This is a genomic window from Ensifer sp. Root1252 (assembly GCF_001425885.1).
GTDB lineage: Bacteria > Pseudomonadota > Alphaproteobacteria > Rhizobiales > Rhizobiaceae > Ensifer > Ensifer canadensis.
Genome location: NZ_LMDT01000009.1, coordinates 54,927 through 110,838 on the forward strand (window position 1 = coordinate 54,927; position 55,912 = coordinate 110,838).

The following is a 55,912-nucleotide window of genomic DNA, read 5'->3' on the forward strand; positions in this document are numbered from 1 at the left end:
TCGCCTCTGGATGATTAAGCTTGACTCCGCGCTCCAGGCGGCGGCGGGCAACCATCGCAGCCATGGAAATCAACAGCTTGTCCTTTTCGCGCGGGGTAAGATTCATGCGTCGCCACCGGTTTGATTGTGGATTAGAGGACCCAGACTTTCGGCACTGTCTCTTGCTTGCGCAAGTGCGAAATGACCGGGATGAGGATTTTTCTGAGCGAGAAGCCGTCCGCGGCAGCAAAGCGCGCAACCAGCTTGTCGCGACCACCGAGCTTGATGTGGCTGACGCCCGCCCCCACTTGCGTTTCGAGGAGTGCGCGCAGCCGCGGCAGCAGCAATTCACAATCCGGTCCGGTGTAGAACAGCGTCGCAAATGCCACGCTGCCGCCGAGCACTGCAGTCCGGGCGACAAGAGCGGCGATATCATCGGCAAAGGTCAGGTTTTCGGCATGCAACAGCCGGCCGCCGACGCGAATGCGCCAGCGATCTCGCAAGAGGCCTGTCTGCATCGCTTCGCCCATCGCCTTGCGGCCGAGCAGCACGGCCTCGACGGCAAGGAACGTCGCGCCGTCCTCGAGCTCGACATCGAGCGAGCGTGTCAGCGATGCGCGGTCGAACAGGATCGTCTCCTGCGGCAGCCAATCGACGCGTGCGCCAGCCGCCACGTCGATGCGTGTCGTGACATCGACCGTGCCGGCACTCGCCTTGTAGATCTTCTCGCAGGCCTGCGTGGTGACGGTGAGCTCGGTCGCCGCACCGGCCTCGATCTCCCAGAGCATGCGGTCGCCGCCGGTGAGCCCACCCGACGAGTTGATCAGCACGGCTTCCATCGAAGTATCGAAGGTTTTCGGCAGCCGAATCTTTGCGCAGCCTTCCTGGTAAAGCTCGGCAACGCGCGTTTGACCGACGGCCACTTTCGCGACCAGTCGTCCTTTTCCGAACGCCCGCTGCGGGGCGATGATAGCCGCATTGCTCATGTTCATCGGCCGACATCGTCGGCATCCCGAGGCGCCAAGTCAAGCTATTGTTTTGCAAAGAAAATCGGCAAGGTGATTGCTTTATGGGCAGCGTTTGCCCATCAAACAGCCACCATCTCAGGCGACCCTATCCGGCGGCTCTCGCCCCTCGAAGAAGGCGGTGATGTTGTCGACCACCTTCATGCCCATCGCGACGCGTGTCTCCTCGGTCGCGCTGCCGAGATGCGGCAGCAGAACGACATTTTCGAGCGCCCGCAGGCCCTCCGGCACATTCGGTTCCGCCTCGAAAACATCGAGGCCGGCGCCTTTGATCACTCCGTTCTTCAGCGCCTCGATCAACGCCGGCTCGTCGACCACATCGCCGCGCGCGGTGTTGACGAGATAGGCGCCCTTTTTCATCATCGCCAGCCGCTCGGCATTGATGAGGTGCCGGTTCTCGCCACCGCCGGGGCAGTGCAACGAGACGAAATCCGCAATCGCAAGCACCTCGTCGACGGTACCGAGCTGGCGCGCGCCATAGCGTGCGGCTTCCGCCGCATCGACACGCGAGCGGTTGTAGAACACCACCTCCATGTCGAACCCGAAATGGCAGCGTTTTGCCATCGCCTTGCCGATGCGGCCGAAACCGATGATCCCCAGCGTCTTGCCGGTCACCTTGCTGCCAATCATGTGGGTCGGCCGCCAGCCGGTCCATTCGCCGGCCCTGATCTGACGCTCCCCTTCGCCCGCACGCCGCGCGACGGCAAGCAGCAGCGTCATGGCGATATCGGCAGTGCAATCGGTCAGAACGCCGGGCGTGTTGGTAACGGCGATGTTTGCGGCCTTGGCGGCGGCAACATCGATGTGGTTGTAACCGACACCATAGTTGCCGAGGATCTTTGCCCTGATGTCGCCGCCGTCGAACAGGCTTGCCGGCAGGCGGTCGGAGACCGTCGGCAGCACCGCGTCAAAGTCGCGCAGCGCCTTTGCCAGCTGATCGGCCGACATCGGTACGTCGCTCTCGTTCAAGACGACATCAAACCGCTCGGCCAGCACGCGCTCCACCGCTTCGGGCCAACGGCGGGTGACGAGAATGCGCGGCTTGGAACTCATGGGACAACCTCTAAAAACAGAATCGTTCGGCGATAGTGCACGAAATGACGGCGAGAGACAGCCCGCGCGGCCCAACGAAAGAGGCCCGGTGCAATGCCTTGCCGAGGCGAAGTCCGACGAGAATCATCGCAATCCCCGTTAACACCCGTCCAGAAACAAAAAGCCCGGCGATCGCTCGCCGGGCTTTCGAAGTTCTGACGTGGTTCAACGAACCTCGAAGCGAGATTTACTCGTTTTCGAAGTAGCTGTACTTGCCGTCTTCACCCTTCTTCCAGGTGTACATGACGTAGTCCGGACGGGTGATGTCGCCCTTTTCGTCATAGCCGAGTTCGCCAATTGCGGTCTTGAACGGGCCTTTGGCCTTGATCGCTTCGGCAACGGCCTGCGGATCGGTCGTGCCGCCAGCCTTGGCAGCTTCGGCGACAACCTGCAGAGCAGCGTAGGCGTAGAGCGTGTAGGCTTCCGGTTCGAAGCCGGCGGCGCGGAACTTCTCGACGAGTTCCTTGGCAGCCGGGTTCTTGCGCGGATCCGGAGCAAACGTCATCAGCGTGCCGTCAACAGCGTCGCCTGCGATCGAGGCCAGTTCGTTCGAAACGATACCGTCGCCCGACATCAGGGTAGCCTTGAGGCCCTGGTCCTTCATCTGGCGCATGATCAGGCCAGCTTCGGTGTGCAGACCGCCGTAGTAGACGATCGAGACGCCGGCTTCCTTCATCTTGGCGATGAGGGCCGAGAAGTCCTTGTCGCCGGTGTTGATGCCTTCATAGAGGGCTTCATTGAGGCCGGCTTCGTTCATCGACTTCTTGGTTTCGTCGGCAAGGCCCTGACCATAAGGGGTCTTGTCGTGAATGACGGCGATCTTGGCGTCCTTGTGGTTGGCGGCAAGGAAGGCGCCGGCAACTGCGCCCTGCTGGTCGTCACGACCGCAAGTGCGGAAGGTGTTCCAGAGGCCGCGCTCGGTGAACTGCGGGTTGGTGGAAGCCGGCGTTACCTGGAGAATGCCGTTTTCGGCATAGACTTCCGAAGCCGGGATGGACACGCCCGAGTTGAAGTGGCCGACAACGAACTTCACGCCGTCAGCGACGAACTTGTTGGCGACCGAAACGCCCTGCTTGGCGTCGGAAACGTCGTCGCCGAGTACAACCTTGATCTGTTCCCCATTGATACCGCCGGCAGCATTGATGTCTGCAGCAGCCTGTTCGGCACCTTTCTGCAGCTGTGCACCGAACGCAGCGTTCGGGCCGGTCAGCGGGCCAGCAACGCCAACGAGAATATCAGCCCATGCGGTGCCGCTGAAAGCGACCATTGCCGACAGCGCAACGGCCGACAGAAGAGACTTTTTCATTTTGTTACTCCCAATTATCCGAGCGGGTCTCGTTACCAACCTGCGCAATGCCCACCGTAATTCGCGCCGGTATTTCTTTCGCACCGGCCGCGGCGGCCGGCGCGCGCTGTTCCCATTATTTGGCTTTCCAGGAGAAAGGCGAAGCCTTCTCATAGAGCCAATAGTAGTTATTGGTCATTTGCTTGGTCCGGTAGTACCGGAAACCTGCGGTAGCAAACAACAAAAGTACGACCGTGTCCACGATATAGTAATGCAGACTGAACATCGTACCTCCGAACAGGGCGTGGTGCACGAAGCGGATCCCAAGCCCCAGCAGCGCCACATAGACGAAGAGGCGCGGAAGCTCCTCCCAGCCCTCGGCGACGCTCTTTCCCGTTCTCCACGCGGTCCAGCCGCCCAGAACACAGGTGATGAAAAGAAACTGCCAGACCGACACTTCTTCGTAGAGAATACCCTGCATGTCACAAACTCCAGATGCGGCGCATCAATGGCGGCCGCCTTCGAGATAGGCCGCGCGGACTTCCGGATTGGCGAGCAGTTCCTTGCCCGAGCCGCTCATCGTCACGCGGCCGTTGACCATCACGTAACCGCGGTCGGAAAGCTTCAAGGCGCCGAACGCATTCTGCTCGACGAGGAACACGGTCAGTCCCTCTTCCTTGTTCAGCTTCTTGATGGCTTCGAAGATGCCCTTAACGATCAGCGGCGCCAGGCCGAGCGATGGCTCGTCCAGCAAAAGGAGCTTCGGGCGCGCCATCAGCGCGCGGGCGATCGACAGCATCTGCTGCTCGCCGCCCGAAAGCGTACCGCCGCGTTGAGCCTGGCGCTCCTTAAGTCGCGGGAACAGCGAGAACACCTTCTCGGCGTCCTCGTTGAAATGTTTGAGGTTGTCGAGGCTTGCGCCCATCTGCAGGTTTTCGAATACGGTCATGCGCGGAAAAATGCGACGGCCTTCCGGCGACTGCGCGATGCGAAGACGCGCGATCTCGTGCGTCGGCATGCGGGTAATTTCCTCACCTTCGAACATGACCGCGCCGGTGCGCGCCTGCGGGCTGCCGCAGATCGTCATCATCAGCGTCGACTTGCCAGCGCCGTTGGCGCCGATCAGGCAGACGATTTCACCGCGATGCACTTCGACGTCGACGCCGTTCAGCGCCCGGATATTGCCGTAGTAGGTCTCGACGGCCTTTACTTGCAGCAGAGGCGCGCTCATGGCTTGGATCCTCCCTGTCCGCCTTCGATTTCCTCGATTTCTTCGATCACCTCTTCAACCTCTTCATCCTCGACACCCAGATAGGCCGCAATGACCCTCGGATCGTTCTTCACGAAATCCGGGTTGCCGTCGGAAATCTTCTGGCCGTATTCCAAAACGACCACGTGGTCGGAAATCTCCATCACCACCGACATGTCGTGCTCGATCAACAGGATCGAGGTGCCGGTTTCGCCGCGGATACCCTGCAGCAACTCGTTGAGCGCCAGCGATTCACGCGGATTGAGACCGGCTGCCGGCTCGTCAAGGCATAGGAGTTCCGGTCCGGTGCACATGGCGCGGGCGATTTCGAGCCGCCGCTGGGCGCCATAGGGCAGATCGCCGGCCGGGTCGTCGGCACGATCGACCAGCGACGCCTTTTCCAGCCAATGGCGGGCAAATTCGATCGATTCTTTCGAGGCCTGCTTGTAGGCGGGAAAGCCGAGCAGTCCGAGGAAGGTATAGCCCGACGCCTGCATCAGCTTGTTGTGCTGTGCGACCAGCAGGTTTTCCAGCACCGTCAGGCCGGAGAACATCCGGATGTTCTGGAAGGTGCGCGCGACCTTGGCGTGCTTGGTGATCTCGAAATCCGGCAGGCGCTCCAGCAGATATTCCTTACCGGACTTCTGCTTCATGGTGATCATGCCCATGGTCGGCTTGTAGAAGCCGGTGATGCAGTTGAACACCGTGGTCTTGCCGGCTCCGTTCGGGCCGATCAGCGCGGTGATGTCACCGCGATAGGCTTCGAAGGAGAAGTCGTTGATGGCCATGAGACCGCCGAAGCGCATCGACAGGTGCTCAACCGAGAGAATGGGATCTTTTGTCATTGTCGTTGTCTCGAGGGCCATCAGCCATGCCCTTCCTTGGTGAAGCTGCCGGAGATCGCCTTGCGTTCGCGCAGGAACGCTGTCGGCTCACGCGAGCCGACAAAACCGCGCGGCTTCCAGACCATCACGACGACCATCGCCAGGCCGAAGATCAGCATACGGTAGAGTTCAGGCGTGAAGTCCGGTCCGAAGATCGCCTTCAGGAAGGAAAGCTCGCGCAGGATTTCCGTGCCGCCGATCATCGCCACCGCGGCGATGGCGATACCGGTGAGCGAACCCATGCCACCGAGAACAACGATCGCCAGAATGACCGCGGATTCGAGGAACACGAAGGATTCCGGCGAGACGAAACCCTGGCGCACGGCGAAGAACGAACCTGCGATGCCGCCGAACATGGCGCCCGTTGCAAAGGCGGTAAGCTTTGTCGTGACCGTGTTGATGCCGAGCGAGCGGCAGGCGATCTCGTCCTCGCGCAGCGCTTCCCAGGCGCGGCCGATCGGCATCCGGCGAAGGCGGATGGTGACGAAGGCCGTCAGCATGCAAAGGCCAAGGATCAAATAGAACAGGAAGATCTTGTAGTAGGCCGACGACATGGGGAGCCCCATCATCGCTGCAAAACCATCCTTGGAAGCGTCGAACTTGATGCCGAACAGGGTCGCCTTGGCGATGCCGGAGACGCCGAACGTTCCCTTGGTCACTTCGGTCCAGTTTATGAGGACAAGCCGTATGATTTCCCCGAAGGCGAGCGTGACGATCGCCAGGTAGTCACCCCTTAGCCGCAAGACCGGGAATCCGAGGACCATGCCCCAGCAGGCCGAGAGAATACCGGCAACCGGCAGCAGAACCCAGAAGGAGAGCCCGAAATAAGTCGACAGCAGCGCGTAGGAATAGGCACCCACCGCGTAGAAGGCGACATAGCCGAGGTCCAGCAGACCTGCCAGGCCGACGACGATGTTGAGGCCCCAGGCGAGCATCACGTAGATCAGGATCTGGACGCCGAAATTGTCGACCCACTTCAGCGAGCCCTGCGCACCGACGAGCGCCACGATCACAGGCGGATAGAGAACGAGCGCAATGATCGCGATCTTCGAGAAATTGCGCTTGAAGAAGCTCTCTTCCCTAACGACCTCCTCCGCTTCGGCCTTGGCGGCCTTGCGGCGCGCCATTGCCGGCTGGATATAGGCGACCATCAGGAACCGGCCGACGGCGGCGACGATCACGAAGATCGCAAGCAGACCCCAGCGCTGGTTGAGGACCAGCTCGTTGCGAATGTTCTGGTCGCTCTTCAGGCCGACGAACAAGACGAAGAGGCCGAGAGAGATAAGGCCCGCGAAGACAGCCTCGCGCAGGGCCCGCGCCGTCAGATCACTGCCGGCGCTTGCAGATGTAGAAGCAATGTTTGCCATTGATTTATACCTTCTCGACTTCCGGTCGTCCGAGTATGCCAGACGGCTTGAAGATCAGGACGATTGCGAGAATGGAGAACGTCGCAACATCCTTGTAGTCGATGGTGAAATAAGCGGACCAGAGGGACTCGATGAGGCCGATCAGCAACCCGCCGAGAACAGCGCCCGGCAAGGAGCCGATGCCGCCAAGAACAGCTGCAGTAAAGGCCTTGACCCCCGGAACAAATCCGTCGGTGAAGACGACCACACCATAATACATCAAGTACATGGTGCCGGCGACAGCAGCGAGCGCTGCGCCCATGATGAAGGTCACCGAGATGGTACGGTCGACGTCAACACCCAGGAGGGCCGCCATCTTGCGGTCCTGTTCCGTTGCGCGCTGAGCGCGCCCGAGCGGCGTCTTGTTGACGATGTACCAGAACACGGACAACAGGATCGCCGTGATGATGATGATGATGATCTGCTTCAGCGAGATCGTGATGCCCAACACCTCGTAAACCGAGGAAACGAGCGGCGGGATCGGCTTGTTGCGCGGTCCCTGCGTCACCTGGATGAAGTTCGACAGGGCGATCGACATGCCGATTGCCGTGATTAGCGGAGCCAGGCGGAACGAACCGCGTAGCGGCCGGTAAGCCACCCGCTCGATGGTCCAGTTCCAGAGCGCCGCCGTCAGCATGCCGACGATCATCATCAGCAACAGGGCAAGTACAACCGGTATGCCAGCCATGAATGTTGTGAGAAGCAGAAAGACAATCAAAGCGGCAAAACCGCCGAGCATGAAGATATCGCCGTGGGCGAAGTTGATCATGCCAATGATGCCGTAGACCATGGTATAACCAATTGCGATCATACCATAAATAGACCCAAGAGTCAGCCCATTGACGAGCTGCTGGACGAAATACTCCATCAATCTTCCCCTGGACCAGATCCATAAGGTCCGGTCTCTTGTTTTTTGAGCTCATTGTTGAGCGTTCTGTTGATCGATTCCATACCTCTTTCAAACGAAAAGAAAAGCTAAAAAACGTGGGAGCGGCAAAATCTTCGCCTATAAAATCGATTTGACGCTTTTGAAGTCATAAAAAACAAAAAAAATGCACGTCTCGCCTGGGGAATAGTCAACTTTAGTCTAAAACCGCGTGCAATCCGGCCTGTGGATGAATCGGCAAGCAACAAGACCAGCTCGCCGATTTGCCTCCCGTCAACCACGCATGCGCTCACCGTTTGCGTCGAACAATGGGTAGGGTTGCAACCGCGCCGGCAGGATCTCGCCGAGCAGTTCGATCGCCCAGCCTGCCTCTTCATCAGCGATCTCCTTGGGCACGTAACCAAGCGCCACCGACACCCCGCTGGCGTGGGCATAGCCGCCGGATGTCACCCAACCGCGCACCGCGCCGTCGAAATAGATCGGTTCGTCGCCGATGACATCGGCATCGCGCGTCTCGAGCAGGAAGGTGCGCAGACGAAGCTGTCCGCCTTCTGCCTTCTCGCGCATTGCCGCCGCCTTTCCGATGAAACCCGCCGGTTTACCGAGCGCCACAAACCTGCCAAGGCCGGCCTCCAGCGGACCGTAGAGCGGCCGAAACTCGCGCGACCAGCTGCCGAACGATTTTTCGACCCTGAGGGCATTGAGGGCGCGAAGGCCAAACAGCCGGATGCCGAAGGCCGCACCCTTTTCCAGGATCAGATCGAACAGGTAGCGCTGGTATTCCGGCTTCATCCAGATCTCGTAGCCGACGTCACCGGTATAGCTGACCCGACCGACGATCGCCGGCGCCATACCGAGATTCATCCGGCGAATATCCATGAACGCAAAGGCCTTATCACCGACGTCGAGATGGGTCAGCGCCGCCAGCACGTCCCGCGCCTTCGGCCCGGCGATCGACAGCCCGACAAGCTCCAGCTTCAACGGACGGATCGAGACCGAGCCATTCTCTGGCAGGTGCGCCTCGAACCAGCGCATATGATAATCCTCGGCGATGCCGGAGCCGATGAGGAGGAAATCCTGTTCACCGAGCTTGGCGAGCGTGAAGTCGCCGATCAGCTTGCCATCGTCTTTCAGCATCGGCGCCAGCGACATCCACCCCACAGCCGGGATACGGCAGGCGAGCATCCCATCGAGCCAGGCTTCCGCCCCCGCCCCCTTGATCTCGTATTTGGCAAAGCCGGAGGTTTCCATCAGCCCGACAGCGGCGCGCACCGCGCGGGCTTCGTCGCCGACCGTGTCGAAATCGGTCGAGCGGCGCCAGGAGAAGTGATCCTCGACACCGGCAGGTGCAAACCACAGCGGCGTTTCCAGGCCATAGGAAGCACCGAACACGGCACCGGCCGCCTTCAACCGGTCATAGATCGGCGTCGTGAGCAGCGGCCGTGCGGCCGGCAGCTCCTCGTTCGGATAACGGATGGAAAAACGGCGCGAATAGTTCTCGCGCACCTTGGCGTTGGTATAGGCAAGCGTGGCGAAATCGCCATAACGCGCCACGTCCATGGCAAAGACGTCGAAGCCGGGATCGCCGTCTATCATCCAGTTGGCAAGCGCCAGGCCGACGCCGCCGCCCTGGCTGAAGCCGGCCATGACGGCACAAGCCGACCAGAAATTGCGCAGCCCCCGCACCGGCCCGACCAGCGGGTTTCCATCCGGCGAAAAGGTGAAGGGCCCGTTGATGACCTTCTTGATGCCGGCTCTGTTGAAGGCCGGGAAATGCCGGAAGCCGACCTCGAGTTCCGGCGAGATGCGGTCGATGTCCTCGGCCAGCAGCTCATGGCCGAAATCCCAGGGTGTCGTCACCGGCGACCAGGGGCGGCAGGCTTTCTCATAGGTGCCCATCAACATGCCATTGCGCTCTTGGCGCAAGTAAATCTCGCCATCGAAATCGACACAGTGCATCAGCTCCTTGCCGCGCGTCTGGTTGAACTCGATGACCTCGGGCATATCTTCGGTGATGAGATACATATGCTCCATCGCCAGAACGGGCAGCTCCAGCCCGACCATGCGGCCGACCTCGCGCGCCCAGAGGCCCGCGGCGTTGACCACATGCTCTGCAATGATTTCGCCCTGATTGGTGATGACGCGCCAGGATCCGTCCTCGCGCTGCACGAGATCCTCGACCTTTGTGTGCAGATAGATCTCGGCCCCATTCTTCTTGGCCGACTTGGCATAGGCATGGGTCGTTCCATAGGGATCGAGATGGCCCTCGACCGGGTCGAACACCGCGACAACGAACTGATCTGGATCCAGCAGCGGCATCAGGTCGTGCGCTTCCTTGGGCGTCAGCAGCTCGGCCTCGAGCCCCATGTAGCGGCCCTTGGCGAGGATCGACTTCATCCAGTCCAAACGCTCCTTGGTCGCGGCCAGCATCATGCCCGACGTCATGTGCAGGCCGATGTCCTGGCCGGAATATTCCTCGATCTCCTTGTAGAGTTCGACGGTGTATTTCTGCAGCTTGGCGACGTTGGGGTCGCCGTTGATCGTGTGCATGCCACCGGCGGCATGCCAGGTCGAACCGGAGGTCAGCTCCGATCGCTCCAGCAGCACCACGTCGGTCCAGCCGAACTTCGTGAGATGGTAGAGGATCGAGCAACCGACAACGCCGCCACCGATCACGACGACCTGGCATGGCTTTTCATGCGCACACTCCGCTTCCCCGCGCATCCGGGCGAAGCGCGGCTCAGTTTTCAGGAAGAAAGGGTCAGGCACGACTACCGCCCACCCGGTCTGTTCAGGCACGGGAACAGCGTGCGGCGAGCAGGGCAAAGCCTAGTCAGAAAGATGGCCGCGTTAAAGACGTGGCTGCGAAGAACGCTTGTCCGTTTCCGCCATCTGCTGGCGGGTTGGCGACCCAAATGCGGCATTCGATGCCGCATTTGATTTTAGTCGGAAAAAGCGGCCGAAAGGTCGAACGCGCGGCCCATCGCCATCAGGTCGTCGAAGAGCGATTCGGCAAAGCTGCGCGAAACGATCAACTCGAATGCGTTCTCGCCGGTGCGCGCCAGGTTGATGCCGATATGGCCGCAAAGCACATTGGTGCTGCCACCCAGTGCGAAGGCCGCAGGGTGGAGATCGACGCCGATGCCCTTGGCCAGGATCTGCCGCACGGACGGCCCGGAGAGGCGCAACAGAACGCGGCCGTCGCTCTGGTCGACGACATGCGCCTGCGTGCCACACAGCATATCGAGACGGCGCATGAGCCCGACTGGCGTATCGACCTGCGACACCACCAGCCACTCGCCGGGTCCGCAATAACGCAACGACAGGTCGGGTGTCGACGAAAGCGCCCGTTGTACCGCCGCTTCAAGTCCGACATGGGCGAGCACAGTCGCGATTGCCTGCCAATGGCCGACCTCGAGGTGATCCGCATTCGCGGGCTTCGGGGTGCCGCGCAGCTTCTGGTCGAGCGCATGGCGGTTGTTGTAGTCGCGAACCATCACCGCCTCCTCAGGCTTTCAGCTTCTTGTTTTCGGGATCGACGAACGCCGGGTCGCAGACCTCGGCGATGACCTCGTGATCGCGCAGCTTGTCCCAGACGACGATCTTTTCGCCGTAGCGCTCGCGCCCGGACTTGAGGAAGGCAAGCGCGATGTGCTGCCCCAAAACCGGCGAATAGCCGGCGGAGCTGACCCAGCCCTGATCGTTGAGCGTCGACGGCTTCATGCCTTCTTTCAGAAGATGAGCGCCGGCACGCATGTCCTTGTCCTTGTCCACCGGCCTCAGCCCGACAAGCTGCATACGGTCTGCCGCCGTCAGGCCGTAGCGTGCGGACAGATGTTTGCCGATAAAATCGGGTTTCTGCGCCGAAAACATGCGCCCAAGCCCGGCATCGTCGGGTGTCACGCGGCCGTCGAATTCCGCATGAGTCAGAAGCCCCTTTTCAAGCCGCAGCACGTTCAATGCCTCGACACCGTAGGCGCAGATATCATGCGCTCGCCCGGCCTCCATGATCTGCTCGGCAACCGCTTCACCGTAACCGGCGGGAACGGCAAGTTCGAAGGCCAATTCGCCGGAAAATGAGATGCGGAACAGCCGGGCGTGGATGCCGCCGCGAAGCGCCGTTGCGCGTGCCGACAGGAACGGGAAAGCCGTTTCCGAGATATCCTCGTCGACCAGTTGCTGCAGCACATCGCGCGCCTTCGGGCCGGCAATCGCCATCTGCGCCCACTGATCGCTTGACGAGCAGAACCTGACCTTGAGATCGGGCCACAGCACCTGCGCGCAATAATCGATGTGGGACATGACCGCGCCGGCCATGGCAGTGGTCGTCGTCACGAAGAAGTGGTCCTCCGCCAGCCGGCTCACGGTGCCGTCGTCGAAGACGAAGCCGTCCTCGCGCAGCATCAATCCGTAACGGGCCTTGCCGACCGGCAGCTTCAGCATGGCGTTGCAATAGAGCCGGTTGAGAAACTCCGCCGCGTCAGCTCCGAAAACCTCGATCTTGCCGAGCGTCGACACATCGCAGAGCCCGACATTGGCGCGAACATTGAGGACCTCGCGGTCGACGCTTTCGCGCCAGGTCTTTTCGCCGGCGCGCGGGAACCAGGCCGAGCGGAACCAGAGGCCGGAATCGACGAAGGTCGCGCCGTGCTTCTTCGCCCATTCGTGTAGCGGCGACTTGCGGGTCGGCGTCGCGTGGCTGTCGCGGGATGTCCCCGCCAGCGCACCGAAGGAGACCGGCGTGTAGAACGGCCGGAACGTGGTCGTGCCGACCTCGGCCGGACTCACCCCACGCATGCCGGCGAGAATGCCGACCGCATTGATATTGGAAAGCTTGCCCTGGTCGGTCGCCATGCCGCTGGTGGTATAGCGTTTGGCGTGCTCCACATGGCCGAAACCCTCGCGCAGCGCGAGACCGAGATCCTTCGCGTGCACATCGTTCTGGAAATCCACGAAGGCCTTCGACTTGGCGCCGGGCACATACCATACAGCAGCAAACGAAGGTTCAACCTCGGGCTCAGTCACCGGCAGCAGTGCTGCGGCCGCGTTGAAGCCAAGCTCTGAGGCAATCGCAGTCGCCTTCTCGGCACCGTCGCGCAGGCAGCCGGCAAGCGTGTAGACACCATTGGCCGCTCCAGCGACCCGAAGGGCATTGCCGACATCGGGTGCTGCGAATGCCTTAAGGGTATCCGACCACACCGGCCGAGCGCCGCGCTGGCAGGCGAGATGAATGACCGGGCTCCAACCACCGGACATGCCAAGCGCATCGCAGGCGATCAGTTCCTCAAAGCCCGAGCGCTCGACGACGATGCCCGACAGCCGCCTCCTGCCCCTGGTGTCGACGATCGAGCCGGAGCGGATCACCCGCACGCCATCGGGTGCGACATCGTTGGTCTCCGGTCGGCTGTCGATGATAGTCGAAACCGCAACGCCCTTCGCCGACAGGTCGCGAGCCGTGCGATAGCCGCTGCTGCCGCTGGTGAAGATTGCAACCGACTTGCCGGCAGAAACGCCATAACGCTTAGCGTAGGTCGAAACGGCGCCGGCCATCATCACGCCGGGGCGATCATTGCCGCCAAACACCAGCGGCCGCTCTTCAGCGCCGGTCGCCAGCAGAGCGCGCTTGGCGGCAATGCGCCACACGCGTTCGGTCGGCAGCTTGGTCGATGGCTCGGCCACATGTTTCTGCACGCGCTCGACCGCACCGAAGACATTGTCGTCATACCAGCCGAAGACCGTGGTGCGCGGCAGAAGCGTGACGTTTTCGAGTGACTTCAGTTCAGCGACGGCACGATCTGCAAACGCGGGCGCCGACGCACCGTCAACCGTTTCGGTTTCCGACAGCAGCGATCCGCCGAGGCGAAAATCCTCATCCGCCAGGATAACGCGAAGCCCGGCGCGACCGGCCGTCAAGGCGGCCATCAGACCCGCCGGTCCGCCGCCGACGACGAGCAAATCGCAGAAGGCCCAGGATTTTTCATAGCTCTCGGGGTCGCGTTCCAGCACCGCCCGCCCGAGACCGGCGGCCCGCCGGATCACCGGCTCATAAAGCTTTTCCCAGAGCTGGCGGGGCCACATGAAGGTCTTGTAGTAGAAGCCGGCGCCGAGAAACGGCGAAAGCAGGCCGTTGACCGCGCAGACATCGAACCCGAGCGATGGCCAGCGGTTCTGGCTCTTCGCCGTCAAGCCGGCATAGAGCTCGGCGACCGTCGCCTTGGTATTCGGATCGCTGCGGGCGCCCGAACCAAGGGTCACGAGCGCGTTCGGCTCCGACGGCCCGGCACTGACGATGCCGCGCGGCCGGTGGTACTTGAAGCTGCGGCCGACCAGCATCTGGTCGTTGGCAAGCAAGGCAGAGGCAAGCGTATCGCCGGCAAAGCCGCGCAGCGGGTTGCCGTCGAAGGTGAAGCTCAGCACTTTGCTGCGATCGACAAGACCGCCGGCGGACAGGCGATAAGCGGTCATCGCTGCGCCTCACGCGCCGCGGCCGCACCGTCGACAGCCGAATAGACCTCATGGGTGACCGTGTCGCGTTCGACAACCAGGAACCGGCGACAGCCGGCAACATGATGCCAATGTTCTACCGTTCGGCCGCGTGGGTTGGCGCGCACATAGACATAGTCATGCCAGGCTTCATCCGAGGCTGAAGGCGCCGGCCGAATGACCGACGCATCGCCACGGATTGCGAACTCTTCCTTCGGGCGGACCCCGCAATGGGGACAGGTGATCAGGCTTGCCATTGTCTTCCGTATCCTGGAGCCTCAACACAGCTCCCTCAATATTCCTGGTCAGCCGGATGGTCGTCATCCGGCTCGCGCCGATCTAGAGCGCCGTGCGTTCAGATGAACGCACAAAGGACGCTCTAGCACTTTGATTCTAGAGCATCTTATCCGCTTTCAGTGATTCCACTTGAAAGCGGGCCTCGTCGACCGCATAGCCCCGCGCGAAACGATCGAGCCGCAGGGCGCGCGCCACCGGGTGGGTGTCGTTCCTGGCGATGAGATGCGCGAAACAGTAGCCCGAGGCCGGCGTCGCCTTGAAGCCGCCGTAGCACCAACCGCAATTGAGGTAGAGGTTGTCGATCGAGGTGCGGTCGATGATCGGCGATCCATCCATGCTCATGTCCATGACACCGCCCCAGGCGCGCAGCACCCGGACGCGCGACAGGCCGGGGATCATCGACACCCCCTCCTCCATCACATGTTCGGCCGTCGCTAGATTACCGCGCTGGGCATAGGAGGAGTAACCGTCGATCTCGGCGCCGAAGACCAGTCCGCCCTTGTCCGACTGCGAGATATAGAAGTGTCCGCCGCCATAGACGATCACGTGATCGATGCACGGCTTCAGCCCCTCGGTCACGAAGGCCTGCAGCACGTGGCTTTCGAGCGGCAGCTTCAGGTCGGCCATCTCACCGACGCGCGAGGAGTTGCCGGCCGCTGCCAGCGCCAGCTTGCCGCAACCGATGAAGCCCTTTGACGTTTCCACCCCGGTGACGACGCCATTCTCGCGGCGAATGCCGGTCACCTCGCAATGCTCGATGATGTCGACGCCGTGCTGGTCCGCCCCGCGCGCATAACCCCAGGCGACGGCGTCATGGCGGGCGGTGCCCGCGCGCCGCTGCAGGAGGCCCCCGAGGATCGGGTAGCGCGCATGATCATAATTGAGGAAGGGGATCATCTTCTTCAGTTGTTCGCGCTCGATCAACTCGGCCGCAACCCCTTCCATCCACATCGCGTTGCCGCGCCTGACATAGGCGTCGCGCTGGGCGTCGCTGTGGTAAAGCATGATGACGCCGCGCTGGGAGAGCATGACGTTGTAGTTCAGGTCCTGCTCAAGCCCTTCCCAGAGCTTCATCGAGAATTCGTAGAAGGGTTCGTTGCCGGGCAGCATGTAATTGGAGCGCACGATCGTGGTGTTGCGGCCGACATTGCCCGATCCGAGATAGCCCTTTTCGAGCACCGCGACGTTCTTCACGCCGAATTCCTTGGCGAGATAGTAGGCGGTCGCAAGACCATGGCCGCCGCCACCGACAATGATTACGTCATAATGGGATTTCGGCTGAGGCTGTCGCCATTGCGGTTTCCAGTTCAGGTTTCCGGAAAGGGCGTTCCTGACGATCGAGTATGCGGAATAACGCATGAAGTCATCCAGTTCAGTTGCGTCGGCACATTTGCACAGCCGGCGCGAGGAGCAAAGATGCAAGCTTCTCGCAGCTGCAAAAATCAAGCCGGCCATTTGCCGCAAGGCACGAAAACTCGCGTAACCGGCGCCTGCGACACGACATTTCGTAGGAACCGTCTAAAACTATGGGCAACTTCTGTCGTTGAGTGTGGTATGGCCCGACAAAGGCCCGAAAGACGACAGGCAATGCTCGACATTCTGCAAAAATCCGCGATCGCCGCCGGGCGCGCCATCCTCGACATCTACAACGCCGGCCCGGCAGTGACCTACAAGCCCGACTGTTCGCCCGTGACGGACGCCGACGCGTGTGCGGAGCGCATCATCCTGGCCGATCTTGCCGCCGCCTTTCCTGACATTCCCGTCGTGGCTGAGGAATCGGTCGCGGCCGGCTCCATCCCCGACATCTCAGGCAAGTCATTCTTTCTCGTCGACCCGCTCGACGGCACCAAGGAATTCATCGGCCGCCACAACGACTTCACCGTCAACATCGCGTTGATCGAAAACGGCGCGCCAGTTGCCGGCGTCGTCTACGCTCCGGCACTCGGCATCCTCTACGCCGCCGCCGGCGGCAAGGCACTGAAAGCAGTGGTCTCCGAAGCCTTTCACGTCGGACCTGAAACCGTGATCGGCTGTCGCAGTCGCGGCGATCGGCTGGTGGCGCTTGCGAGCCGCTCGCACAACAGTGCCGAGACCGTTGCCTATCTCGCCGAACATGGGATCACCGACTACGAGGCCGTCGGCTCCTCGCTCAAGTTCTGCCTGCTGGCCGACGGCCTTGCCGACGTCTACCCGCGCTTCAGCCGTACGATGGAGTGGGACACGGCCGCCGGCGATGCCATCCTGCGCGCGGCCGGCGGCGAGACGCTGACGATGGAAGGCACGCCGCTCACCTATGGCAAACGCAATCAGACGAGCGACAGCGATTTTGCCAATCCCTGGTTCGTCTCCCGCGGCAAGACCTGAGGCCGGAATCGGCCAGAACGAGCGTCATTACGATATGGACGTGAGACCGGTAACGCCTCGCCGCCACGCGATGTCATTTCACCATCGCCACCGCCGCTCTCAGCCGGTGGCTTGATGCAGAACCCGGCGAGATTAAGAGACCGAGGCTACGGCTCTAGCCGCCTCACCGCCTGGTGGCCGTGGCGATCAGGTTGCCGATCGAACTCTCGTTGAATGGCTTGTCGATCCTTGGGATACCCCGCAGATGCGCCGGGAAGATCTCCGCGTCGCCGTAGCCGCTGGTAAAGCCGAAACACAAGCCGCGGGCGAGGATCGCATCCGCTACCGCAAAGCTGGTCTCATCCTCGAGATTGACGTCGAGGATGATGAAATCGAACGACTGGGCGGCAATCAGCTTCATCGCCTGATCGGCGTTGGCGGCGATCTGGACATCGCTGATACCCATCGATTTCAGGATTTCTTCGGCATCCATCGCGATGATGAAATTGTCTTCCAGAACGAGCACTGTTCTGATCGACGGTGGAATCTCGATCGTTGGCATTCGGTCCACCTTTCGCGAGAACCATGCGCCGGCCGCAGAAGCGGTCGCCGCATTCAACCTTGATCTATAGACCCCGCGAACCCACCCGGCATTTAAAAAAGACATGTCGGGCACCCCCAGCGATTTTGTCGCATCTCTACCCGCGCCAGCGAAGGAACAAGGCGCGCTGGGGGGCGTTCAATAGGAAGCGGCGCATCGCCGGCTGAAAGCTGCATTCGCGGCCGCGTCTCGATACTCAGGATGAATTTCCGAAACGGATTGGAGAAAGATCATGGCACAGGCAGCCTCCGTGCTGAAACCGAAGGTCAAGGACGAGGAATTCGACATCGGGCTGAAGAAGGCCTATCGCCAGCAGATGGCGGCCGCGCTCTCCGACATTCTCGCCGACACGTACAAGCTTGTCATCAAGAGCCACATCTATCACTGGAATGTCGTCGGTCCGCTGTTCAAGCCGCTGCATGAACTGACCGAGGAACACTACAACACACTGTTCAAGGCCACCGACATCATCGCCGAGCGCATCCGCGCGCTGGGGCACCTGGCGCCGGCAAAGCTTGGCGAGGCCAATCAGTTTGCGCCGACCAGCGCCTCGGTGAACCACACGACCGCCGCCGAGATGGTCGCCGACCTCATTGCCGACCACGAGGCTGCGGCCCGACGCATGCGCGACGCCGGCACCAAGGCCGACGACAACGGCGACCTGGTGACGACGGACATGCTGACCGACCGGCTCAATTTCCATGAGAAGGCGCTGTGGATGTTGAGAGCGATCGTCGCCGCCTGACGACCGATGAACGGTGTCACCGAGCCCCGCCGTCCGGCGGGGCTTCTTGCATATCAGTCCAGACCGAAGCGTCAGATCAGCGGCCGCTTGGCCTCGCTGAAACCTTCCCAGCCGGCGATCGTCAGCAGGCCGTCGATATCGCGAACGTTGCAGCCCTTGTCCGCCCAGCGGATCATGCCACGCTCGGCCAGCTTCTTCAGTGTCTTGTTGGTATGGACGATCGAGAGGCCGAGCGTATCGGCCACGTGCTGCTGCGTAATCGGGATCGCCACGCGGCTGCCGTTGAAGAGGTCCAACGCCTTGGCACGCTGATAGAGAAAGGCGATGAGATAGGCGGCACGTTCCAGCGCCGACCGGCGGCCGATGCTCAAGAGGTTCTCGTCGAGGATGCGCTCTTCGCGCGCGGCGATCCAGGTCAGGTCATAGGCGAGATCAGGATAGCTGCTATAGAGCCGATTGAGCTTGCCGCGTTCGAAGACGCAGAGCGTGACAGGCGAGAGGGCCTCGATCGAATGCTGCATCTCCCCCATGAGGCTGCCCTGTAGTCCAACGAGATCGCCGGGCATGATGTAGTTGAGGATCTGCCGGCGCCCGTCGTCGAGCATCTTGTAGCGAAATCCCCAACCGCTCAGCACGGTAAAGAGATGGGCGCTGTGTGCGCCTTCCACCAGGATCGTCGCCCCGCCGTCGACTGCGAGTTCCCCTGTCTTGAACTGTGAGACGAAGGCCAGCTCGTCCGCGGTGAATGCCCGGAAATGATCGAGCTTGCGCAAGGGACAGCTTTCGCATGGGATGCGTTTGTCGTTGCGGGTTGCCGTTCCTGCCATCAATCCATCCGATACCTGTTGCGGCAGGCCACTCTGGCTACCGATGGTTCTTATCGGAACTAGTGTGCCCGGTCGGGGTGACAAGGTTTGGCGTGCTGAAAACGGATAGATTTCAGGCGCTTCAACGCTAGGCGCAACGGACCACAGTGATGGACAGGCGCCTCCTTGCGCCCTATCTCTTGCGTTCGATCCTGACCGCTGGAGCTTCCGCCATGTCTCACCCCGCCTTTGCCCCCGATCACCTTGCCGTCGTCACCGGCGCCGCTTCCGGCATCGGCCTTGCCAGCGCCCGCCGTTTCGCGCGGCTCGGCATGCGTGTCGTACTCGCCGATCTCGACGGCGAGCGCCTGACGCGAGCTGCAGCCGAGGTCGCAGAGTTGTCGTCGCAGGGCACGGACTATGTTGCAGCCATCCCGGCGGACGTTTCTCGCCTTGAAGAGATCGAAGCGCTGGAGCGCGACGCCCGCGCGCGCTTCGGGCCAGTCCATGTGCTGATGAACAATGCCGGCATTCAGCCCGGCAGCGCGATATTCGGCCCGCAGGCAAACTGGGAGGCGGTACTCGCCGTCAATCTCTGGGGCGTCATCAACGGTTCACGCGTCTTCGCCTCGCACATGACCGCCCATGGCCAGCCGGGCGTCATCATCAACACCGGCTCGAAGCAGGGCATCACCACGCCTCCCGGCGACCCCGCCTACAATGTTTCAAAAGCCGGCGTGAAGGCGTTCACCGAGGCGCTGGAACATGAATTGCGCAACATCGCCGGCGGCCAGGTCCACGCCCATCTGCTCATCCCCGGCTTCGTCTACACGTCGCTGACCGCAAGTGGCCGCACGGAAAAACCGGAAGGCGCCTGGACGCCGGATCAGACAGTAGACTTCATGATGGAAAGCCTTGAGCGCGGCGACTTCTACATCCTCTGCCCGGACAACGACGTGATCCGGTCGACTGACGAGAAACGTATTCTGTGGGCAGCCGGCGACATCGTCGAGAACCGGCCGCCGCTGTCGCGCTGGCACCCGGATTATGCCGACGCCTTCAAGGCCTTCCTCGCCAAGGAGCGGAGCTGACTTTTCCGCCCACGTGAACACAGCGTTCTCCGCCGCGGTTCTGGCGCCAGCGATCCGCATGTGGTTTGTGAGCGCATCATATCGGGAGACGAAAAATGACGAGCGGCATCCACCACATCACGCTGATTGCTCGCAAGGTGCAAGCGAACGTCGATTTCTACGTCGGCTTCCTCGGCCTGCGCCTGGTAAAGCGAACCGGCGGCTACGAGGATGCCACCCAGCTCCATCTCTTCTACGGCGACGCTGAGGGCTCCCCCGGCTCGCTTGTGACCTTCCTGATGTGGGAGGACGGCGCACCCGGCCGCGTTGGCCACGGCCAGCCAAGCGAGATCGCCTTTGCCATCGCGCCGGAAAGCATCGGCTTCTGGCTGACGCGGGCGCTCCAGTACAACATCAAGATTTCCGGTCCTGCCCAGGAATTCGGCGAACCGGTGCTGCGGCTCAAGGATCCCGACGGCGTCATCGTCAAGCTCGTGGGAACCAATGCGCTTTCGGCAGCGGCACCATGGAGCACGCGCGACATTCCCCAGGCAGACGCGATCCGGCGCCTGCGCGGAGCGACGATCCTGACGGAGCAGCCGGCCGACTCCGCCCGTTTTCTCGCGGAGCACTTCGGCTATAGCGAAACCGGCGCCACCGACACGATCCGCCGCTTCACCTCGCAATCGGGCGACATCATCGACGTGCGCGACGCCACCGGTTTCTGGACATCGGCACCCGGCACCGGCACGATCGACCATATCGCCTTTCGCGCCCCGGACAAGGAAACCGTTCTGATGGTCCGCGACGACCTCAAACGTGACGATGCCGGCGTCATCAACGCCCACGACCGCAAATACTTCTATTCGCTTTATGTCCGCGAACCCGGCGGCTCGCTCTACGAGTTTGCAACCGACAAGCCCGGCTTCACCGTCGACGAGCCGAAGGAGACGCTCGGCACGGAGCTGTTCATCCCCGCCCATTTTGCCGACCGCACTGCGGAAACGCTGGTCAGCTTGCCGCAGTTCGCGCTGCCGGGGGAGCCGCGCCTGGCGGAGCGGGACCTGCCCTTCGTTCATCGCTTCTATCATCCGGAGACGCCCGACGACCGCACCTTTGTGCTCCTGCACGGCAGCGGCGGCAACGAGACGCAGCTTCTGCACCTCGCCCATCAGGTGGATCACGACGCCACGCTGCTCGGCGTTCGCGGTCGCTCCACCGAAGAAGGCTCGCCGCGCTGGTTCCGGCGCTATTCCTCGACCACCTTCGACCAGAGGGATGCGCGCTCGGAGGCCGACGCCTTTGCGGCCTTTCTTGAAGGCGCGCGCGATGGCTACGGTATCGATCTCTCAAAGGCCGTTTTCATCGGCTATTCCAACGGCGCCAACCTGCTGGGCGCGCTGATGACCTTGCATCCAGGCCTGATCCGGCAGGTGGTGTTGATGCGCTCGATGGTGGTTCTCGACGATATGCCGACGCCCGATCTCGCCGGCACGAACATCCTGCTTTTGACGGGCAAGAGCGACGGCTACGGCCAGTTTGCGCCGCGCCTCAAAACTGAGCTGGAGAAGACCGGCGCCAGGCTCACGGCCATCGATCTCGACATGGGGCATGAAATCGGCGCTCCCGATATCGCTGCCATCCAGCAATGGCTGACAGAAAACAGCGTCTGAGGGCTCGCGGACGAAGGAAGAGTTCGCGTTGGCAGCGTAGCAGGCGCACCCTCCATTCTCTCCGTCATGCTCGGGCTTGACCCGAGCATCAGGCTTGACCCGAGCATCCACGGCCTCAAGGCTTTGAGCCACGTTGCACCGACGGTGCGCGCGCAGATGGATCCTCGGGTCAAGCCAGAGGATGACAAAATTCGGTCTTTCGCCACCTCGTGGGAGGCTAGACAAGTGTCCCCTCAGGACTGAAGCCCTTAATTCCCACTCTTTGCCGCAGCAAAGTCTGCGAAAGCCTTGACGAAGGCGCGCAGACGGTCGCTCGCGTCCGTGTCCGTCAGCAGCCCGTCCTGATCGAACAGGCTTTCCGCGCGCGGCAGCATCAGCCGCTTGCCCGACCACAGCTCGGCGCCGAGCGTACGCATGACCGGCAGCCAGGCGTTTTGGCTGAGGATCGTGCCGAAATTGCCCGGCGACGCACCTGCGAGCGCAAAATGTCGCCCACGAAACACCTTGGCGATATCGGCCGATGGCCGGCTCAACCAATCGATCGCGTTCTTGAAAACCCCCGGCATCGAATTGTTGTATTCGGGTGTGAACAGGATCACGCCGTCGGCTGCCATGATCTTCTGTTTCAGCGCGGTAACGGCCTCGGGGATGCCGTCCCTGGCCTCGACATCGCCGTCATAGAGCGGAATGCCATGCAGCGTCGCGGTTCCGAATTCGACACCATCGGGCGAGGCTGACGCGGCAGCCTTCATCAGGCCTGTGTTGAACGACGCCTTCCTGAGGCTTCCTGAAATGCCGAGGATTTTCACCATGATCTGACCCTTTGCTGCTTGTTGCCGCCATCATGGGTCGATGCGACGGGAAAGCCAATGGGATCAGGGGGATGTAAAACCGAAAAAGCCGGGGACGAGCCCCGGCTTTCTGCTTTTGATCGTTATTCCAGCGGCTTCAGCCGTGCCTCGATCTGGGCCCGCTTCGGCTCCAGGAACGGCGGCAGCGACAGGCTTTCGCCAAGCGTTTCCATCGGTTCGTCGACGGCAAACCCCGGCCCGTCGGTGGCGATCTCGAACAGCACGCCGTTCGGCTCGCGGAAATAGAGCGAGCGGAAATAGTAGCGTTCGACCTCACCGCTCGACGGCAGGCGGAAGCCCTGCAGGCGCTCCGTCCACGCCGTCAGCGCATCTGTATCCGGCGCCCGGAAGGCGACGTGATGCACCGCGCCGGCACCCTGGCGGGCGGGCGGCAGGCCGGGCTGAACGGCCACATGCAGTTCGGCTGCGGGACCACCTTCGCCCATCGAGAACACATGCACCTGGCCCTCGCCATCCGGCGACGGATAGCGTCTTGCCTCGGTCATGTTCATCACCTGCGTCAGCACCAGCTCGGTGTTGGTGATATCAGGCACGCTGATGGTGATGGCCCCAAGACCCTTGATCTGGTGCTCGGCCGGAACCGGGCTCTTTTCCCAGGGGTGCGAGGGTGAAAGTCCGCCGTCGTCGATCAACCGGAAACGCTGGCCTTCGCCGTCTTCGAAGTCGAGAGAGATGCGGCCGTCGATTTCGCGCACATCGCCGGCGGTCACCTTCATCTCGTCGAGGCGACCCTTCCACCAGCGAACACTATCGGCACTGCCGACCCGCAGGCCGGTGCGCGAGATGCTGTGCGTGCCGCGGCCTTCGCGTCCGACCGGCCAGTCGAAGAAGGTCAGGTCCGTTCCCGGGCTCGCTTTGCCGTCGGCGTAAAACAGGTGATAGGCGGTTGTATCGTCCTGGTTGACGGTTTTCTTGACCAGGCGCAGCCCGAGAACCTTGGTGTAGAAGTGCAGGTTCTCCGGCGCGTTCGCCGTGATTGCCGTCAGATGGTGAATACCCGTCAGTTGCAAACTCATGATTGCCTCCAATGCGTGGCTTTTCTGTTGAGCACAATATGGGGCGGCACGGCGATTGCGAAAGTGGACAATGTAGAACGCAATGTTCTTCTGGAGTGAACGATCTCCGCACAACCTCGGAGCCTTTCCAGGAAAAGCGCGAAGCAGTTCTTCGTCAGGAAATGCGTAAAACTAGGAGACAGAGCGTTTCCACGATCGTCCAAACCGGAGAAGCCTACGTGCGATTGAGATCACCGAGATAGGTATTTTCCAGCCGCGAGATCGCGAAGCTCGCCGGATTGATGTCGGCAAAAATCAGCGCCTCGTGGCCGGCGTCACCCTTGGCCAGCACCTGTCCGTCCGGCGATGCGATGCGCGAGAGGCCGGCAAAGGAGAACATCGGGTCCGAGCCGCAATGGTTGATATAGGCAACGAAGACCTGGTTCTCGAAGGCGCGCGTCTGGATCATGTGGTCGGTGATGAAGGTGCCCGACCATCCGGCCGGCAGCGCCGTCGGCACCAGCACCGCTTCGGCACCCGCCAATGCCAGCCTGCGCACATTCTCAGGAAACTCGACATCGTAGCAGATCAGCATGCCACAGGTGACGCCACGGTGGGCGAACAGCCGTGTCGACGGTTTTTCGGCCCTAAACAGCGACCGCTCGTAGTCGCCGTAGAGATGCGATTTGCGGTAAACGGTCGGCGTCGCATCGCCATCGACATAGACGGCGCTGTTATAGATGTCGTTGCCATCGAGTTCGGCGAAACCGGCGATCAGCGCGATGCCGCTTTCCCGCGAAATCTGCGCCAGGCGCCGGACGATCAGTCCATCCGCCGGCTCGGCGAGATCGCGGATCGCCCCCCCCGCGCCATACCCGGTAAGGCCGAGTTCCGGCGTCATCAGCAGCGTCGCTTCTCTCGCAGCCGCCTCCTTCGCCGCCCGCGCAAGGCGGTCGAGATTGGTGGCGACATCGCCGCAGGCCGATTGCATCTGGAGCGCGGCGAGCTTCATCATTTTCCGTCCGACGACATGGCGCCCAAAAGCTTCGGCAGGTCGCCGAAACGGGCAACGAGACCGAAGATCACGGCGGCCGTAGTGACGAACAGGATCGTCACCGACGCCATGGTCGGCGTGTAGCCGTAGCGAAGCGCATTGAAGATCTTGATCGGCAGCGTTTCCATGGTGAAGCCGACGGTCATGTAGGCAACGATGTATTCGTTGAGCGAAAGCACGAAGGCGAACGCGTAGCCCGAGACGATATAGGGCAGGATCAGCGGCAGGACGATGGTGCGAAAGATCGTGCGCTCATCGGCCCCCATGGTCGCGGCTGCCTCGACCAGCGATCGGTCGATCGCGGTGAAGCCGAGCGACAACGTCACCAGCGGCAGCGTCACGAAGAAGATCGCGTGGCTGACGACCGCCGTCCAGGGCTGGCCGTAGAAGCCGACCGTTGCCCAGAAGGTGAGCATGCCAAGCGCGGTGATCACGGGCGGCAGCGTAAAGGGCGCGACGCCGAGCAACTGGAAGATATTGGCCCAGGGCGCGATCCGGCGCCAGAGGAACCAGGCCAGCGGCAACGCTATCGCAACGGCAAGGGCCGCCGACAGCAACGCCAGCGTGACGGAGGCGAAAAGCGCGCTGCGCCATTCCGGATTGAGGAAGATCTCGCCGTACCAGGACAGCGAAAAGCCCTGTGGCGGGAAAGCCAGCGTCTGCTTGGCATTGACCGATACACCGGCAACGACGATCAGCGGCAGCGCCAGGAAGAGCCCGATCAGGAAGAAGTAGGCCTTGCGGAAGATCGAGGTCATACCGCTTCTCCCTTGCGTCCGGCAATCACGGTCAGCGCCACGAGCCCGAGCGTCACCAGCACCAGGAACACCGCCATGGCCGCGGCAAAAGGCATGTTCGACTGGTAGATCGCCTGGTCGGTGATCAGCACCGACAGGGTCCAATGCTGCGGCCGGCCGAGCAGCTGCGGCAGCAGGTAGGAACCGAGCGCGAAGATGAACACCATGATCAGCGTTGCAGTGATGGTGTTTCTGAGCGCCGGCACGACGACGGTGAAGAAGGCTTTGAGCGGCGATGCGCCAAGCGTCCGGGCAGCCTCCGTCAGGGTCGGGTCAAGCCGCACAAGTGCCGGGAAAAGCACCAGCACCGTATAGGGGAAAGCCTGGTAGACCATGCCGGTCAGCACCGCGCCGAAACTCGGGGTCAGTGCCTTCGCCTCGCTCATGATGCCGAGCGCCACCAGAATGTTGGTAATGCCGGCCGTGCGAGAGAACAGCGTCGACCAGGCAAAGCCGATGATGACTTCCGACAGCGACAGGATCGACAGGAGCGCCACGAGCCAGAGCACCTGCACCTTTCGTCCCATGCGGGTCAGCATGTAGGTAAAGGGCAGCGCCAGCACGACGCAGCAGATCGCCACGGTGATGGCGAGCAGCAGCGAAAAGCCGAGCACACCGCCGAAGAAGGCGGAGAGGAAGCGCGCATAATTGTCGAAGACGAAGGCCGGCGTGTAGAAGCCGCCCTGCTGGCGCTGGAAGAAGCTGACGGCGATCATGGTGCCGAAGGGCACGACGAAGAAGATCGTCAGCATCGCCGCGGGAAAGAGGAGCGGCGCGTAATCGCCAAGGGTCTGGGGCGGTTCGCGTCTCATTTCTTCAACACCACGCAAACGTCGGGGGTAAGCGCAATGCCGACCTCCTGGCCGACGGTGACGTCTGGCCGGCCGCGCGGCGTCGAGACCGCGACGATCTGCCGGCCGGCAATGTCGACGAAGGTTTCGATCGTGCCGCCGAGATCGCGCACAAAGGTGACCTTGCCAGTGAGTGCGCCGGCACCGGGTGCGGTCAGGTGCACATCTTCAGGACGAACCGACAGCGTTCCCTTGGAAGCGCCTGCAGGCAATGCAAGGCCGGCAATCGGCTGCCCCAGCACCTCGACGCGGCCGGCACTGTCGGCCTGCACCTCGAGAAGATTGGTCTGGCCGATGAAGTCGGCGACGAAGCTGTCGGCGGGGCGGCGATAGATCTCGATCGGCGACGCGGCCTGGCGGATCTCGCCACCGTTCATCACGACGACCGTGTCGGCCATGGTCATCGCTTCGCGCTGGTCGTGGGTAACGACGATGGTGGTGATGCCGAGCTTCTGCTGCAGCTGGCGCAATTCCACCTGCATCGCCTCGCGCAGCTTGGCGTCGAGTGCCGACAGCGGCTCATCGAGAAGGAAAAGTTTGGGCGAGATCGCCAGTGCGCGCGCGATCGCGACACGCTGGCGCTGGCCGCCTGAAAGTTTGGCAACGGGCCTGTCGGCATAACCGGTCAGATGGATCATCGACAGCAGTTCGTCGACGCGCTTCTTCTGGTCTTCCTTTGCCGCACCGCGGATGCGCAAGGGGTAGGCGATGTTCTCGCCGACGGTCAGATGCGGGAAAAGCGCCAGCGACTGAAACACCATGCCGAGATTGCGCTTGTGCGTCGGCACATGGGTGATGTCGTCGCCATCAAGTTGGATCGCCCCGCCGGTCGGCAGGTCAAGGCCGGCGATCATGCGCAAAAGCGTGGTCTTGCCGCAACCGGACGGGCCGAGCATGCAGACGAACGTCCCGTGCGGCACGTTGAGGTCGACATTGTTGACGGCTCTGAAGGATCCGAATTCCTTGACGACGTTTTGAAGGGCGAGTCCGGACATTGTCTCTCCGCGGGATAGTCCCCTCCCGTCTGCGGGAGGGGTGGCAAGGGAGACGATGCCCCCTTTCGTTTAAGCTCCGGCCCTCCCCTTTAAAAAAGCGGAGGGCCAACGTCTTGTCATCAGCCGACGATCAGCTCGGTCCACTTCTGGTTGAGCCAATCGGACTTGGACTGATAAAGGTCGTAGCGCGGCACGATCGGCTCGATGTCAGACGAAACGGCTGCAAATTCCTTATCCGTCAGATCGGTGACTTCGCGCTTGACGGTCGGCGACGTGCCGACCTTGCGCGACAGGGTCGCCTGGATCGAAGGCTGGCACATGTAGTCGATGAAGACATGGGCTTCCTCGGACTTCTGCGAGGCGCGCGACAGTGCCCAGCAACCGGAATCCTGGATGCCGCCTTCCTTCGGGAAGGTCGAGCGCACCGGATTGCCGTCGGCGGCCGCAAGGCCGGTCACGTCGTGATAGTACTGGCCCATCGGGATTTCACCCGACTTCAGCGACTGCTCGAACTGTGCCTCGTCGCGGTACCAGAGCCGGACGTTCGGCTTAACCTCGGCGAGCTTTTCGAAGACCTTGAGGATGCCCTCTTCGGTATCAAGCGCATTGGTGCCGCCGAAGTAGGTCTTGGCGGTCACTTCCAGTAGGAAGGAGTTGGAAACCAGCGCCAGCAGGCCCAGCTTGTCGGCATTTGCCGGATCCCAGAACGCGGACCAGGAGGTCGGCGCTTCCTTGTAGACATCGGTGTTGGTGACCAGCGTGATGTACCAGGACACGGCCCCGATGCCGGCAACGCGGCCATCCGGATATTTGTTGACGAAGCGGTCGAGCAGGTTCGAGCTGTTCTTGATCTTCGCCATGTCGATCGGCGTCCACAGCTCGGTCGACTGTCCCTTGAGCATCGCCACCTGCGACATCATCGAAACGTCGGCCGGCGCCTGGCCGGCGCGTGCGGCCTGCTCCAGCTGAACGAGCCAGGCTTCGCCGGTCGGCTCGGCGATCGATTCGATCGCAATGCCCGTCGCCTTGGTGAATTCCGGGAAGATGTTCTTGTCGAACGAGGTTTTGAAATAGCCGCCGTAAACGCCGACCTTCAGCGACTTGTCCTGGGCGCGCAGTACCGAGGGCATCGCCAGCATCGAAGCGCCGGCAAGACCCGCGCCGAGCAGCGTGCGGCGCTTGATGGAAGTGGTGATCATCATCTTTCTCCTTTGTTTCGGCGGTGATCCGCCTTGTTCCCTGTTCTCTTTGATTTCTTGCACATTTTCGGTCTCAGTGCGCGGGCATTTTGCGTTCCAGCATGCGTGCATATTGTGTCAGCGGATAACACAGCACGAAGAAGATCACCGCGACCAGCCCATAGACCGTGAAAGGTTCGAAGGTTGCATTATTGATCGCATTGGCGGTTCTGAGAAGCTCCTCGAAGCCGATGATCGACGTCAGCGCCGTGCTCTTGATGAGCTGGACGAGGAAGCCGACAGCCGGCGGCCGGGTGATCGCGAACGCCTGCGGCAGGATCACCAGGCGCAGTTCCTGCAGGCGATGCAGCCCGAGGCTGGCGCCGGCATCCCACTGGCCGGCCGGCAGGGCTTCGACGCCGCCGCGCCAGATCTCGGCAAGATAGGCGCTGGCATAGAAGGTCAACCCCAATGCTGCCGCGGTCCATGGCTCGATGCGAAAGCCAAGCATCGGCAGACCGAAGAACATCAGGAACAGTTGCATCAACAACGGCGTGCCCTGAAACAGCGCGATGTAGCCCGAGCCGAACCGACGCAGCCACTTCTGTTTCGATATGCGCGCAAACAGGATCATCAGGCCGACGGCAGCCCCACCGGCAAAGGCGACAAGCGATAGAAGCAGCGTCCAGCGGGTCGCAAATACCAGATTGCGCAGGATGTCCCAGAAGGTGAACTCGATCATGACACGCCCGCCCCAAGCATGCGCCGGCCGCCCGCCACGAACAGACGGCGGATCATCATCGACAACGCGAGATAGATCAGCGTGACGACAAAATAGGTTTCGAAGGATCGGAAGGTCCGCGCCTGCAGCAGGTCCGCCTCATGGGCGAGTTCCCGCACGGCGATCTGCGACACGACCGCCGATTCCAGCATCATGATGATCACCTGGCTGATCAGCGCCGGAAAGATGACCTTCAGAGCCTGCGGCAGAATGATCTTGACGAACACCTGCCGTGGCCTCAGCCCGAGTGCAAAGGCTGCCTCGCCCTGGCCCTTCGGCACGGCGTCAAGGCCGGCACCGACGATCTCCGTGGTGTAGGCCGCCATGTTGAGCGTCATCGCCAGGATCGCCGCGACGATCGGATCGAGCCGGATGCCGAGGCTCGGCAGACCGAAGTAGATGAAGAACAACTGCACCAGGAACGGCGTGTTGCGGATCACTTCGACATAGACGGCAACCGCCTTGCGCAGCACGCCGTAACGGCTGCGGCGGGCGGCTGCAAAGACAATGCTGATCAGAATGCCGAGCACCATGGTGCAGGCGATCAGAAAGAGCGTCATCGCAGCGCCATGGGCGATCGCGCCCGCGGCATCCCGAAGCCACCCGAAATCGAGGCTGTAACCCATCGTCGCAACCTTTCCCCGAAAGGCACCCACGGAGACGCATGTCCCCGTGGGCGTCAAGTGCTGATTAGTCTTTCAGGTTTTCGGGGTTGAGCGGCGTCTTCAGCCAGGCCTCGGAGCTGGCATTCAGCTTGCCATCGGCAAGCATCTTAGCAACCGCGTCGTTGACGGCCGTCTTCAGGGCTTCCTCGTTCTTGTTGAGGCCGATATGCGACGGCGAGGTCAGGAGCTGGAACTTCTGTTCCGGCTTCAGCGCCTCCTGGCGGGCCAGCACCTGCGCACCGACGTCGTTGCCGACGACCATCAGCTGGGTCTGGCCGGAGATGAACGCCTGGATCACGGCATTGTAGTTGTCGAAGCGCTGGATCGCGGCGGTCGACGGCGCTGCCTCGGTCAGCGACGTATCTTCCAGCGTGCCGCGGTTGACGGCGATCGTCTTGTCCGCAAGGTCGTCCTTGCCGGCAACCTTGAGCTCAGCCGGACCGATGACCGCGATGTAGTAAGGTGCGTAGGCCGCGGCGAAGTCGATCACCTCGGCACGTTCCTTGGAGAAGCCGACGCTCATCAGGATGTCGACGCGCTTGTCGTTGAGATAGGGAATGCGGTTCTGGCCGGTGACGCTGACCAGGTTGAGCTTGACGCCGAGGCCGTCGGCGATCTGCTGGGCGACATCGACGTCATAACCCTTGATGCTCATGTCGGCACTGGCCGAGGAGAAGGGCGGGAAGTCCGAGAAGATGCCGACATTGATCTGGCCGGCCGACTTGATGTCGGCGAGCGCGTCGGCACGTGCGATACTGGTTGCCGCGCCCAGCATCAGAGCGGCGGCGAATGCTGCTTTCATCGTCTTGTGAAGTGTCATTGTCGTTCCCCTGTCCGGAAGCATTGTTGGTTGTGGCATTTGCTGGTCGGCCGCCGCTTCCAGTCCGGCAGCCGACAATCTTTCTTTCAGGCGTCAGGCGGACTTGCCGGTAACGGCCGGGCTGAACACCATGAGGCTGAGGATCTCGAACAGAACCTGGGCGCCGGCATGCGCCGTGTTGGTCGTCGCGTCATATTGCGGCGCGACCTCGACGACGTCGCCGCCGACAAGGTTGATGCCCTTGAGGCCGCGGATCAGTTCCAGCACTTCGCGGGTGGTGAGACCACCGATTTCAGGCGTGCCGGTGCCCGGTGCAAAGCTCGGATCAACGCTGTCGATGTCGAAGGAGAGATAGGTCGGGCCGTCGCCAACGATCTTCTTGGCCTTCTCGATGATCGCGGGAATGCCGAGACCGGTGACTTCCTCCGCATGGATGACGGTCATGCCGGACTCGTAGGAGAACTCCCAGAGATATTCGGCCGAGCCGCGGATGCCGATCTGCACGACACGGGTCGGATCGAGCACACCGTCGAGCACCGCGTTGCGGAACGGGCCGCCATGGTGGAACTTGGTGAGGTCGTAGGCGCCGCCGGTGTCGCAATGGGCATCGATGTGGATCATGCCGACCGACTTCTTCTTGCCGACGGCTTTCAGGATCGGATGGGTGATCGAATGGTCGCCGCCAACAGACAGCGGAATGACGCCGGCATCGACGATCTGGTTGATGCGCTTTTCGATATCGTCGTGGCTAAGCTCCAGCCGGTAGCGGCTCTGGAACGGCACGTCGCCGATGTCGGCGACACGCAGTTCGTGAACCGGCGCGCAACCGAGCACATGGTTGTAAGGGCCGATGCGCTCGATCGAACGCAGCGCCCGCGGTCCGAAGCGCGAACCAGGACGGTTGGTGACGCCAAGATCCATGGGGATGCCGACGATCGCGACCTGCAGATTGCCGAAATCGGGCTCGTCCGCATCAACAGCCATGTGCGGCGCCGTCAGGAAGGTCGGGATGCCGGAATAGGGCGCAAGGCGCGTGCCGCTCTTGGTGAAGATCTTGTCGGCGACGCGGCGGAAGGTCGGGTCGAACAGCTCGCCGCCATGGCTTTCACCGTATTTCGCCTTGAGTTCGCCAAGCTTCTTTTCGTCCCAGGCCATCCGCTCAAACCTCCGTCATGTCAGCCGGGGAATGCGCACAAAGGCGCCACAGATCAGCATCTGCGGATGGGGCCGGTTCTCTCCGGCTCAATCAAGTTCCCCAGGCTTTTTGCCCTGTTGAGTTCCATTAGGTGACAAATCCTCTGGAAAATCAATTGACATTGTTATAGCGTTTCGTGTGAGAAAAATTCACATGACAACAGCCCGCCGGAACCAAGCTTTTTGTCCAGCCGCCTGCCGCCCCTGAACCCCTTGCGCGCCTTCGAGGCGACGGCGCGCCGTGGCTCCGTGTCGGCTGCCGCGCGCGAACTGAACGTGACGCACGGCGCCATCAGCCACCAGATCCGCGCGCTCGAACTCTCGATCAACGCCACGCTATTCGTGCGCGGCGGAAAGCGGCTGAAGCTGACGCCGCAGGGCGCGCTGCTACTTCCGGCGGTTACCCACGCCTTTGCCGAAATCGCCGCCGCAACAGCCGCCATGACGCGCCCGACCACCAGCGGCGAGTTGCGCATCACCTGCGTCCCCGCCCTGCTCTCCTTCTGGCTGATCCCGCGCCTGCACCTCTTCACCGAGCAGTTTCCCGATGTGCGGCTGACGCTGATCGCCTCCAATGATGCCGCCTATCTCGATGCGTCCGATGTCGACGTCTGCCTGATCTATGGCGACGGCAACTGGCCGGGCTGCTGGTCGAAGCTCTGGAGCCGGCTGGAACTGTTCCCGGTCGTCAGCCCGACATTGCTGAATATGCGGCCGTTGCGCTCCGTGCGCGACCTGCGCGACCATGTGATGCTGCATGGCGACGACGGGCGCGAATGGAACACGTGGCTGGCAGCGGCCGATGCCAGCGACCTGCAGCGCGGTCGCCAACATTTCATGAGCGATGCGCGGCTTTCGACCGAAGCGGCGCTGCACAATCAGGGTGTCGCGCTTGGCGACACCATCACCGCCGGCAGCCTGATCGCGCGCGGCGAGTTGATCGCTCCCTTCGACCTGACGGTTCCGGCCAACGACGCCTTTTACGTCGCCTGCCGCAATGAAGTGCTGGCCGCCCCGATCGTGCGTATCTTCATCGACTGGATGTTCTCGGCGCTGGAAAACGACCCGATGCCGGAACTGCAGACCTCCGCGCGCACGATTATTCGCAGCCGAGCCTCGAAATCCGAGCCGACAGACCGTAAATCGGTGAAGGACGGTTTTCAGCCGGTTTCAGCTCCGGCCCGCGGCCGGCGCACGGAACGCCCACAGAAACGCAAGAACAAAGCCTGAGCCATAGGAACACCTGCCATGCCGCATTTCAATCCGCTCGTCGAAAAGCTCTCGTCGCCGCCCGTGCCGTCGGTGCTCGCCTGGGCGAAAAGCTATGATGGCTCCCGCGGGCCGCTGATCGACCTCTCGCAGGCGGTGCCCGGCTATCCGGCGCACCCGGACATGCTGGCATGGCTGGGCGAAGCCGCGGCGTCGACTGCCTATACCGGCTATGGCGCGATCGAGGGTGAAGCGGCGCTGCGCGAGGCCTATGCCGCGCATGTGGCAGGCCTTTATCGCGCCGCGATCACGGCCGACAACATCCACATCACCTCTGGTTGCAACCAGGCATTCATCTGCACCGCGATGGCGATCGCCTCAGCCGGTGATACGATCCTGATGACCAACCCCTATTACTTCAACCAGGAAACGACGCTCGCCATGCTCGGCATCAATGTCGAGCTGGTGCCCTGCGACGCCGGCGCCGGCTTCCTGCCGGAGATCGACGCAATCACTGCTGCGCTGCGGCCGGGTATCCGGGCGCTCGCGCTGGTATCGCCGAACAATCCGACCGGCGCGATCTATCCGCCCGAGCTTCTGTCGCGCATCTACGAAGTTTGCCGCGCCAACGGCACCTGGCTGATCCTCGACGAAACCTATCGCGACTTCCTGCCCGATGCCGGCGCTGCACCGCACGGCCTGCTGCAGACGGAGGGATGGCAGGACAGCTTCATCGGCCTCTACAGCTTCTCCAAATCCTTCTGCATTCCGGGCCATCGCCTCGGCGCAATCACCGCCGGGCCGGCGCTGGTCGAGCAGGTCACCAAGATCATGGACAACCTGCAGATCTGCGCGCCCCGTTCGGCGCAGGCCGCGGTCGCCAAGGCTATTCCAGCACTTGCCGATTGGCGTCTCGGCAATCGCGCCGAGATCGCTGCGCGTACAGACGCGCTGCGCGATGTCATGGGCCGGCTGCCGCAATGGAAGTTGCAGGCGATCGGCGCCTACTTCGCCTATATCCGGCATCCCTTCGCGGACATCGATTCGCAGTTCGTGGCCGAGAAGCTGGCGAAACTCGCCGGTGTCATCTGCCTGCCGGGCGACTACTTCGGCGAAGGCCAGGAAAACTACCTGCGCTTTGCCTTTGCCAATGCCGACGCGGGCACGATCCGCCAACTGGAAGAGCGGCTCGCCGGCTTCAACCTTCCCGGCCTGTAACAGGGCAAGAGCGTATCCGGTTTCGACGCAGCCGCGGAAACGCTCTTGCTCCATGTTTTTACACATTTCCTGACGGAAGACCGCGTTCGCACCTTTCCTGGAAATGCTCTAACCGCGGCGGGCGATCAGGATGCCGACAAGCACGATCGCCCCGCCGATTGCCTGCATCAGCCCGACCGGCTCGGAGAGCAGTATCCAGGCGAGGATCGCCGCGACCACCGGCTGCAGCAAAAGCGTCAGCGACGAAAACGCCGGCGGCAGATAGGCGAGCGCATAGGTGATCGCCACCTGCCCGCCCGCATGGCTGACGAAGGCGAGGCCGAACAGCATCGACCAGCCGAAGAGCGTCGGCGGCAATAGCGTGGGCTCGGACAGAAGCACGATCGGCAGCATGCAGATGGCGGCGGATGCCGTGCTCCAAACCATGATCCGGATGGTGCTGAACAGGCTGCGCAGCCGCCCGATTGCCAGGATGTAACCGGCATAGAACATCGCAGCGATGACGGCGACGCCGTCGCCCAGCAGATTGCCGTCGGCAAGCGCCATCGGGCCGCCCTTGAGGATGATCACGCCGGCGACCGCCGTCGCAAGTCCGATGGCAAACACGGTGCTGATGCGGGCGCGAAAAAGCAGCCAGCTCGCAAGCGTCACGAAAACGGGGGCAAGGTTGGCCAGCAGGGTGGCATTGGCGACCGACGTCTTGGTCAGCGCATAGTGCCAGGCGGCAAGGTCGATTGCGAGGAAGACACCCGGCAGCACCAGCAGCGCATACTCCGACAGCCGCTCGGGCCGCCGGTCGGACGCCGGCGCCCCACGAAACCAGGACCAGGCGAGAAGCGGGATCAGCGCCAGCGCCACGCGCCAGAAGGCCGTCGCCATCGGTCCGACCTCGGACAGGCGCACGAAGATCGGCGAGCCGCCGATCGCAGCCCCGCCGATCAGCAGGGCAGCCATGGCAAGGCGATTATGAGAAGAGGCGGCGGCGGGTGCTGAGGTCACGTCAATGTCCGGCTCTCTGCTGGCGGGCGATCATGGCGCCCCTGAGAAGGCAGCTAGCAGAAGTGCGGCATCGGCAACAGTCGCAATAAATCGCCCGCAGCAACAAAGACGGCCGCCATGCGCAAACACGGCGACCGTCCAATGGTTCTATCGCGCCTCGTCGGCGCAATGCTTGGTGTCGTCAGGCCGCGTCCGGAATATGCACGGTCTTGACCTCAAGGAAATCCTCGAGCCCGAACATGCCGCCTTCGCGTCCATTGCCGGACTGCTTGTAGCCGCCGAAGGGGCTGCCATAACGATGGGGGCCGCCGTTGATGTGGACCATGCCGGCGCGCAGGCGTGACGCCACCCGCTCCGCCCGCTTGGGATCGCCGGTCTGCACATAGGCGGCCAGCCCGTAATTGGTGTCGTTGGCGATCGCGATCGCTTCCTCCTCGGTATCGAAGGGGATGATCGCCAGCACCGGCCCGAACACCTCCTCGCGAGCAATGCGCATGGTGTTGTTGACGTCGGCAAAGATGGTCGGCTTGACGAAGTAGCCGGTCTCGAAGCCCTCGGGCTTGCCGGCACCGCCGACGACAAGACGCGCGCCCTCGGCGATACCCGCTTCGATCAGCGCCTGCACGCGGCCGAACTGGACGTCGCTCACCAACGGGCCGATGTGGCCGCCTTCCTTGGTCGGATCGCCGACCTCGGCTCCACGACCGACGCGGCCGGCGATCTCGACGACCTTGTCGTAGACGCTACGCTCGACCAGCATGCGCGTCGGCGCATCGCAGGACTGGCCGGAATTGTTGAAGCATTCGAGCACGCTTCCGCTCACTCGGTCTTCGAGATCGGCATCGGCAAAGACGATGTTCGGTGACTTGCCGCCGAGTTCGAGCGTCACGCGCTTGACCGTTTCGGCCGCATCCTTGCTGACGGCGATGCCGGCGCGGGTCGAACCGGTAAACGACATCATGTCGATGTCCCGATGCTTCGACAGTGCGGCACCGGCATTGATGCCATCGCCATTGACGAGGTTGAAGACGCCCGCTGGAAAACCGGCCTCATCGATCATTTCGGCATAGAGCATGGCGTTGAGCGGCGTGAATTCGCTCGGCTTCAGCACGCAGGTCGAGCCGGTCGCAAGTGCGGGAACGACCTTGAGCGCGATCTGGTTGATCGGCCAGTTCCAGGGCGTGATCAGGCCGCAGATGCCGATCGGCTCGCGCAGGATCACGTCGCCGTTCGCCAGCGTATCGCGCGTCTTCAGCCGCTTCAGCGCATCGATGAACCCCTGCAGATGGCCGACGCCGACATCCGCCTGCTGCTCGCGCGTCATTGTCGTCGGAGCGCCGAGCTCCATGGTGATGGTGGCCACCATCTCGTCATAGCGGCGCTTGTAGATCGACAACAGCTTTTCGAGCAGCGCCAGCCGCTCGTCGACGCTTGTACGGCTATAGGTGGCGAAGGCCTTCTTCGCAGCGGCAACGGCGCGATCGATATCGGCGGCCGAACCCATCGAAATCACCGCGATCGGCTTCTCGGTCGCCGGGTTCAGCACCTCCAGATCGTTAGGCGTGATCGGATCGACCCATTGGCCGTCGATATAAAACTTCCTTTTGTCGAGCATACGCTCCTCCTTCCCGTCAGATTGTGTTTTCTTTCTCCGCGAGCCAGTCCTTGATGAGCGCGCGGTAGCGCTCGCCTGAAAAGCTCGGAAAATGTCCGCCGTGGACGATACGCGCCGGAATGCGCAGCAACCGTTCCATCGACGCCAGATAGTCGTCGGCATTGGCGTGGTAGGTATCTTCGATCAGCGGCCCGTCGTAGAGGATGTCGCCGGAAAAGAGCACGCCGCTCTTCTCCTCCCAGAGTGCGATGCCACCGGGCGAATGCCCGGGCGTGTGGATCACCTCGAAGACGCGATCGCCAAGATCGATATGATCGCCATCGGCAAGAACAATCGTCGCAGGCGCAGCCTTCACCGCGTAGGTGGTCGAGGCATAGGGCTCGGGCGGCAGCGCGTCGAAAATCTCGTCGGCGACATAGGGGTCGGCAAGCGTGTTGATGCGCGTCGGATGCGCCAGCAGCTCAGCTTCGGCCGCATGCACGGCGCGGCAATCGAATTCGTGATGGCAGCCGATATGGTCGAAATGCGTATGGCTGGCAACGGCGGTCAGTTTGCGCTCGGTGACCAGCGGCACCCACGCGCGCAACGACACCACGCCCATGCCGCTATCAACAAGCATGTCACGGTCGCGCCCGCGCACGTGCCACATGTTGCAGCGGTAGAACTCCTGGATAAAGGGTTCGCAGATGTAGGTGACATCGTCGTCGAGACGCTTCGCCGCATACCAGTCTTTCGGAGCAATTCGCCGCATCTTGCTACAGGGTTCCGCTTGCCGCCGGCAAGGCTACGACGTCGGCAGCCCGCACCGCAAGGGGGACGATCTCGCCGTCGCGCACGTCGGAGGATTGCGGCAGATGCGCCACCAACGCATCGCCGTCGGTTGCGCAAGGCTTGAGGTGGCAACGGTAGTGCGTACCGAAGAAGGCGCTGCCGGCGACCCGCGCATCGCCGAGCGCGAACATCGGACCGTCCGATTTGTCGTTCCCGCGAAAATGCTCCGGCCGAATGGTGAGCGTGATCGCGTCGCCGGCCCTGGGCGCTCTCGCAGTAAAATTGGCGGCGGGAAGCGCCAAGTTGCCGAGCGAGGTTTCAACCTCGGCCGACGAAGCGTCGGCGGCCTTGATCCGGCCGGGAACAAAATTGACCTCGCCCATGAAGCCCGCCGAAAACAGCGATCGTGGCCGCATATAGATCTGCGATGGCGGACCGAAATCCTCGATTCGCCCCTGGTTCATGACGACGATCCGGTCGGCGATCGCCATCGCCTCTTCCTGGTCGTGGGTCACATGCACGAAGGTGGTGCCGACCCGCTTCTGGATCGCCTTCAGCTCATCCTGCATCTGGCGGCGAAGCTTCAGGTCCAGAGCGCCCAAGGGTTCGTCAAGCAGCAGCACTTCGGGATCGACGGCAAGCGCGCGGGCAAGTGCAACGCGCTGACGCTGGCCGCCGGAAAGCTCGTGCGGCCGTTTGCCGGCGGACGCCTTGAGACCGACGAGGTCGAGGAAGCCGAGCGCCTTTTCGTCCCGCTCGGCCTTGCCGAGACCGCGCATCCGGAGCCCGAAGCCGACATTGTCGACGAGCCGCATATGCGGGAAGAGCGCATAGTCCTGAAACATCGTCGTGGTCGGGCGTTTGGCCGGCGTGACGAAGGTCATGTCGCGATCGCCGATGACGACGCGCCCGGAGCTTGGCGACAGGAACCCGCCGAGAATGGAAAGAAGCGTGGTCTTGCCGCAGCCCGAGGGCCCAAGCAGCACGATGAACTCCCCTGCCCGGATGTCGAGCGAGACCCTGTCCAGCGCCGTGAAGTGGCCGAACGTCTTGCTGACGTTTTCGATCGAGACGGGAGCGGTCATTGTTTCTTCGTCCTTCCGAACAGGGAAAACTCGAGGATCAGCAGCAGCGCCACCGAGGCGAGAAAGACCAGCGAGCCGATCGCATTGGTCTTGGGATTGAGGCCAGAGCGCAGCATGCTCCAGATCTCGACGGGCAGGGTCACGTCGAAACGCGACAGCAGGAAGGCGATGATGAACTCGTCCCAGCTGAAGGTCACCGACAGGAAGAAGGCGGCGAGGATCGAAGGCATCAGCATCGGCGCGGTCACCAGCGCCATGACCTTGAAATCATTGGCGCCAAGATCGCGCGCCGCCCGCTCGATGTTGATCTGGTGGTCACCCATCGCGGCATAGATGATCGCAAAGCAGAGCGGCAGGTTGATCACCACGTGACCGATGCCGACCGTCAACAACGAGAGCGGCATGTGCAGCGCATTGAGAAGCGCCAGCAGTCCGAGCGCGATGATCAGATAGCTGACCGTCATCGGCGCGATCAGCAGGCCCCTTTGCAAGGCCGAGCCCGGCAGCCTGTAGCGCGCCAGCGAATAGGCGGCGAGAAAGCCGAGCACGCAGGAGACCAAGGACGAGGAGATGGCGACCAGCATCGAATTGCCGAGTGCTGCCATCAGCTTGCGGTCGACGAAAACAGCCTCGTACCATTGGGTGGAAAAGCCGTTGAACGGCGGCACCGGCAGGCGCCCGTCCTGGAAGGAAAACAGCACGAGCACCGCGACCGGAAGGAAGATGAAGGCGTAGACGAGAGCGAGATAGGCCCAGGACACACCGCCAATGAAAATTCTGCGCAGCATCAGGCCCTCTCGATCTTCAGCCAACGGGCACACAGCACATAGGCGACGGTGACGGCCAGCATGAGGATGATCGACAGCGCCGCTGCCATCGGGAAATCGGCGCGCCGGCCGAGCTGCAGCATGATGATCTGCGGCAGCACCAGCTCGTTGTTGCCGCCGAGGATCTGCGGCGTGACATAGTCGCCAATGCAGAGCACGAAGGTGAGAAATGCGCCGGTCATGATGCCGGGCAAAGTCAACGGCAGCACCACATGCCAGAAGGTCTGGAAGGCGTTGGCGCCAAGGTCGGCGGCCGCGCGGCGATAGTTCGGCGAGAGCTGGATCAGGTTCGAATAGATTGTCAGCGTCAAAAGCATGACGAAGAAGTGGACGAAACCGATCACCGTCGCCATGCGCGTGCTGGCGATCGCGAGCGGCTCGGAGATCAGCCCGACGCCCGTCAGTATCTGATTGATGACGCCGTTTTTCGACAGCACGAGCAACCATGAGTAAGAGCGGACGACATAGGAGGTCCAGAACGGCAGGATCGCCAGGATCAGCGCCATGCGCTGAAACCGTTTCGGCACGCGCTCGGCAATGATCCAGGCGAGCGGGTAGGCAAGCAGCACCGAAAGGACCGTGACGATAACCGTGATTTCGAGCGAATTGACCAGGCCCTGCAACAGCGCGTTCTCGGAGAAGAAGCGCAGATAGTTGTCGAGATTCCAGACGCGGACGATCTCCCGTCCCTCGCGCTTCCAGAGGCTCATCGCCGCCATGAACAGGAAAGGCACAACGAAGAAGGCGAACGTCCACAAAAGTGCCGGCGCAGCAAAACCCCAGGCTTTCCGGCGGTCGGCATCTTCGAGAGTTGTCGCGGTCATGAAAGCTCCAGATCTGAGCGCCCACCAGACAAGGATGGTGGCCGCAGTTCACCGTCCCACCGGACGGTGGGGCGGCGATCGGCTGCAGGATTGGCGAACGCCGTTCGGGGCGTTACTGCTGCAGCATTTCCGTCCAGGCATCCTGGAACTGCTGATCCAGTTCGGTGGACGGGATCGGATAGAGCTGCGTCTTCTTCAGGTATTCGGCCTGCTCGTTGAACCGCAGCGCCGCCTTCTGCTGGTCTGTCAGGTGCTCGCCGGCCTTGCTGTTTGCCGGCATCGCCCAGTAGCAGGAGGATGTCGCAAGCCGTGCCTGGCCTTCGGGGCTGACGATGTACTGCACGAATTTCAGCGCCAGATCCTGCTTGGTCGAATCCTTCATCACGCCAATCGACTGCGCCCAGCGCACCGCCCCCTGCTCCGGGATCGTCCAGTCGAGATTGGGCTTGTCGGCCGACAGCACCGCGGTGATCCACTCGCCGCCACCGACCAGGATATCGACCTCGCCGGTTGCCAGCGCCGTCTGGGAGGACACGACATCGCTGACCTGCTTGGAAACCGCACGCATTGCCGCCAGCTTTTCCTTGATCGCCGGCATGTCCGCCTCGGTTAGCTCTGCGGTCTTCTTGCCGAGCCCGAGACCGACGAGGCCGATCATCGGCAGGTAGTAGTCGTAGAGCGCGATGCGCCCCTTGTACTTGTCCGACCAGATCACCGAGAGATCCTGCATGTCCTTCGGATCGACCTTGGACTTGTCGTAGGAGATGGTGTTGTAGCCGAACTTTTCCGTGACGGCATAAGTCTTGCCGTCCTTGGTGTTGTTGGCCTCCATCCGGACTTCGGGGAAGAGGTCTGATGTCGGCAAGGCATCGGCCGGCATTTCGGCGAGCAGATCGAGATCGATGGCGCGGTGAACATCGACGCCGTCGATGACGAGGACGTCCCAGTCGCCCGGACGGGACTGGTCGAGGATCGAGAGCGCGGCACCGGTGCCTTCATAGACCTTCAGGTTGACCTTGACGTCGTTGGCCTTTTCGAACGGCTCGACCAGGGCCGGATCCGTGTGGTCGCACCAGACGAGCGCATTGAGTTCTTCGGTCGCGAAAGCCGGTGCCGGAACCGAGACAAGCGAAGCGGCGACGATCGCGCCTGCAGCGACCGAGGAGAAAAATCGGCGCAGGTGCGCGCCGTCATGAACTGACTGCATCATGCTGTTGCCCTCTTGTTTGACGCTCGTTTCGGCGTCTTCAAAAAAAGATTGAATGAATTCATTTTTTAAGTCAATCTCAAATTTGAAGACATTCAGAATTCAAGGAAATCCACATGACAGGGTTGCGCGCACGGCAGAAAGCCGACCGGAACAGACGTATCCTGGACGCCGCCGCTCAGTTGTTTCGCGAGGTCGGCTACGACAGCGCCCGCATCGAGGACATCGCCGAACGGGCCGAAGTGTCGGTCGGCACCTTCTACAATTACTATGAAAACAAGGGCGACATCCTGGTCGCCACGGTGTCGATGGAAGTGGAGGAAGTTCTCGCCGCCGGGCGCACCATCGTCGACAATCCCCCCTCCTCCGTCGAAGGCGCGCTGGAGGCCCTGATCGGTCAATATTACGATCACTCGCTCGTCTATCTCAGCAAGGAGATGTGGCGCACTGCGATGGCGATTTCGATCCAGCAGCCGGAGAGCCCCTTCAGCAAGCGCTATACCGAGCTCGACCGCCGGCTTTGCGACCAGGTGTCGACGCTCATCCACAAGCTGCAGGTGAAGGGCCTCGTCGCCCCCGGAACCGACATTCGCGCCGTCGGCGAGATGCTGTTCAACAATCTCAATCTAATGTTCATCGAATTCGCGAAGCACGAGGCGATGCCGCTCGATGAGCTCAAGGCGCGTGTCAGCAGACAGAACCGGCCGCTCGCAACGCTGATCGCGGCGCCATGATCCAACCCGGACAATGAAGCCAACTCTCACAATAAAGAGCGTATCGATGCAAGACTTGGAACAGTCGGTGCTTGCCGCCGCCGATCGGCTCGTCGCAGCCTTTGCCCGCCATGATGCCGCCGCCTACTTTTCAGCCTTCGCGCCGAATGCGACCTTCATCTTCCACAATCTCGATCGACCCCTGCGCAGCCGGGCAGAATATGAGGCGGAATGGGCGTTGTGGGAGACCCGCGACAGCTTCCGCGTCCGAGGCTGCCAGTCCAGCGATCGGCATGTGCAAATGATCGGCAACGTTGCCGTCTTCACGCATGGCGTTCGAACCGAACTTGAGATCGGCGGTGAAGCACTGACGTCGCAGGAAAGAGAAACGATCGTGTTTGAACGGGATGGGGCCGGAACCTGGCTGGCGGTCCACGAGCATCTGTCGCGCGCCGGATAGCAGTCCCGAAACGCGTTTAGAGGGCACCGATGACGACGGCGGAAACGAAGCAGAAGGCAGCGACAAAGGCGATCGCGTGCGGAAACAGGGTGATGGGTGAGCGGCGCGGCGGGGCTGCAGCGTAGGACGCATATCGGGACTGGATTGTCGGCTTCGCAGCGTTCATCGCGTCTCTCCGTCGTTCAGGCCGGGAACTTGGCCGTTAATAGCCATGTTCTCCGATATTCTCGATTGAGTTTATAGATATTAATTTCTCGATTCCACCCCAAAAGTAAAAAATCGTCCGCCAGGCGGCGCCTTCAGTGGCGATCACGGTCGCGTTCCTGCACATGTCGCGACCAGCTTTCGCTGAACCATGGCGTCAAAAGCGACACATTGGCATCGCGATGAGAGCGGGTGAGACCGCCATCGGCTTCGACGCAGGTCCAAACCGTAAACCCCGTCAGCTCGTGTTTTCCAAAGGTCTGGATCAGCGGAATGTCAGCGGCGTCGCGGCCCCGGGCAACGGCAATGCGCCCCGCACGGCGCGCATTGTTCTTGGCGTCGAACGTGTACCAGCGATCGCCGAGAAAGACATCGAACCAGGCATTGAAGTCCATCGGCGCCACTCTGTTCTCGGTTTCAAGGTCGGCCATGTAGCCGTTGACGTAGCGCGCCGGCATGTTCATGCAGCGGCAAAATGCGATGGCAAGGTGCGCATAGTCACGGCTGACGCCGAGGCGATCCTCGTGGGCTTCGAGCGCCGTGCGCATCGCCTGGGCGTAGCCGTAGCTGAACACCAGGCGCGCATGCACATAGTCGCAGATCGCCTGCACCCGCGGCCAACCGGGCGCCACCTCCCCGAAAAGCCTCCAGGCAAGCGCGCCCAGCCGATCGGTTTCGCAATAGCGGCTGGCGGCCAGATAGGGCAGCGTGTTCGGTGGAAGCTTCTCGACGGGCACGGCCTGCGCCTGCGGATCGGAAACGTCAGGCCGGCCGTCGTCTTCGATGACGGCATCATAGCTGAGCTTGAAGTCCCCTTCCGGCGCGATCATGCGCAGGCACGCATTGCGGTGCGGGTCGACAATCTCCTCCATCTTGACGATCGGCGAGGTTACGGGGCCACGTTCGCGCCGGATGTCAGGGCGCTTTTCGCTGGCGACGGAAAGATAAGTCATCATCGGTGTCGGCTGGGGGCAGCGGATGCCGATCTCATAGCCAAAGCGCACGAACATCTCCAACCTCCCTCGTTCGGCAGGAATGTTTCGCGAACCCTTTTGTTCCCGGGATCGACGGTGAAATGGCGCTACCGTCGCCAATTGTGAACTCACGCAAAGAGAAACACCCGGCCGCTTCGATCCGGGTACGAATGGAGGGCACACGAACCACGGCGAGGCGCCGTAGCGCACCCCTTAGTCGCCCCAGAACGACGGCACTTGGCGGCATTCCTGCCCGTCTTCCTGCCCGGTCGATTTTATGCCCGAACGCGGCAGGCGACAACCGCATTCGGCGAGCCGTCCGGCGCCGCAGGAACACGGCACCGCCGGGTTTTCCGGCTTTTCAGACGGGTCGCATTGCCGTGCGGAAAGGTGGCCCGAGTGGTGCGTTCCCGCCCTACCAGCCAACGACATCCTTGAACGAATACCACCAGGAGCCGATCGTCGAATACTGCGCACGGAACATTCGCCCGCCCGGGAACGGGTACCAGGGCAGTTTCTCGAACATGTCGAAGCGCGTTGCGTCACCGTCGATCGCCTCGGCAAGCGTGCGCCCGAAAAGATGCGATCCCGTCACGCCATGGCCGCTATAGCCGTGAGCGAAATAGATATTGGCACCGATGCGGCCCATCTGCGGCACGCGGGTAAACGAGAGCGCGAAGTTGCCGCTCCAGGCATAGTCGATCTTCACGCCTTTCAGCTTCGGGAAGACCTTTTCCAGATTGGGCTTGAGCTTGGCCACGACGTCCGCCGGGTCGGTGCCGCCATAGACCGTACCGCCGCCGAAGATCATGCGCTTGTCCGCCGACAGTCTGAAATAATCGAGGATGTATCGCACGTCCTCGACGCACATGTCGCTGGGGATCAGCGAATGGGCGAGCTCCTCGCCGAGCGGCGCGGTGGTGATCATCTGGGTGGAAACAGGCATCACGCGCGAGACGAGCTTCGGCACCGCATCGCCGAGATAGGCATTGCCGCAGAGAACAACGATCCGCGCCGTGACTTCGCCACCGGCGGTATAGACCGTCGGCCTTGCCGCCTCATGGTCGACCCGCGTGACCGGTGACTGTTCGTAGATCGTGCCGCCAAGGCTTTCCAAGGCGCGCGCTTCGCCGAGCACCAGATTGAGCGGATGCATGTGGCCGCCCGTCGTATCCAGCATGCCGCCGCAATAGGCGTCGGAATTCACCAGCTTGCTGAGCGCGTCGCGGTCGAGAAGCTGATGATCGTCCATGCCGTACTTGCGCCAGAGCGCCTGCTTGGCTTCCAGTTCCTTCATGTGCGCCGGGGTGTAGGCCGCATAGATGTTGCCCGGCTTCAGATTGCAGTCGATCTGATACTGGCTGACGAGCCGGCGGATGATCTTGCCGCCCTCCTGCACCAGCCCGCCGACGAAGCGGGCTGCGTCCTCGCCGTAGCGGCGCTGGATGGTCGCAAGGCTGGCGTTGAGACCGTTGACGACCTGGCCGCCATTGCGCCCCGATGCGCCCCAGCCGACCTGCGCGCCCTCGACGACGACGACCTTGTAGCCTTTCTCGGCGAGATGGATTGCCGTCGACAGACCGGAATAGCCGGCGCCGACGACACAGACATCCGTCTCGACGCGCCCTTTGAGCGAAACCGGCGTGCGGATGATGTTGCGGGAGGAGGCGTAGTAGCTCGTGGGATAGCTGCCGTCGCCGGCATAGGATTTTTGGTTTCTCGACATCACACGATTTCCAGGTAAGCGCTGAATTCATAGTCCGTCACCTGCTCGGCAAAGCCGGCGATCTCCTGCCTCTTGCAGGCGATCAGCATCGAGCGCAGCGTCGGATCGAAGATCTCGGCGGCAATCGGCCCTGCCTCGAAGGCATCGACCGCCTGCCCCCAATCGGCGGGAATTTTGGGCAGTTTCTCCGCCGTATAGGCCCGGCCCGTCACCGGCGCCGAGGGTTTCCATTTGTTGCGGATACCGACGAGAGCCGCGCCGAGGATCGCGGCGATGACGAGATAGGGGTTAGCGTCAGCGCCGGCCACCCGGTGCTCGATGCGGCGCGCTGCCGGATTGCCGCCGGGGATGCGGATCGCCGATGTCCGGTTTTCATAGCCCCAGCACACGGCCGTCGGCGCGTGCGTATCCGGCCGCAGTCGACGGTAGGAATTGAAATGCGGCGCAAACATAAGCGTCGTTTCCGGCATGCCGCGCAAAAGGCCCGCGACGGCATTCTTGAGGACCGCCGACCCTTCGTCGCTGCCGTCGTTGAAGACATTGTTGCCATCAGCGTCGAGCAGGCTGAAATGGATGTGCATGCCGTTGCCCGAGCGGGTGCCATAGGGCTTGGCCATGAAGGTCGCCGCCAGCCCGTGCTTGCGGGCGACGCCCTTGACGATGCGCTTGAAGAAGATCGCGTCATCAGCCGCCTTCAAGGGATCGTCGGTGTGCAGCAGGTTGATCTCGAACTGGCCGATGCCATTCTCGGCGATCGCCGCATCCGCCGGCACGTTCTGGCGGGCACATTCCTTGTAGACGTCGGAGAAGAACTCGCCGAAATCGTCGAGTTCGTCGATCGACAGGATCGCATCGGAATCGAGCCGCTTGCCGGTATAGGGCGAAATCGGAGGCACGGCGCTGTCGGGCTCAGGGTCGATCAGATAGAATTCCATTTCGGTCGCGACCACGGGGCGCAACCCCAACTCCTGATACTCGCGTACGATCGCCGCCAGCGCCTGGCGCGGATCGGCGAGGAACGGCTTGCCGTCCTCGAGCAGCAGCCACAGCGGCACCAGAGCACTTGGCCGCGAGGTCCAGTTGACCGGCAACGCGCCGCGCCCGGTAACGGCGCAGATACCGTCCCTATCGCCGCTAGCAAACACCTGCTCGCTGTTGATGATGTCTTCGCCCCAGACGTCGACGCCGACGATCGACAGCGGCATGCGGATGCCGCCCCCCAGCACCTTGGAGGCCTGCTCCACGGGTACACGCTTGCCGCGCATGATACCGTTCAGGTCGCAGACCACGGCCTGGATGCTTTCGATAGGGCCGTTCTGCTCCAGCCAGGCCTTGAAGGCGCTCGGGTCTTCCGCGTCGAGGGACATATCGCAAATCTCATTTTGTGATCACATTTGCAGAAAGTTGACATAATTTAGAAGTTGGAGTCAACCTCGACGGATGTTATCAGCCCGCGATCATTCCCGCGTGGCAGAAGGAGCCTGCTGATTTGAAGACCCCATCGCTGCCTCTTCTCGACCGGCCAGAGGGCATGACCACGCATGACTATGCCTTTGCCAGGCTTCGCCAGGCGATCATGGTCGGCAGCTTCCGCCCCGGCACTTCGGTCACGATCAGGGGGCTTGCCGAAGCGCTGGAGAGCAGCCCGACGCCGGTGCGCGAGGCCCTGCGGCAGCTCACTTCCATCGGCGCTCTGCAATTCCTTGAAAACCGCCGCATCGTCGTGCCGCGCATCACGCCCGCCCGTTTCGAAGAGCTGATATCGCTTCGCATCGCGCTCGAGAGCCATGCCGCGCGCCGAGCCGTCGCCCATCTTTCGGAGCGGCAGATCGAACGAATCTCAGCGATCGACGACAGCATCGAGGACGAAATCCAACGCGGCGACCAGGTGGCGGCGCTGATCGCCAACCAGGCCTTCCACCGGACGATCTACACCGCCAATCCGGACCAGATCGTCATGCCGCTGATCGAAAGCGTCTGGCTGCAACTGGGTCCGATCCTCGGCATCGCCATGGAGCATGTGAGCGAACTCTATGTCGTCGACCGCCATCGCGAGGCGATCGACGCCTTGCGCCGCCGCGACGAGGATGCCGTTGCCGATGCCATTGCAGCCGATATTCGCGAGGGTATCGGCGGCTTCGACCAGCAGGCCGTCGCGCGCCTGCTGAAGCTTGCAGCCTGACATTAAACCAACGCCATCAACTGAAATTTTAGTGTGGCTAAAATTTTCATTGACAAGCCGCGATCGCCGCAGCAAAGTTCAGGAAATACAAGTGCATAGCCCTGAAATCCTAGCGATTTCCGGGCGTGTATGTCTGTACCCACGCAGGAGATCTTCCCTTGGGGGAGGATGTGGGATGAGGGGGATTTCACAGTGGATTCGCAGTCTCGGCCGGGTGATCCGGCATCGGAGCTTCCTTCGCTCGGCGATCGGCTGCGCGAGCGGCGCAAGGCCCTGAAGCTGACGCTCAAGGAAGTTGCCGATCGGGCCGATTTCTCTGTGGGCTTCATCTCCCAGATCGAGCGCGGCATCACCGTGCCGTCGCTGACGTCGCTGGTCGCGGTCTGTCGGGTGCTGAAGGTCGAGGTCGGGACATTCCTCAATTCGCCGAGGGTGGCAACGCCATTTACCCGCCACGATCAGCGCCGCGCCTATGCGCTCGCTGGGTCGCCCGACAACAACATATCCTATGAACGCCTGTCGGCTTCCTTTCCCGGCAGCGTTCTGCGCAGCACCGTGGTGCACACACCGCCCGGCCACCGCAGCGAAGCCATGACCCACGAGGGCGAAGAGATGTTCTTCGTTCTCCAGGGCGCACTGACGATCGAGATTGATGGCGAAGAGACGGTGCTGGAAACGGGCGATTCCGCACATTTCCTGTCGGGTCTGACCCACCTCACCTGGAACCACACCAGCGAACCGACGGTGATCCTGCACACCTGCACGATGGATGTCTTCGGCGACGCGCAGGCAATGGAGACGCCGGAAGGCGCATTCGCGGTAACACGCGCCGAGGACCGTCGCAGTGCCTCGGCAAGCCCCGGCAAGGGCGCCGGATAGGATCGCCCTACAGCGCCGCGCGTCTAATTAGACGCGTAAAGGTCGCTGTAGCGCTTTGAATTGCTGCATGCGCAAACGCGTCAGCAATTGCGCCCATCAGATCACCAGCCTTTCGTCTGGACGCCTGCGTCTAGCGACCGCCGCGCGTCGATCGACGCCCGAACACGAGAGCGACGCGCGGCCCCTCACCTCACCCACAACCCTGCCGGAACCAGAACTGGAAACGCCATGAAAGAACAGACGAAAGCACGCCTTGCCGCCCTGCGGACCAAGATGAACGAAACCGGCAGCGGGCTGGTGGCACTCGCCCCCGGATCGCACATGGATTGGTTGATCGGCTATCATCCGCATCCCGACGAACGCCCCTGCCTGCTGCTGATCGGCCCGCAGAAGGAAGCCTTCCTGATGCCGGCGCTCAATGCCGAGGGCACCCGCGAACATACGGATATCGATTTCTACAACTGGTCCGATGCCGAAGGACCAGTTGAGGCTCTGACTTTGGCGCTTGCCGGGATCGGCGCGGAAAAGCCCGGCCGCGTGGTGATCGACGAGACCATGCGCGCCGATTTCGCGCTGCTGCTCATCGACAATCTGCCCGAGGACACTGCCCGCGACTTTACACCTGAGACGCTCGGTGCCCTGCGCATGCGCAAGGACAGGAGCGAATACGAGCTGCTGAAGATGAATGCCGGCATCGCCGATCGCGCCATGCAGGCGGCCTTCGCCAAGATCCGCCCCGGCATGACCGAGAAGGAACTGGCCGCAGAAATCCGCTCGCACTTCTTATCCGAAGGTGCGGCACCGGCCTTCTGGATTGTCGGCGCCGGCGGCAACGGCGCTTTCCCACATCATTCCGCCAGCGAACGGGTCATTGCCGAAGGCGACGCCGTCGTTATCGACATCGGCGGCCGCAAGCAGGGCTTCCCGAGCGACATCACCCGCATGGCGATCGTCGGCCGCGCACCGGAAGGTTACGGCCAGATCCACACGATCGTCGAGCGGGCCGTTCAGGCAGCGCTCAAGGCGGCTCGTCCAGGCGTTCTCGCCAAGACCGTGGACGATGCAGCACGCAAGGTGATCGCGGACGCCGGCTACGGCGAATATTTCGTCCACCGCACAGGTCACGGCATGGGCATCGACGGCCACGAGCCACCCTACATCACGGCAACGTCGGAAACGGTTCTGGAGGAAGGCATGGTCTTCTCGATCGAACCCGGCATCTACCTGCCCGGTCGCTTCGGCATCCGGCTCGAGGATATCGTCATCCTGCGCGCGGACGGGCCGGAAGTGCTGTCGTCGCTGCCGCGCGACGCCCATATCGCGCAAATCTGATACGGAATTTTGGGGCGCCCTCGGGCGCCACTTTTCTTTGTCCCTGCCACACACTGGCCGCTACAGCGCCGCGCGTCTTATTAGACGCGCAAAGGTCGCTGTAGCACTTTGAATTACTGCATGTTTTTATCCTTAAATCGAATACGGTTTAAGGAAACATGCAGTAGGCTATTGCGCGTAAGTCTTCTTGCGGCCGTCGGATTTGCCGCTGGCAGGCTGGTTCTGCGGCCGTTGCTGATAGACCGGTTCCCGCCTCCACTCTGGCGGCCAGATCCAGAGATAGCTGCCATAGGGCGCGCGCTTGATGCCCTGGTAATACTCGCCCTTGCCCGTGCGCATCTGCGCCTCGGCACCGCTCGTAGCAGTGCCGGCAGCGATTGCGATCGCCGCCAGGGCCACGAGCAGACGTCCTGTTTTCTTCATCTTCGAACTCCTTGCTTCGCCATATCACTCCGTGCGGAGTGCCGGGTCAACCGACGCGTGTTTATAAGTTCCTGCTTGACGACTTCCCGTGCCTTGGTCATATTGATCAGATGTCAGACCAATTTGGCGCCGAGGGGGAGGCTGAATGACTGAACAAGCAAGAGCAGCGCTTCTGCCACTGCCGCCCGCCGACCGGGCGCAACAGGTCATTGCCGCGCTCGCCGATTACATCCAACAATCTGGCCTGAAAGCCGGCGATCGCCTACCGGCGGAGCGCGAACTGATGATGGCGCTTGCCGTCGGGCGCTCGACCGTGCGCGAAGTCATCCGCCATTTCCAGGCGCTCGGCGTCGTCGAAGCGCGCAAGGGCAGCGGCACCTATCTGCTGCGCGCCATCTCGGCCGGCACCGTGCATATGCCGCTGACGCTCGACGCCGGGCATCTTCGCGACGTGCTTTTGATGACGCTCGAGGTCCGCCGCGGCATTGAAGTCGAAGCCAATATGGTCGCAGCGCGCCGACGCACCGACGCAGACCTTGAGATCATCGAAGTGAAGCTCAATGAGATGGAGCGGGTGCACATCGCCAAGGGCACCTCAGGCCCGGAAGACCTCGCCTTCCACCTGGCGATATACGACGCCACCCACAATCCCTTGTTCCGGCAGTTGCTCGAACAGATGCGGGAAGCCTTCGAACGCTTCTGGGAAGAGCCCTTCGACCGTTCGGATTTCGCCCGCCGTTCCTTCCCATTCCACCGCACCCTCTTCAACGCGATCGCGGCAAAGGATCCCGATACCGCGCGCGAAGAAACGCTGAAAATCCTCGCAATCGTCGAGGAAGACATCAAGGAAATGTCCAAATGAACAACGGCTTCGATCCGTTCGACCACGCCTCTTTGATCGTCGCGCACGACGAGGGCAATGCCTTTGACGCCGTCGTGCCGCCGATCGTCCAGACCTCGCTGTTCACCTTCAAGGACTATGACGACATGGTCGCGACCTACAAGGGCGAACGCGTGCGGCCGATCTACACCCGCGGCCTCAACCCGACGGTGCGCATGTTCGAGGAGATGCTGGCGAAACTGGAAGGGGCAGAGGACGCGATCGGCTTTGCCAGCGGCATGGCGGCAATCTCCTCCACCGTGATGTCCTTCGTCGAGCCCGGCGACCGCATCGTCGCCGTCAACCATGTCTATCCCGACGCTTTCCGGCTCTTCGGCACCCATCTGAAGCGCATGAAGGTCGAGGTGACCTATGTCGACGGCCGCGATGAGGAGGCCGTCGCCAGGGCTCTGCCCGGCGCCAAGCTCTTCTACATGGAAAGCCCGACAAGCTGGGTCATGGACACCCATGACGTGGCAGCACTGGCAAAACTCGCAAAACAGCAGGGCATCCTCACCGCCATCGACAACAGCTGGGCGAGCCCGATCTTCCAGCAGCCGATTTCGCTCGGCGTCGATCTGGTCATCCATTCGGCCTCGAAATATCTCGGCGGGCACAGCGACGTGGTCGCAGGCGTCGTCGCCGGCTCGAAGGACCTGATTGGCCGCATCCGTTCGGAAGCCTACCCCTATCTCGGCGGCAAGCTCTCGCCCTTCGATGCCTGGCTCCTGATCCGCGGTCTTCGCACCCTGCCGATCCGCATGAAGGCGCACGAGCGTTCGGCGCTGACGGTAGCGCAGCGCCTGCAGGCCCATCCGCTGGTCGAGACCGTCTGCCATCCCGGCCTTGGCAACACCTTGCCGCCGGGCCTGTCCGGCACATCGGGTCTCTTCTCTTTCATCTTCCGCGACGGCGTCGATGTCAGACGCTTCGCCGACCACCTCGACCTGTTCAAGCTCGGCGTTTCCTGGGGCGGACACGAAAGCCTGATCGTGCCGGGCGAAGTCGTGCTGTCACAGAAAGCCCAGCCCAATTCCGCGGCCGCCTTCGGCATCTCACCGCGGTCCGTACGGCTCCATGTCGGCCTGGAGGGAACGGAGGCCCTCTGGAGCGATCTTGAAGCGGCGATGTCTGCCGCTTCGTCAGGCTGACAGGAGCGGGATGCCGCATCCCGCTCATTGCATGTGGATCAACCATCAAAAAACAAAGGGAACAAAAATGAGGAAACTGATTACCGCCACTCTGCTTGCCACCCTGATGGCAGGAAGTGCACTGGCCGATACCAAGCTGAAGCTGGTCGAGGTCATCACCAGCCCCGAGCGCACCGAAACGCTGAAATCGATCGTCGCCAAGTTTGAAGCCGCAAATCCGGGCACCACGGTCGAGATCATCTCACTGCCCTGGGGCGAAGCCTTCCAGAAGTTCGCGACCATGGTTTCGGCCGGCGAGCTGCCCGACGTGATGGAAATGCCCGACACCTGGCTTTCGCTCTATGCCAACAACGGCATGCTTGAAAGCCTCGAGCCCTATCTCGAAAAGTGGGAGCACACGCCGGGCCTGACCGAGCGTACGCTCGAGCTCGGCCGCGACATCAAGAACACCGCCTACATGCTGCCCTACGGCTTCTATCTGCGCGCCATGTTCTACAACAAGAAGCTCTTGTCGGAGGCCGGCGTCAGCGAACCGCCGAAGACCATGGACGATTTCGTCAAGGCATCGGAAGCCGTCTCCAAGCTGCCGGGCAAATCCGGCTACTGCCTGCGCGGCGGTCCTGGTGGCCTCAACGGCTGGGTGATGTTCGGCGCGACCATGGCCGGCAGCAACAAATTCTTCAATGAGGACGGCACGTCGACCATGAACAGCGAAGGCTGGGTCAACGGTCTCACCTGGGTGATCGACCTCTACAAGAAGGGGCTGGCGCCGAAGGACAGCGTCAACTGGGGCTTCAACGAAATCGTCGCCGGCTTCTATAGCGGCACCTGCGCCTTCCTCGACCAGGACCCGGACGCGCTGATCGCCATTGCCGAGCGGATGAAGTCGGAAGATTTCGGCGTCACCACCATGCCGAAGGGACCGAGCGGCAAGGCCTTCACCACCATCGGCTTTGCCGGCTGGTCGATGCTTGCGGCGAGCCAGAACAAGGACCTCTCCTGGAAGCTGATCGAAACGCTCGAAGGGCCCGAAGGCAACATCGAGTGGAACAAGCGCACCGGTGCCTTGCCCGTCCACAAGGCGGCGGAAAAGGATCCGTTCTATGCGAGCCCGCAGTTCAAGGGCTGGTTCGACGAGCTTGCCGACAAGGACGTCGTTTTGACGGTCATGCCGACCTACCTCGAAGAATTCGCCTTCTTCAAGGATTCGCTGGCGATCAAGACGACGCAGGAAGCCCTACTCGGCGACATCACGCCGACGGATCTCGCCAACCAGTGGGCCGAGTACCTCACCAAGGCGCAGCAGAAGCACCTCGCCAAGAAGTGAGCCTTCGACCGGCGGCGGACCTCACCGCCGCCGGTCACTCGATATGTTGAGAACAGGGCACGCCAAAAAACCGGCGGCCGCACAGGGGAAATTTCGACCGATGGCCTATGCCGCCCGCCATGACGGCCTGCCCGCACGCCGGCCGCTGATGAAGCGTATCACCGATGGTGCTGCGCCCTATCTCTATAGCGCGCCGGCGCTGATCCTGATCGTCACCGTCATGCTGGTGCCGTTGGCGCTCGGCGTCTCCTACGCCTTCCGCGATATTCAGCTGCTCAATCCATTCTCCGGCGCCTTCATCGGCCTCGACCACTTCCGGGCGCTGTCGCAGGACCAGGCTTTCTACCGGGCGCTGCGCAACACGCTGTGGTGGACGGGCGCCTCGGTCTTCCTGCAGTTTTTCCTCGGGCTGATCCTCGCTTTGCTGCTCGACAAGCCGTTTTACGGCCGAGGCCTGGCGCAGGCGCTCGTCTTCCTGCCCTGGGCGGTGCCGAGCTTCCTGGCCGGTCTCAACTGGTCCTGGCTGTTCAATCCGGTCGTCGGACCGTTGCCACACTGGTTCTACGCGCTCGGCATCATGAGCGAGCCGTCCAACATCCTTTCCGATCCGCATCTGGCGATGTGGGGGCCGATCATCGCCAATGTCTGGTGGGGCATCCCGTTCTTCGCCATCACCCTGCTTGCCGCCCTCCAGGCGATCCCGCGTGATCTCTATGAAGCCGCCAGCATCGACGGCGCCGGCCCGGTGCAGCGGTTCCTGTCGATCACCCTGCCCTTCCTGGCGCCGACGATCGCCATCACCATTCTCCTGCGCACCGTTTGGATCTCGAATTTCGCCGACCTGATCATCGTCATGACCAATGGCGGTCCGGCCGATCGCACCCAGATCGTCGCCAGCTACATCTTCACCCAGGCCTTCAAGCGGCTCGACTTCGGCTACGCTTCGGCGATCGCGCTGGTGCTTCTGGCACTGCTGCTCGCCTACTCCATGCTGATTGTCATCCTGCGCCAATGGCTGCTGAGCAAGGATTGAGACCATGCGCGCCAAACCCATCCTTCTCGTAGCCGCACATCGACTGGCGATCCTCGCCTATATCGCCTTCGCGCTCTTCCCGCTCTACTGGCTGCTGAAGGTCGCAGTCACGCCCAACGACCTGCTCTACTCCGAAGGCATTCGGATGTGGCCTTCGCGCGCCAGCCTCGAGCATTTCGATTTCGTGCTGCGCCACAGCGCCTTCCCGGTGTTCTTCAAAAACAGCCTGATCGTTTCGGGCTCGACGGCGATCATCGTCACCATCCTTGCCTCGCTCTCGGGATACGCGCTGTCGCGCTTCAACTTCCGCGGAAAGTACTGGCTGGTGGCGCTGATGCTGCTGACGCAGATGTTCCCGCTCGTCATGCTCGTCGCACCGATCTTCAAGATCCTGTCGCCGCTCGGCCTCACCAACAGCCTGACCGGCCTCGTCATCGTCTACACCGCTTTCAACGTGCCGTTTGCCACCTTCCTGATGCAGTCCTTCTTCGACGGTATTCCGAAGGATCTCGAAGAGGCGGCGATGATCGACGGCGCAACCCAGTTCGTGGCCTTCCGCCAGATCATCCTGCCGCTGACGCTTCCGGGCATTGCCGCAACCCTCGGCTTCGTCTTCACCGCTGCCTGGAGCGAGCTTCTGTTTTCGCTGATGCTGATCTCGGGCAACGACCAGGCGACTTTTCCGGTCGGGCTGCTGTCCTTCGTGTCGAAATTCTCGGTCGACTTCGGCCAGATGATGGCCGCCGGCGTGCTGGCGCTGATCCCGGCCTGCCTCTTCTTCCTGCTCATTCAACGCTATCTCGTCCAGGGCCTGACGGCCGGCGCGGTCAAAGGCTGAGGATACCAC

Annotated in this window: 55 protein-coding genes (1 of these 55 running past the window's edge); 16 read left to right on the top strand and 39 right to left on the bottom strand. The window is 62.2% G+C overall.

Features of this window, described 5'->3' with window-relative positions:
* From ASD02_RS11225 to ASD02_RS11290, 14 genes are all read right to left on the bottom strand, one after another.
* A protein-coding gene (locus ASD02_RS11225) for an urease subunit gamma (protein ID WP_025428139.1) crosses the window boundary here: on the bottom strand, positions 1-106 show its beginning. 197 nt of this gene lie to the left of the window's left edge; only the first 106 of its 303 coding nucleotides appear in the window; its start codon is at positions 104-106; the stop codon falls past the left edge of the window.
* A gap of 25 nt (positions 107-131) precedes the next feature.
* Positions 132-965 (bottom strand): urease accessory protein UreD, encoded by an 834-nt coding sequence (locus ASD02_RS11230; RefSeq protein WP_025428140.1) that lies wholly within the window; start codon positions 963-965, stop codon positions 132-134.
* A gap of 117 nt (positions 966-1,082) precedes the next feature.
* On the bottom strand, positions 1,083-2,057 hold the full coding sequence (locus tag ASD02_RS11235; RefSeq protein WP_057206530.1) for a D-glycerate dehydrogenase: 975 nt from the start codon (positions 2,055-2,057) through the stop codon (positions 1,083-1,085).
* 226 nt (positions 2,058-2,283) lie between these two features.
* A complete protein-coding gene (locus ASD02_RS11240; protein ID WP_025428142.1) occupies positions 2,284-3,402 on the bottom strand; it encodes a branched-chain amino acid ABC transporter substrate-binding protein in 1,119 nt (372 codons plus the stop codon).
* A gap of 115 nt (positions 3,403-3,517) precedes the next feature.
* Positions 3,518-3,862: a DUF6867 family protein gene (locus ASD02_RS11245; RefSeq protein ID WP_025428143.1), complete on the bottom strand. Its 345-nt coding sequence runs from the start codon at positions 3,860-3,862 to the stop codon at positions 3,518-3,520.
* A 24-nt stretch (positions 3,863-3,886) separates the two neighbouring features.
* Positions 3,887-4,612, bottom strand: coding sequence for an ABC transporter ATP-binding protein (locus tag ASD02_RS11250; protein WP_025428144.1), 726 nt, complete (start codon positions 4,610-4,612; stop codon positions 3,887-3,889).
* A complete protein-coding gene (locus ASD02_RS11255; RefSeq protein WP_025428145.1) occupies positions 4,609-5,496 on the bottom strand; it encodes an ABC transporter ATP-binding protein in 888 nt (295 codons plus the stop codon). Before ASD02_RS11255 ends, ASD02_RS11250 begins: the two co-directional genes overlap by 4 nt.
* Positions 5,496-6,881 carry a high-affinity branched-chain amino acid ABC transporter permease LivM gene (gene livM / locus ASD02_RS11260; protein ID WP_025428146.1) on the bottom strand — a complete coding sequence of 462 codons (1,386 nt, stop codon included), beginning with the start codon at positions 6,879-6,881 and terminating at the stop codon, positions 5,496-5,498. Before livM ends, ASD02_RS11255 begins: the two co-directional genes overlap by 1 nt.
* Positions 6,882-6,885: 4 nt before the next feature.
* Positions 6,886-7,788, bottom strand: a complete 903-nt coding sequence (locus ASD02_RS11265) for a branched-chain amino acid ABC transporter permease (protein ID WP_057206532.1) — start codon at positions 7,786-7,788, stop codon at positions 6,886-6,888.
* 291 nt (positions 7,789-8,079) lie between these two features.
* Positions 8,080-10,530, bottom strand: a complete 2,451-nt coding sequence (locus ASD02_RS11270) for an FAD-dependent oxidoreductase (protein WP_057220854.1) — start codon at positions 10,528-10,530, stop codon at positions 8,080-8,082.
* A 218-nt stretch (positions 10,531-10,748) separates the two neighbouring features.
* A complete protein-coding gene (locus ASD02_RS11275; protein WP_025428149.1) occupies positions 10,749-11,303 on the bottom strand; it encodes a sarcosine oxidase subunit gamma family protein in 555 nt (184 codons plus the stop codon).
* A 10-nt stretch (positions 11,304-11,313) separates the two neighbouring features.
* Positions 11,314-14,271, bottom strand: a complete 2,958-nt coding sequence (locus tag ASD02_RS11280; RefSeq protein WP_025428150.1) for a sarcosine oxidase subunit alpha family protein — start codon at positions 14,269-14,271, stop codon at positions 11,314-11,316.
* Positions 14,268-14,546 carry a sarcosine oxidase subunit delta gene (locus tag ASD02_RS11285; protein ID WP_025428151.1) on the bottom strand — a complete coding sequence of 93 codons (279 nt, stop codon included), beginning with the start codon at positions 14,544-14,546 and terminating at the stop codon, positions 14,268-14,270. The genes ASD02_RS11280 and ASD02_RS11285 overlap by 4 nt, the downstream gene beginning before the upstream one ends.
* Positions 14,547-14,682: 136 nt before the next feature.
* Positions 14,683-15,945 carry a sarcosine oxidase subunit beta family protein gene (locus ASD02_RS11290; RefSeq protein ID WP_057258466.1) on the bottom strand — a complete coding sequence of 421 codons (1,263 nt, stop codon included), beginning with the start codon at positions 15,943-15,945 and terminating at the stop codon, positions 14,683-14,685.
* Between the two features lie 228 nt (positions 15,946-16,173).
* Between ASD02_RS11290 and cysQ the strand changes: the two genes are divergently transcribed.
* The gene (gene cysQ, locus ASD02_RS11295) at positions 16,174-16,950 is read left to right on the top strand and encodes a 3'(2'),5'-bisphosphate nucleotidase CysQ (protein WP_025428153.1); all 777 of its coding nucleotides are present in this window, start codon (positions 16,174-16,176) and stop codon (positions 16,948-16,950) included.
* 163 nt (positions 16,951-17,113) lie between these two features.
* Here cysQ and ASD02_RS11300 read toward each other — a convergent pair whose 3' ends face one another.
* A complete protein-coding gene (locus ASD02_RS11300; RefSeq protein WP_025428154.1) occupies positions 17,114-17,491 on the bottom strand; it encodes a response regulator in 378 nt (125 codons plus the stop codon).
* 271 nt (positions 17,492-17,762) lie between these two features.
* Here ASD02_RS11300 and ASD02_RS11305 point away from each other — a divergent pair, with 271 nt between their 5' ends.
* Entirely contained in the window at positions 17,763-18,275 is a 513-nt protein-coding gene (locus ASD02_RS11305) for a DNA starvation/stationary phase protection protein (RefSeq protein WP_025428155.1), read from the top strand.
* A 71-nt stretch (positions 18,276-18,346) separates the two neighbouring features.
* Here ASD02_RS11305 and ASD02_RS11310 read toward each other — a convergent pair whose 3' ends face one another.
* On the bottom strand, positions 18,347-19,102 hold the full coding sequence (locus tag ASD02_RS11310) for a Crp/Fnr family transcriptional regulator (protein ID WP_057220857.1): 756 nt from the start codon (positions 19,100-19,102) through the stop codon (positions 18,347-18,349).
* A 212-nt stretch (positions 19,103-19,314) separates the two neighbouring features.
* Between ASD02_RS11310 and ASD02_RS11315 the strand changes: the two genes are divergently transcribed.
* Together ASD02_RS11315 and ASD02_RS11320 are read left to right on the top strand one after the other, a co-directional pair.
* Entirely contained in the window at positions 19,315-20,172 is an 858-nt protein-coding gene (locus ASD02_RS11315; RefSeq protein WP_025428157.1) for an SDR family NAD(P)-dependent oxidoreductase, read from the top strand.
* Between the two features lie 95 nt (positions 20,173-20,267).
* Entirely contained in the window at positions 20,268-21,824 is a 1,557-nt protein-coding gene (locus tag ASD02_RS11320; protein WP_057220858.1) for a VOC family protein, read from the top strand.
* Positions 21,825-22,072: 248 nt separating this feature from the next.
* On the opposite strand, the gene ASD02_RS11325 is transcribed toward ASD02_RS11320, so the two are convergent.
* The 11 genes from ASD02_RS11325 to speB form a co-directional block, all read right to left on the bottom strand.
* The gene (locus tag ASD02_RS11325; RefSeq protein WP_025428159.1) at positions 22,073-22,636 is read right to left on the bottom strand and encodes an NADPH-dependent FMN reductase; all 564 of its coding nucleotides are present in this window, start codon (positions 22,634-22,636) and stop codon (positions 22,073-22,075) included.
* 122 nt (positions 22,637-22,758) lie between these two features.
* On the bottom strand, positions 22,759-23,712 hold the full coding sequence (locus tag ASD02_RS11330) for a ring-cleaving dioxygenase (protein ID WP_057216142.1): 954 nt from the start codon (positions 23,710-23,712) through the stop codon (positions 22,759-22,761).
* 214 nt (positions 23,713-23,926) lie between these two features.
* Positions 23,927-24,706, bottom strand: a complete 780-nt coding sequence (locus ASD02_RS11335) for a carbon-nitrogen hydrolase family protein (RefSeq protein ID WP_025428161.1) — start codon at positions 24,704-24,706, stop codon at positions 23,927-23,929.
* A complete protein-coding gene (locus ASD02_RS11340; protein ID WP_025428162.1) occupies positions 24,703-25,503 on the bottom strand; it encodes an ABC transporter permease in 801 nt (266 codons plus the stop codon). The genes ASD02_RS11335 and ASD02_RS11340 overlap by 4 nt, the downstream gene beginning before the upstream one ends.
* Positions 25,500-26,354 (bottom strand): ABC transporter permease, encoded by an 855-nt coding sequence (locus tag ASD02_RS11345; RefSeq protein WP_025428163.1) that lies wholly within the window; start codon positions 26,352-26,354, stop codon positions 25,500-25,502. Before ASD02_RS11345 ends, ASD02_RS11340 begins: the two co-directional genes overlap by 4 nt.
* Positions 26,351-27,388 carry an ABC transporter ATP-binding protein gene (locus tag ASD02_RS11350; RefSeq protein WP_025428164.1) on the bottom strand — a complete coding sequence of 346 codons (1,038 nt, stop codon included), beginning with the start codon at positions 27,386-27,388 and terminating at the stop codon, positions 26,351-26,353. Before ASD02_RS11350 ends, ASD02_RS11345 begins: the two co-directional genes overlap by 4 nt.
* Positions 27,389-27,507: 119 nt before the next feature.
* The gene (locus tag ASD02_RS11355) at positions 27,508-28,587 is read right to left on the bottom strand and encodes an ABC transporter substrate-binding protein (RefSeq protein WP_025428165.1); all 1,080 of its coding nucleotides are present in this window, start codon (positions 28,585-28,587) and stop codon (positions 27,508-27,510) included.
* Between the two features lie 73 nt (positions 28,588-28,660).
* Positions 28,661-29,308, bottom strand: coding sequence for an amino acid ABC transporter permease (locus tag ASD02_RS11360; protein ID WP_025428166.1), 648 nt, complete (start codon positions 29,306-29,308; stop codon positions 28,661-28,663).
* Positions 29,305-29,973, bottom strand: a complete 669-nt coding sequence (locus ASD02_RS11365; protein WP_025428167.1) for an amino acid ABC transporter permease — start codon at positions 29,971-29,973, stop codon at positions 29,305-29,307. Before ASD02_RS11365 ends, ASD02_RS11360 begins: the two co-directional genes overlap by 4 nt.
* 64 nt (positions 29,974-30,037) lie before the next feature.
* Positions 30,038-30,832, bottom strand: a complete 795-nt coding sequence (locus tag ASD02_RS11370) for a transporter substrate-binding domain-containing protein (protein WP_057220859.1) — start codon at positions 30,830-30,832, stop codon at positions 30,038-30,040.
* A 93-nt stretch (positions 30,833-30,925) separates the two neighbouring features.
* Positions 30,926-31,987, bottom strand: a complete 1,062-nt coding sequence (gene speB / locus ASD02_RS11375) for an agmatinase (RefSeq protein WP_057220860.1) — start codon at positions 31,985-31,987, stop codon at positions 30,926-30,928.
* Positions 31,988-32,209: 222 nt separating this feature from the next.
* Between speB and ASD02_RS11380 the strand changes: the two genes are divergently transcribed.
* Both ASD02_RS11380 and ASD02_RS11385 read left to right on the top strand, forming a co-directional pair.
* The gene (locus ASD02_RS11380; protein WP_025428170.1) at positions 32,210-33,256 is read left to right on the top strand and encodes a LysR substrate-binding domain-containing protein; all 1,047 of its coding nucleotides are present in this window, start codon (positions 32,210-32,212) and stop codon (positions 33,254-33,256) included.
* Between the two features lie 18 nt (positions 33,257-33,274).
* A complete protein-coding gene (locus ASD02_RS11385) occupies positions 33,275-34,453 on the top strand; it encodes an aminotransferase (protein ID WP_025428171.1) in 1,179 nt (392 codons plus the stop codon).
* 108 nt (positions 34,454-34,561) lie between these two features.
* Here ASD02_RS11385 and ASD02_RS11390 read toward each other — a convergent pair whose 3' ends face one another.
* From ASD02_RS11390 to ASD02_RS11420, 7 genes are all read right to left on the bottom strand, one after another.
* Positions 34,562-35,407 carry a DMT family transporter gene (locus ASD02_RS11390; RefSeq protein WP_025428172.1) on the bottom strand — a complete coding sequence of 282 codons (846 nt, stop codon included), beginning with the start codon at positions 35,405-35,407 and terminating at the stop codon, positions 34,562-34,564.
* A 226-nt stretch (positions 35,408-35,633) separates the two neighbouring features.
* Positions 35,634-37,067, bottom strand: a complete 1,434-nt coding sequence (locus tag ASD02_RS11395; protein ID WP_025428173.1) for an aldehyde dehydrogenase family protein — start codon at positions 37,065-37,067, stop codon at positions 35,634-35,636.
* A 16-nt stretch (positions 37,068-37,083) separates the two neighbouring features.
* Entirely contained in the window at positions 37,084-37,818 is a 735-nt protein-coding gene (locus ASD02_RS11400) for an MBL fold metallo-hydrolase (protein ID WP_025428174.1), read from the bottom strand.
* A gap of 4 nt (positions 37,819-37,822) precedes the next feature.
* Positions 37,823-38,923, bottom strand: a complete 1,101-nt coding sequence (locus ASD02_RS11405) for an ABC transporter ATP-binding protein (RefSeq protein ID WP_025428175.1) — start codon at positions 38,921-38,923, stop codon at positions 37,823-37,825.
* Complete coding sequence (locus ASD02_RS11410) at positions 38,920-39,711, bottom strand: ABC transporter permease (protein WP_025428176.1); 792 nt, start codon at positions 39,709-39,711, stop codon at positions 38,920-38,922. The genes ASD02_RS11405 and ASD02_RS11410 overlap by 4 nt, the downstream gene beginning before the upstream one ends.
* Positions 39,711-40,574: an ABC transporter permease gene (locus ASD02_RS11415; protein WP_057220861.1), complete on the bottom strand. Its 864-nt coding sequence runs from the start codon at positions 40,572-40,574 to the stop codon at positions 39,711-39,713. The genes ASD02_RS11410 and ASD02_RS11415 overlap by 1 nt, the downstream gene beginning before the upstream one ends.
* Before the next feature lie 112 nt (positions 40,575-40,686).
* A complete protein-coding gene (locus tag ASD02_RS11420) occupies positions 40,687-41,784 on the bottom strand; it encodes an extracellular solute-binding protein (protein ID WP_107028053.1) in 1,098 nt (365 codons plus the stop codon).
* 113 nt (positions 41,785-41,897) lie between these two features.
* Between ASD02_RS11420 and ASD02_RS11425 the strand changes: the two genes are divergently transcribed.
* On the top strand, positions 41,898-42,515 hold the full coding sequence (locus tag ASD02_RS11425; protein ID WP_025428179.1) for a TetR/AcrR family transcriptional regulator: 618 nt from the start codon (positions 41,898-41,900) through the stop codon (positions 42,513-42,515).
* 46 nt (positions 42,516-42,561) lie between these two features.
* Positions 42,562-42,954, top strand: a complete 393-nt coding sequence (locus tag ASD02_RS11430; RefSeq protein ID WP_025428180.1) for a nuclear transport factor 2 family protein — start codon at positions 42,562-42,564, stop codon at positions 42,952-42,954.
* Between the two features lie 16 nt (positions 42,955-42,970).
* Here ASD02_RS11430 and ASD02_RS39190 read toward each other — a convergent pair whose 3' ends face one another.
* From ASD02_RS39190 to ASD02_RS11445, 4 genes are all read right to left on the bottom strand, one after another.
* Positions 42,971-43,120, bottom strand: coding sequence for a hypothetical protein (locus ASD02_RS39190; protein ID WP_025428181.1), 150 nt, complete (start codon positions 43,118-43,120; stop codon positions 42,971-42,973).
* A 133-nt stretch (positions 43,121-43,253) separates the two neighbouring features.
* Positions 43,254-44,168: a transglutaminase family protein gene (locus tag ASD02_RS11435; RefSeq protein WP_057206544.1), complete on the bottom strand. Its 915-nt coding sequence runs from the start codon at positions 44,166-44,168 to the stop codon at positions 43,254-43,256.
* A 379-nt stretch (positions 44,169-44,547) separates the two neighbouring features.
* Positions 44,548-45,861 carry an FAD-binding oxidoreductase gene (locus ASD02_RS11440; protein ID WP_025428183.1) on the bottom strand — a complete coding sequence of 438 codons (1,314 nt, stop codon included), beginning with the start codon at positions 45,859-45,861 and terminating at the stop codon, positions 44,548-44,550.
* Positions 45,858-47,225, bottom strand: coding sequence for a glutamine synthetase family protein (locus ASD02_RS11445; RefSeq protein ID WP_025428184.1), 1,368 nt, complete (start codon positions 47,223-47,225; stop codon positions 45,858-45,860). The genes ASD02_RS11440 and ASD02_RS11445 overlap by 4 nt, the downstream gene beginning before the upstream one ends.
* Positions 47,226-47,347: 122 nt before the next feature.
* Between ASD02_RS11445 and ASD02_RS11450 the strand changes: the two genes are divergently transcribed.
* From ASD02_RS11450 to ASD02_RS11460, 3 genes are all read left to right on the top strand, one after another.
* The gene (locus ASD02_RS11450; protein WP_025428185.1) at positions 47,348-48,040 is read left to right on the top strand and encodes a GntR family transcriptional regulator; all 693 of its coding nucleotides are present in this window, start codon (positions 47,348-47,350) and stop codon (positions 48,038-48,040) included.
* A gap of 192 nt (positions 48,041-48,232) precedes the next feature.
* Positions 48,233-48,919 carry an XRE family transcriptional regulator gene (locus ASD02_RS11455; RefSeq protein ID WP_198956869.1) on the top strand — a complete coding sequence of 229 codons (687 nt, stop codon included), beginning with the start codon at positions 48,233-48,235 and terminating at the stop codon, positions 48,917-48,919.
* A 228-nt stretch (positions 48,920-49,147) separates the two neighbouring features.
* Entirely contained in the window at positions 49,148-50,251 is a 1,104-nt protein-coding gene (locus ASD02_RS11460) for an aminopeptidase P family protein (protein WP_038576383.1), read from the top strand.
* 168 nt (positions 50,252-50,419) lie between these two features.
* On the opposite strand, the gene ASD02_RS38165 is transcribed toward ASD02_RS11460, so the two are convergent.
* Complete coding sequence (locus ASD02_RS38165; protein WP_025428188.1) at positions 50,420-50,674, bottom strand: hypothetical protein; 255 nt, start codon at positions 50,672-50,674, stop codon at positions 50,420-50,422.
* 145 nt (positions 50,675-50,819) lie between these two features.
* On the opposite strand from ASD02_RS38165, the gene ASD02_RS11470 reads away from it, so the two are divergent.
* The 5 genes from ASD02_RS11470 (at position 50,820) to ASD02_RS11490 (ending at position 55,903) form a co-directional block, all read left to right on the top strand.
* A complete protein-coding gene (locus ASD02_RS11470; protein ID WP_025428189.1) occupies positions 50,820-51,536 on the top strand; it encodes a FadR/GntR family transcriptional regulator in 717 nt (238 codons plus the stop codon).
* The gene (locus tag ASD02_RS11475; protein WP_025428190.1) at positions 51,533-52,705 is read left to right on the top strand and encodes a PLP-dependent transferase; all 1,173 of its coding nucleotides are present in this window, start codon (positions 51,533-51,535) and stop codon (positions 52,703-52,705) included. The genes ASD02_RS11470 and ASD02_RS11475 overlap by 4 nt, the downstream gene beginning before the upstream one ends.
* A gap of 67 nt (positions 52,706-52,772) precedes the next feature.
* Positions 52,773-54,032: a sugar ABC transporter substrate-binding protein gene (locus ASD02_RS11480; protein WP_025428191.1), complete on the top strand. Its 1,260-nt coding sequence runs from the start codon at positions 52,773-52,775 to the stop codon at positions 54,030-54,032.
* 100 nt (positions 54,033-54,132) lie between these two features.
* Entirely contained in the window at positions 54,133-55,065 is a 933-nt protein-coding gene (locus ASD02_RS11485) for a sugar ABC transporter permease (protein WP_025428192.1), read from the top strand.
* 4 nt (positions 55,066-55,069) lie between these two features.
* The gene (locus ASD02_RS11490; protein WP_025428193.1) at positions 55,070-55,903 is read left to right on the top strand and encodes a carbohydrate ABC transporter permease; all 834 of its coding nucleotides are present in this window, start codon (positions 55,070-55,072) and stop codon (positions 55,901-55,903) included.
* The last annotated feature ends 9 nt before the right edge of the window (positions 55,904-55,912 follow it).

What these genes read in the sequence shown, in the direction of transcription:
- ASD02_RS11230 (WP_025428140.1), bottom strand. Translation starts at nt 965, where the DNA reads ATGAGCAATGCGGCTATCATCGCCCCGCAGCGGGCGTTCGGAAAAGGA.
- ASD02_RS11235 (WP_057206530.1), bottom strand. Translation starts at nt 2,057, where the DNA reads ATGAGTTCCAAGCCGCGCATTCTCGTCACCCGCCGTTGGCCCGAAGCG.
- ASD02_RS11240 (WP_025428142.1), bottom strand. Translation starts at nt 3,402, where the DNA reads ATGAAAAAGTCTCTTCTGTCGGCCGTTGCGCTGTCGGCAATGGTCGCT.
- ASD02_RS11245 (WP_025428143.1), bottom strand. Translation starts at nt 3,862, where the DNA reads ATGCAGGGTATTCTCTACGAAGAAGTGTCGGTCTGGCAGTTTCTTTTC.
- ASD02_RS11250 (WP_025428144.1), bottom strand. Translation starts at nt 4,612, where the DNA reads ATGAGCGCGCCTCTGCTGCAAGTAAAGGCCGTCGAGACCTACTACGGC.
- ASD02_RS11255 (WP_025428145.1), bottom strand. Translation starts at nt 5,496, where the DNA reads ATGGCCCTCGAGACAACGACAATGACAAAAGATCCCATTCTCTCGGTT.
- livM (WP_025428146.1), bottom strand. Translation starts at nt 6,881, where the DNA reads ATGGCAAACATTGCTTCTACATCTGCAAGCGCCGGCAGTGATCTGACG.
- ASD02_RS11265 (WP_057206532.1), bottom strand. Translation starts at nt 7,788, where the DNA reads ATGGAGTATTTCGTCCAGCAGCTCGTCAATGGGCTGACTCTTGGGTCT.
- ASD02_RS11270 (WP_057220854.1), bottom strand. Translation starts at nt 10,530, where the DNA reads ATGCGCGGGGAAGCGGAGTGTGCGCATGAAAAGCCATGCCAGGTCGTC.
- ASD02_RS11275 (WP_025428149.1), bottom strand. Translation starts at nt 11,303, where the DNA reads ATGGTTCGCGACTACAACAACCGCCATGCGCTCGACCAGAAGCTGCGC.
- ASD02_RS11280 (WP_025428150.1), bottom strand. Translation starts at nt 14,271, where the DNA reads ATGACCGCTTATCGCCTGTCCGCCGGCGGTCTTGTCGATCGCAGCAAA.
- ASD02_RS11285 (WP_025428151.1), bottom strand. Translation starts at nt 14,546, where the DNA reads ATGGCAAGCCTGATCACCTGTCCCCATTGCGGGGTCCGCCCGAAGGAA.
- ASD02_RS11290 (WP_057258466.1), bottom strand. Translation starts at nt 15,945, where the DNA reads ATGCGTTATTCCGCATACTCGATCGTCAGGAACGCCCTTTCCGGAAAC.
- cysQ (WP_025428153.1), top strand. Translation starts at nt 16,174, where the DNA reads ATGCTCGACATTCTGCAAAAATCCGCGATCGCCGCCGGGCGCGCCATC.
- ASD02_RS11300 (WP_025428154.1), bottom strand. Translation starts at nt 17,491, where the DNA reads ATGCCAACGATCGAGATTCCACCGTCGATCAGAACAGTGCTCGTTCTG.
- ASD02_RS11305 (WP_025428155.1), top strand. Translation starts at nt 17,763, where the DNA reads ATGGCACAGGCAGCCTCCGTGCTGAAACCGAAGGTCAAGGACGAGGAA.
- ASD02_RS11310 (WP_057220857.1), bottom strand. Translation starts at nt 19,102, where the DNA reads ATGGCAGGAACGGCAACCCGCAACGACAAACGCATCCCATGCGAAAGC.
- ASD02_RS11315 (WP_025428157.1), top strand. Translation starts at nt 19,315, where the DNA reads ATGTCTCACCCCGCCTTTGCCCCCGATCACCTTGCCGTCGTCACCGGC.
- ASD02_RS11320 (WP_057220858.1), top strand. Translation starts at nt 20,268, where the DNA reads ATGACGAGCGGCATCCACCACATCACGCTGATTGCTCGCAAGGTGCAA.
- ASD02_RS11325 (WP_025428159.1), bottom strand. Translation starts at nt 22,636, where the DNA reads ATGGTGAAAATCCTCGGCATTTCAGGAAGCCTCAGGAAGGCGTCGTTC.
- ASD02_RS11330 (WP_057216142.1), bottom strand. Translation starts at nt 23,712, where the DNA reads ATGAGTTTGCAACTGACGGGTATTCACCATCTGACGGCAATCACGGCG.
- ASD02_RS11335 (WP_025428161.1), bottom strand. Translation starts at nt 24,706, where the DNA reads ATGATGAAGCTCGCCGCGCTCCAGATGCAATCGGCCTGCGGCGATGTC.
- ASD02_RS11340 (WP_025428162.1), bottom strand. Translation starts at nt 25,503, where the DNA reads ATGACCTCGATCTTCCGCAAGGCCTACTTCTTCCTGATCGGGCTCTTC.
- ASD02_RS11345 (WP_025428163.1), bottom strand. Translation starts at nt 26,354, where the DNA reads ATGAGACGCGAACCGCCCCAGACCCTTGGCGATTACGCGCCGCTCCTC.
- ASD02_RS11350 (WP_025428164.1), bottom strand. Translation starts at nt 27,388, where the DNA reads ATGTCCGGACTCGCCCTTCAAAACGTCGTCAAGGAATTCGGATCCTTC.
- ASD02_RS11355 (WP_025428165.1), bottom strand. Translation starts at nt 28,587, where the DNA reads ATGATCACCACTTCCATCAAGCGCCGCACGCTGCTCGGCGCGGGTCTT.
- ASD02_RS11360 (WP_025428166.1), bottom strand. Translation starts at nt 29,308, where the DNA reads ATGATCGAGTTCACCTTCTGGGACATCCTGCGCAATCTGGTATTTGCG.
- ASD02_RS11365 (WP_025428167.1), bottom strand. Translation starts at nt 29,973, where the DNA reads ATGGGTTACAGCCTCGATTTCGGGTGGCTTCGGGATGCCGCGGGCGCG.
- ASD02_RS11370 (WP_057220859.1), bottom strand. Translation starts at nt 30,832, where the DNA reads ATGACACTTCACAAGACGATGAAAGCAGCATTCGCCGCCGCTCTGATG.
- speB (WP_057220860.1), bottom strand. Translation starts at nt 31,987, where the DNA reads ATGGCCTGGGACGAAAAGAAGCTTGGCGAACTCAAGGCGAAATACGGT.
- ASD02_RS11385 (WP_025428171.1), top strand. Translation starts at nt 33,275, where the DNA reads ATGCCGCATTTCAATCCGCTCGTCGAAAAGCTCTCGTCGCCGCCCGTG.
- ASD02_RS11390 (WP_025428172.1), bottom strand. Translation starts at nt 35,407, where the DNA reads ATGGCTGCCCTGCTGATCGGCGGGGCTGCGATCGGCGGCTCGCCGATC.
- ASD02_RS11395 (WP_025428173.1), bottom strand. Translation starts at nt 37,067, where the DNA reads ATGCTCGACAAAAGGAAGTTTTATATCGACGGCCAATGGGTCGATCCG.
- ASD02_RS11400 (WP_025428174.1), bottom strand. Translation starts at nt 37,818, where the DNA reads ATGCGGCGAATTGCTCCGAAAGACTGGTATGCGGCGAAGCGTCTCGAC.
- ASD02_RS11405 (WP_025428175.1), bottom strand. Translation starts at nt 38,923, where the DNA reads ATGACCGCTCCCGTCTCGATCGAAAACGTCAGCAAGACGTTCGGCCAC.
- ASD02_RS11410 (WP_025428176.1), bottom strand. Translation starts at nt 39,711, where the DNA reads ATGCTGCGCAGAATTTTCATTGGCGGTGTGTCCTGGGCCTATCTCGCT.
- ASD02_RS11415 (WP_057220861.1), bottom strand. Translation starts at nt 40,574, where the DNA reads ATGACCGCGACAACTCTCGAAGATGCCGACCGCCGGAAAGCCTGGGGT.
- ASD02_RS11420 (WP_107028053.1), bottom strand. Translation starts at nt 41,784, where the DNA reads ATGATGCAGTCAGTTCATGACGGCGCGCACCTGCGCCGATTTTTCTCC.
- ASD02_RS11425 (WP_025428179.1), top strand. Translation starts at nt 41,898, where the DNA reads ATGACAGGGTTGCGCGCACGGCAGAAAGCCGACCGGAACAGACGTATC.
- ASD02_RS11430 (WP_025428180.1), top strand. Translation starts at nt 42,562, where the DNA reads ATGCAAGACTTGGAACAGTCGGTGCTTGCCGCCGCCGATCGGCTCGTC.
- ASD02_RS39190 (WP_025428181.1), bottom strand. Translation starts at nt 43,120, where the DNA reads ATGAACGCTGCGAAGCCGACAATCCAGTCCCGATATGCGTCCTACGCT.
- ASD02_RS11435 (WP_057206544.1), bottom strand. Translation starts at nt 44,168, where the DNA reads ATGTTCGTGCGCTTTGGCTATGAGATCGGCATCCGCTGCCCCCAGCCG.
- ASD02_RS11445 (WP_025428184.1), bottom strand. Translation starts at nt 47,225, where the DNA reads ATGTCCCTCGACGCGGAAGACCCGAGCGCCTTCAAGGCCTGGCTGGAG.
- ASD02_RS11460 (WP_038576383.1), top strand. Translation starts at nt 49,148, where the DNA reads ATGAAAGAACAGACGAAAGCACGCCTTGCCGCCCTGCGGACCAAGATG.
- ASD02_RS38165 (WP_025428188.1), bottom strand. Translation starts at nt 50,674, where the DNA reads ATGAAGAAAACAGGACGTCTGCTCGTGGCCCTGGCGGCGATCGCAATC.
- ASD02_RS11470 (WP_025428189.1), top strand. Translation starts at nt 50,820, where the DNA reads ATGACTGAACAAGCAAGAGCAGCGCTTCTGCCACTGCCGCCCGCCGAC.
- ASD02_RS11475 (WP_025428190.1), top strand. Translation starts at nt 51,533, where the DNA reads ATGAACAACGGCTTCGATCCGTTCGACCACGCCTCTTTGATCGTCGCG.
- ASD02_RS11480 (WP_025428191.1), top strand. Translation starts at nt 52,773, where the DNA reads ATGAGGAAACTGATTACCGCCACTCTGCTTGCCACCCTGATGGCAGGA.
- ASD02_RS11485 (WP_025428192.1), top strand. Translation starts at nt 54,133, where the DNA reads ATGGCCTATGCCGCCCGCCATGACGGCCTGCCCGCACGCCGGCCGCTG.
- ASD02_RS11490 (WP_025428193.1), top strand. Translation starts at nt 55,070, where the DNA reads ATGCGCGCCAAACCCATCCTTCTCGTAGCCGCACATCGACTGGCGATC.